Origin of the sequence: Psychrobacter proteolyticus, from assembly GCF_039762275.1 — a bacterium.
Lineage (GTDB): Bacteria > Pseudomonadota > Gammaproteobacteria > Pseudomonadales > Moraxellaceae > Psychrobacter > Psychrobacter proteolyticus_C.
Map to the genome: position 1 here is coordinate 230,687 of NZ_JBDLOB010000003.1, position 57,671 is coordinate 288,357.

Annotated in this window: 51 protein-coding genes (1 of these 51 cut by a window edge); 32 read left to right on the forward strand and 19 right to left on the reverse strand. The window is 42.6% G+C overall.

Features of this window, described 5'->3' with window-relative positions; genetic code table 11:
* Positions 1–200: 200 nt before the first annotated feature.
* Complete coding sequence (gene rpoZ, locus ABFV72_RS06810; protein ID WP_057761396.1) at positions 201–461, reverse strand: DNA-directed RNA polymerase subunit omega; 261 nt, start codon at positions 459–461, stop codon at positions 201–203.
* Positions 462–625: 164 nt separating this feature from the next.
* On the reverse strand, positions 626–1,252 hold the full coding sequence (gmk, locus tag ABFV72_RS06815) for a guanylate kinase (RefSeq protein ID WP_102091897.1): 627 nt from the start codon (positions 1,250–1,252) through the stop codon (positions 626–628).
* A gap of 373 nt (positions 1,253–1,625) precedes the next feature.
* On the opposite strand from gmk, the gene ispH reads away from it, so the two are divergent.
* From ispH to ABFV72_RS06870, 11 genes are all read left to right on the forward strand, one after another.
* The gene (gene ispH / locus ABFV72_RS06820) at positions 1,626–2,582 is read left to right on the forward strand and encodes a 4-hydroxy-3-methylbut-2-enyl diphosphate reductase (protein ID WP_347162923.1); all 957 of its coding nucleotides are present in this window, start codon (positions 1,626–1,628) and stop codon (positions 2,580–2,582) included.
* A 59-nt stretch (positions 2,583–2,641) separates the two neighbouring features.
* A complete protein-coding gene (locus ABFV72_RS06825) occupies positions 2,642–2,890 on the forward strand; it encodes a hypothetical protein (protein ID WP_347162924.1) in 249 nt (82 codons plus the stop codon).
* A gap of 54 nt (positions 2,891–2,944) precedes the next feature.
* Entirely contained in the window at positions 2,945–3,760 is an 816-nt protein-coding gene (locus ABFV72_RS06830) for a thioesterase family protein (RefSeq protein WP_347162925.1), read from the forward strand.
* 503 nt (positions 3,761–4,263) lie between these two features.
* The gene (htpG, locus tag ABFV72_RS06835) at positions 4,264–6,225 is read left to right on the forward strand and encodes a molecular chaperone HtpG (protein ID WP_347162926.1); all 1,962 of its coding nucleotides are present in this window, start codon (positions 4,264–4,266) and stop codon (positions 6,223–6,225) included.
* Positions 6,226–6,545: 320 nt separating this feature from the next.
* Positions 6,546–8,027, forward strand: coding sequence for a C13 family peptidase (locus tag ABFV72_RS06840; protein ID WP_347162927.1), 1,482 nt, complete (start codon positions 6,546–6,548; stop codon positions 8,025–8,027).
* Positions 8,028–8,099: 72 nt separating this feature from the next.
* On the forward strand, positions 8,100–8,990 hold the full coding sequence (gene fghA, locus ABFV72_RS06845; protein ID WP_347162928.1) for an S-formylglutathione hydrolase: 891 nt from the start codon (positions 8,100–8,102) through the stop codon (positions 8,988–8,990).
* A gap of 229 nt (positions 8,991–9,219) precedes the next feature.
* Entirely contained in the window at positions 9,220–9,501 is a 282-nt protein-coding gene (locus tag ABFV72_RS06850) for a TIGR03643 family protein (protein WP_347163060.1), read from the forward strand.
* Positions 9,502–9,615: 114 nt separating this feature from the next.
* Positions 9,616–10,305: a ribulose-phosphate 3-epimerase gene (gene rpe, locus ABFV72_RS06855; RefSeq protein WP_057761380.1), complete on the forward strand. Its 690-nt coding sequence runs from the start codon at positions 9,616–9,618 to the stop codon at positions 10,303–10,305.
* 211 nt (positions 10,306–10,516) lie between these two features.
* Positions 10,517–10,915, forward strand: a complete 399-nt coding sequence (locus ABFV72_RS06860) for a hypothetical protein (RefSeq protein WP_347162929.1) — start codon at positions 10,517–10,519, stop codon at positions 10,913–10,915.
* Positions 10,916–11,039: 124 nt separating this feature from the next.
* The gene (locus ABFV72_RS06865; RefSeq protein WP_057761376.1) at positions 11,040–11,351 is read left to right on the forward strand and encodes a hypothetical protein; all 312 of its coding nucleotides are present in this window, start codon (positions 11,040–11,042) and stop codon (positions 11,349–11,351) included.
* A 224-nt stretch (positions 11,352–11,575) separates the two neighbouring features.
* Positions 11,576–11,887: a hypothetical protein gene (locus ABFV72_RS06870; RefSeq protein WP_347162930.1), complete on the forward strand. Its 312-nt coding sequence runs from the start codon at positions 11,576–11,578 to the stop codon at positions 11,885–11,887.
* Between the two features lie 111 nt (positions 11,888–11,998).
* Here ABFV72_RS06870 and rpmG read toward each other — a convergent pair whose 3' ends face one another.
* Positions 11,999–12,154: a 50S ribosomal protein L33 gene (rpmG, locus tag ABFV72_RS06875; protein ID WP_010201403.1), complete on the reverse strand. Its 156-nt coding sequence runs from the start codon at positions 12,152–12,154 to the stop codon at positions 11,999–12,001.
* Positions 12,155–12,282: 128 nt separating this feature from the next.
* Positions 12,283–12,519 (reverse strand): 50S ribosomal protein L28, encoded by a 237-nt coding sequence (gene rpmB, locus ABFV72_RS06880; protein ID WP_057761372.1) that lies wholly within the window; start codon positions 12,517–12,519, stop codon positions 12,283–12,285.
* Positions 12,520–13,003: 484 nt separating this feature from the next.
* On the opposite strand from rpmB, the gene ABFV72_RS06885 reads away from it, so the two are divergent.
* Together ABFV72_RS06885 and purU are read left to right on the forward strand one after the other, a co-directional pair.
* Positions 13,004–18,688, forward strand: coding sequence for a hypothetical protein (locus ABFV72_RS06885; protein WP_347162931.1), 5,685 nt, complete (start codon positions 13,004–13,006; stop codon positions 18,686–18,688).
* A gap of 210 nt (positions 18,689–18,898) precedes the next feature.
* Positions 18,899–19,819, forward strand: coding sequence for a formyltetrahydrofolate deformylase (purU, locus tag ABFV72_RS06890; RefSeq protein WP_227670811.1), 921 nt, complete (start codon positions 18,899–18,901; stop codon positions 19,817–19,819).
* An 85-nt stretch (positions 19,820–19,904) separates the two neighbouring features.
* Here the strand turns inward: purU and ABFV72_RS06895 are convergent, their stop codons facing one another.
* Positions 19,905–20,669, reverse strand: coding sequence for a cytochrome C assembly family protein (locus tag ABFV72_RS06895; RefSeq protein WP_431192086.1), 765 nt, complete (start codon positions 20,667–20,669; stop codon positions 19,905–19,907).
* A 452-nt stretch (positions 20,670–21,121) separates the two neighbouring features.
* Between ABFV72_RS06895 and ffh the strand changes: the two genes are divergently transcribed.
* From ffh to ABFV72_RS06930, 7 genes are all read left to right on the forward strand, one after another.
* Entirely contained in the window at positions 21,122–22,672 is a 1,551-nt protein-coding gene (gene ffh, locus ABFV72_RS06900) for a signal recognition particle protein (protein ID WP_347162933.1), read from the forward strand.
* A 270-nt stretch (positions 22,673–22,942) separates the two neighbouring features.
* The gene (tsaB, locus tag ABFV72_RS06905) at positions 22,943–23,644 is read left to right on the forward strand and encodes a tRNA (adenosine(37)-N6)-threonylcarbamoyltransferase complex dimerization subunit type 1 TsaB (RefSeq protein ID WP_347163061.1); all 702 of its coding nucleotides are present in this window, start codon (positions 22,943–22,945) and stop codon (positions 23,642–23,644) included.
* A gap of 142 nt (positions 23,645–23,786) precedes the next feature.
* Complete coding sequence (locus ABFV72_RS06910) at positions 23,787–24,629, forward strand: undecaprenyl-diphosphate phosphatase (RefSeq protein WP_201570570.1); 843 nt, start codon at positions 23,787–23,789, stop codon at positions 24,627–24,629.
* A 65-nt stretch (positions 24,630–24,694) separates the two neighbouring features.
* On the forward strand, positions 24,695–25,594 hold the full coding sequence (locus ABFV72_RS06915; protein WP_347162934.1) for a class I SAM-dependent methyltransferase: 900 nt from the start codon (positions 24,695–24,697) through the stop codon (positions 25,592–25,594).
* Positions 25,595–25,685: 91 nt separating this feature from the next.
* Positions 25,686–25,928 (forward strand): hypothetical protein, encoded by a 243-nt coding sequence (locus tag ABFV72_RS06920; RefSeq protein ID WP_347162935.1) that lies wholly within the window; start codon positions 25,686–25,688, stop codon positions 25,926–25,928.
* Positions 25,929–26,058: 130 nt separating this feature from the next.
* Positions 26,059–26,976: a 4-hydroxybenzoate octaprenyltransferase gene (gene ubiA, locus ABFV72_RS06925; protein WP_347162936.1), complete on the forward strand. Its 918-nt coding sequence runs from the start codon at positions 26,059–26,061 to the stop codon at positions 26,974–26,976.
* Positions 26,969–27,646: a DUF4112 domain-containing protein gene (locus ABFV72_RS06930; RefSeq protein ID WP_347162937.1), complete on the forward strand. Its 678-nt coding sequence runs from the start codon at positions 26,969–26,971 to the stop codon at positions 27,644–27,646. The genes ubiA and ABFV72_RS06930 overlap by 8 nt, the downstream gene beginning before the upstream one ends.
* A gap of 150 nt (positions 27,647–27,796) precedes the next feature.
* On the opposite strand, the gene ABFV72_RS06935 is transcribed toward ABFV72_RS06930, so the two are convergent.
* The 6 genes from ABFV72_RS06935 to ispZ form a co-directional block, all read right to left on the reverse strand.
* Complete coding sequence (locus tag ABFV72_RS06935) at positions 27,797–28,435, reverse strand: hypothetical protein (protein ID WP_347162938.1); 639 nt, start codon at positions 28,433–28,435, stop codon at positions 27,797–27,799.
* An 82-nt stretch (positions 28,436–28,517) separates the two neighbouring features.
* Positions 28,518–28,952 carry a secondary thiamine-phosphate synthase enzyme YjbQ gene (locus tag ABFV72_RS06940; RefSeq protein WP_347162939.1) on the reverse strand — a complete coding sequence of 145 codons (435 nt, stop codon included), beginning with the start codon at positions 28,950–28,952 and terminating at the stop codon, positions 28,518–28,520.
* 101 nt (positions 28,953–29,053) lie between these two features.
* Positions 29,054–31,120, reverse strand: a complete 2,067-nt coding sequence (gene mnmD, locus ABFV72_RS06945; protein WP_347162940.1) for a tRNA (5-methylaminomethyl-2-thiouridine)(34)-methyltransferase MnmD — start codon at positions 31,118–31,120, stop codon at positions 29,054–29,056.
* A gap of 124 nt (positions 31,121–31,244) precedes the next feature.
* Positions 31,245–31,694 (reverse strand): hypothetical protein, encoded by a 450-nt coding sequence (locus ABFV72_RS06950; RefSeq protein ID WP_347162941.1) that lies wholly within the window; start codon positions 31,692–31,694, stop codon positions 31,245–31,247.
* On the reverse strand, positions 31,691–32,017 hold the full coding sequence (locus ABFV72_RS06955; RefSeq protein ID WP_057761353.1) for a YciI family protein: 327 nt from the start codon (positions 32,015–32,017) through the stop codon (positions 31,691–31,693). The genes ABFV72_RS06950 and ABFV72_RS06955 overlap by 4 nt, the downstream gene beginning before the upstream one ends.
* Before the next feature lie 97 nt (positions 32,018–32,114).
* Positions 32,115–32,666, reverse strand: coding sequence for a septation protein IspZ (gene ispZ, locus ABFV72_RS06960; protein WP_101205812.1), 552 nt, complete (start codon positions 32,664–32,666; stop codon positions 32,115–32,117).
* A gap of 291 nt (positions 32,667–32,957) precedes the next feature.
* Between ispZ and ABFV72_RS06965 the strand changes: the two genes are divergently transcribed.
* Both ABFV72_RS06965 and ABFV72_RS06970 read left to right on the forward strand, forming a co-directional pair.
* Positions 32,958–33,839, forward strand: coding sequence for a PHP domain-containing protein (locus ABFV72_RS06965; protein ID WP_201579228.1), 882 nt, complete (start codon positions 32,958–32,960; stop codon positions 33,837–33,839).
* A gap of 256 nt (positions 33,840–34,095) precedes the next feature.
* Positions 34,096–35,523 carry a GGDEF domain-containing protein gene (locus tag ABFV72_RS06970; protein ID WP_347162942.1) on the forward strand — a complete coding sequence of 476 codons (1,428 nt, stop codon included), beginning with the start codon at positions 34,096–34,098 and terminating at the stop codon, positions 35,521–35,523.
* Between the two features lie 109 nt (positions 35,524–35,632).
* On the opposite strand, the gene truD is transcribed toward ABFV72_RS06970, so the two are convergent.
* Positions 35,633–36,811 (reverse strand): tRNA pseudouridine(13) synthase TruD, encoded by a 1,179-nt coding sequence (gene truD, locus ABFV72_RS06975; protein ID WP_431192087.1) that lies wholly within the window; start codon positions 36,809–36,811, stop codon positions 35,633–35,635.
* A 390-nt stretch (positions 36,812–37,201) separates the two neighbouring features.
* Between truD and ABFV72_RS06980 the strand changes: the two genes are divergently transcribed.
* Positions 37,202–38,851: an FAD-dependent oxidoreductase gene (locus ABFV72_RS06980; protein ID WP_347162944.1), complete on the forward strand. Its 1,650-nt coding sequence runs from the start codon at positions 37,202–37,204 to the stop codon at positions 38,849–38,851.
* Positions 38,852–38,939: 88 nt separating this feature from the next.
* The gene (locus tag ABFV72_RS06985; RefSeq protein WP_347162945.1) at positions 38,940–39,563 is read left to right on the forward strand and encodes a GNAT family N-acetyltransferase; all 624 of its coding nucleotides are present in this window, start codon (positions 38,940–38,942) and stop codon (positions 39,561–39,563) included.
* 44 nt (positions 39,564–39,607) lie between these two features.
* Here ABFV72_RS06985 and ABFV72_RS06990 read toward each other — a convergent pair whose 3' ends face one another.
* From ABFV72_RS06990 to ABFV72_RS07005, 4 genes are all read right to left on the reverse strand, one after another.
* Positions 39,608–39,805 carry a hypothetical protein gene (locus tag ABFV72_RS06990; RefSeq protein ID WP_224737769.1) on the reverse strand — a complete coding sequence of 66 codons (198 nt, stop codon included), beginning with the start codon at positions 39,803–39,805 and terminating at the stop codon, positions 39,608–39,610.
* A gap of 265 nt (positions 39,806–40,070) precedes the next feature.
* Positions 40,071–41,435 (reverse strand): glutathione-disulfide reductase, encoded by a 1,365-nt coding sequence (gorA, locus tag ABFV72_RS06995; RefSeq protein ID WP_347162946.1) that lies wholly within the window; start codon positions 41,433–41,435, stop codon positions 40,071–40,073.
* 173 nt (positions 41,436–41,608) lie between these two features.
* On the reverse strand, positions 41,609–42,061 hold the full coding sequence (locus tag ABFV72_RS07000) for a threonine/serine exporter family protein (RefSeq protein WP_347162947.1): 453 nt from the start codon (positions 42,059–42,061) through the stop codon (positions 41,609–41,611).
* Entirely contained in the window at positions 42,062–42,850 is a 789-nt protein-coding gene (locus tag ABFV72_RS07005) for a threonine/serine ThrE exporter family protein (protein ID WP_347163062.1), read from the reverse strand. It abuts the gene before it with no gap.
* 133 nt (positions 42,851–42,983) lie between these two features.
* Here ABFV72_RS07005 and ABFV72_RS07010 point away from each other — a divergent pair, with 133 nt between their 5' ends.
* Entirely contained in the window at positions 42,984–43,265 is a 282-nt protein-coding gene (locus tag ABFV72_RS07010; protein WP_347162948.1) for a DUF503 domain-containing protein, read from the forward strand.
* 115 nt (positions 43,266–43,380) lie between these two features.
* Here ABFV72_RS07010 and ABFV72_RS07015 read toward each other — a convergent pair whose 3' ends face one another.
* The 3 genes from ABFV72_RS07015 to uvrA all read right to left on the reverse strand — a co-directional run bounded on the left by ABFV72_RS07015 (position 43,381) and on the right by uvrA (position 48,906).
* Positions 43,381–45,288 carry a P-loop NTPase fold protein gene (locus ABFV72_RS07015; protein ID WP_347162949.1) on the reverse strand — a complete coding sequence of 636 codons (1,908 nt, stop codon included), beginning with the start codon at positions 45,286–45,288 and terminating at the stop codon, positions 43,381–43,383.
* A 130-nt stretch (positions 45,289–45,418) separates the two neighbouring features.
* Positions 45,419–45,685, reverse strand: a complete 267-nt coding sequence (locus tag ABFV72_RS07020; protein ID WP_347162950.1) for a hypothetical protein — start codon at positions 45,683–45,685, stop codon at positions 45,419–45,421.
* 314 nt (positions 45,686–45,999) lie between these two features.
* Complete coding sequence (uvrA, locus tag ABFV72_RS07025) at positions 46,000–48,906, reverse strand: excinuclease ABC subunit UvrA (RefSeq protein WP_347162951.1); 2,907 nt, start codon at positions 48,904–48,906, stop codon at positions 46,000–46,002.
* A gap of 715 nt (positions 48,907–49,621) precedes the next feature.
* Here uvrA and ABFV72_RS07030 point away from each other — a divergent pair.
* The 7 genes from ABFV72_RS07030 to gspD all read left to right on the forward strand — a co-directional run.
* Positions 49,622–50,986 (forward strand): MFS transporter, encoded by a 1,365-nt coding sequence (locus tag ABFV72_RS07030; RefSeq protein WP_347162952.1) that lies wholly within the window; start codon positions 49,622–49,624, stop codon positions 50,984–50,986.
* A 129-nt stretch (positions 50,987–51,115) separates the two neighbouring features.
* Positions 51,116–51,727: a DUF3833 domain-containing protein gene (locus ABFV72_RS07035; protein WP_347162953.1), complete on the forward strand. Its 612-nt coding sequence runs from the start codon at positions 51,116–51,118 to the stop codon at positions 51,725–51,727.
* A 317-nt stretch (positions 51,728–52,044) separates the two neighbouring features.
* Positions 52,045–52,668, forward strand: coding sequence for a single-stranded DNA-binding protein (gene ssb, locus ABFV72_RS07040; RefSeq protein ID WP_347162954.1), 624 nt, complete (start codon positions 52,045–52,047; stop codon positions 52,666–52,668).
* A gap of 1,106 nt (positions 52,669–53,774) precedes the next feature.
* Complete coding sequence (locus ABFV72_RS07045) at positions 53,775–54,098, forward strand: H-NS family nucleoid-associated regulatory protein (RefSeq protein WP_101204384.1); 324 nt, start codon at positions 53,775–53,777, stop codon at positions 54,096–54,098.
* Positions 54,099–54,328: 230 nt separating this feature from the next.
* On the forward strand, positions 54,329–55,156 hold the full coding sequence (gene gspN, locus ABFV72_RS07050; protein ID WP_347162955.1) for a type II secretion system protein N: 828 nt from the start codon (positions 54,329–54,331) through the stop codon (positions 55,154–55,156).
* Positions 55,157–56,062, forward strand: a complete 906-nt coding sequence (locus ABFV72_RS07055; RefSeq protein WP_347162956.1) for a type II secretion system protein N — start codon at positions 55,157–55,159, stop codon at positions 56,060–56,062.
* A 77-nt stretch (positions 56,063–56,139) separates the two neighbouring features.
* Positions 56,140–57,671, forward strand: partial view of a type II secretion system secretin GspD gene (gene gspD / locus ABFV72_RS07060; RefSeq protein WP_347162957.1) — the 5' portion only. It continues 712 nt past the right edge of the window; only the first 1,532 of its 2,244 coding nucleotides appear in the window; it begins with the start codon at positions 56,140–56,142; its stop codon lies off the right edge, out of view.

A 57,671-nucleotide genomic window follows, 5' to 3' on the forward strand; every position in this document is an offset into this window, starting at 1 on the left:
ACTGATAAGCGTGGGGGCGATGAAAAAACTTCACTCAGTGGTCTATTTTAGGGATAAATGGTGACCAAAATAGCCAATACATTATTATTACAACCAAAAAACCACAGCCTATGCTGTGGTCTCTATAGTTGATCAAGATGTGTATTTAATTTATAAAAACACGATTGGCTTTATAAAATACATCTTATCAAAACAGCTTATTAGAAGCTGTGGTCGCCTGACAATGCTAAATCTAATGAGCTAGTAGCAAAATTATGCTCTGGCTGATTTAGGATATCGCGTGTGATTTTGCCAGCGGCAATTTCACGTAGTGCCAATACTGTAGGCTTGTCGTTATCAACGTCAACCAACGGCTCGGCAATACCTTTGGCCAATTGACGGGCGCGTTTGCTTGCGACCAAAATTAGCTCAAAGCGATTATCAACATTATCCAAACAATCTTCAATCGTCACTCGTGCCATAAATAGCTACCTCGGTTGTTTTTATTAGTAACGGACCTTGCCCGCCACTCAATAAAAATAATATCAAAAATATAAAGGGGGATAGCTAAATATTATAGCATTTTTTGCCAAGTCGCGTAGTTGCTTTTTATATCTACTTACGAGATTAGCTGCTTGTGCGTAGTTTACTCTTCTACCTGAGTGTTTAGCAAGTTGCTAATCGTACGATGATAGCGCTGCTGCTGACGACCAAGTGTCTGCCTGTCGGCCACGATAATGGCTTTTAGCTCAGCTAAGGCTACATCAAAATTATCATTGATCACTACATAGTCAGCATTCACGTATTGTGCCATTTCGGTGACCGCGCCAGCTAGACGGCGCTCTATAACTTCTACAGAATCCTGCGCGCGGGTTGAGAGACGTTGACGTAATGTCGCAATGCTAGGTGGTAGAATAAAAACCATAATGGCATCGGGAAAGATATTTCTGATTTGCGTCGCGCCTTGCCAGTCAATCTCCAAAATAACGTCGATACCCGCCGCTAGCTGGGTACGGACACTTTCCTCTGACGTGCCATAATAATTACCAAATACTTCAGCATGCTCTAGAAATAGACCCGCATTGATACCATTGGTAAAACTATCAGTATCCGTGAAATGATAGTGCTGACCATCAATCTCGCCTGGACGCGGTGCGCGAGTGGTGTGAGAGACGCTGACAGTCAAGTCATTGGTGGTAGCAAGCAATTGCTTAACCAGTGAGGTCTTGCCAGTACCTGAAGCGGCGGTAACAATGAATAATGAACCTGTCATACAATTTATCCTAATAGAAAGTGTCTTAGTAACTTGTAAAATGTATCGTAATAAATGCGTGTTGATAAAAAGTTAAGCAGTGCCTCAGTCAAAAACAAAGACTGGAAAAAATAAAAAACGCCATCATGTATGGCGATAGAAATTATAATAGATGCATTATTATAAACTGCTTTTATACAAGTTAAAGCTGGTTTTGCAATATGTTATAAGCATGCTGAGATTTGCCTATAAAATATTGCTATGAGTAGACAGCTATTTTAGAGAGCGACAAAAGCAAATTATGCTAAAGTAGAGCATTGATTTCGCCGCAACTTTTGAATAAAGAATTCAAAAATACGTTTTAACTATAAATTATCCAATGATAGGCCTTTTTATGCAAATTTATCTTGCCAATCCCCGTGGATTTTGTGCTGGCGTGGACCGTGCAATTGCGATTGTTAATGAAGCATTGACACGTTTCGAGCCGCCCATTTATGTCCGTCATGAAGTTGTGCATAATAAGTTTGTGGTGTCAGACTTGGCCAATCGTGGTGCGGTGTTCGTTGAAGAGCTTCATGAAGTACCAGACGGCTCTATCGTTATTTTCTCCGCTCATGGGGTCTCCAAAGCAGTTGAAGATGAGGCTGAGCGCCGAGATTTGACAGTGTTTGATGCAACATGCCCGTTGGTGACTAAAGTACATATCGAAGTGGCAAAGTTTGCGCAAGATGGGATGGATGCGGTGTTGATAGGACATGCAGGACACCCAGAAGTCGAAGGCACTATGGGGCGTTTCAATCGTCGCCATGGTGGGCAGATTCATCTGGTCGAAGATGAAGGTGATGTGGCCGCATTGACTGTACAAGACGCCGAACGCTTGGCATTTGTGACTCAGACAACTTTGTCGATGGATGATACTGCGCGCGTCATCGATGCACTGCGTGAAAAATTTCCTAGTATCCAAGGTCCTCGCAAAGACGACATTTGCTATGCCACTCAAAACCGCCAAGATGCGGTCAAAGATTTGGCCAGTCGCTGTGAAGTGGTCTTGGTAGTTGGTTCGCCAAACTCGTCAAACTCCAATCGTTTGCGTGAGCTGGCTGAGCGTATGAATTGCCGAGCTTATCTCATCGATAATGCCAATGAGATGGATAAGCGTTGGTTAGATGGCGTGCAGAGTATAGGCGTGACCGCTGGTGCATCCGCTCCCGAAGTGTTGATCCAAGAAGTATTGCAACAGCTGCAAGACTGGGGTGGCGATCTACCTAGTGAACTATCTGGTATTGAAGAAAATGTAACGTTTAGTCTGCCGAAAGCGTTGCGGATACCTGTTACTCAGGTTGGTAAGTAACTAATATTCGTGTTTGTATTTATATTTGTATGAACCATCATTGATATGGATAAGGTCGCATGAAAGAACCAAAAGCCAGATTTGTATTGGCAGAGGCCACGCTCGCTGAAGTCAACAAGCAACTAAAACTCAATATGCTAGTGATGGCAGCAGTAGTTTTTGTATTGTTTATGAATATCATGAAGTTTATGGCAGAAAAAAGCTTTTTCTACGCGATGCTCGCAGTAGTCATGATTTTTTTATTGTTTTTCTTACAAAAAGCTCGCCGTATTCTCACGCTAAGAAAACAAGAGCTTATCCATAAATAGAAAGTACAAGCATAAATAAAAAATACAGATGAAAGTGCTAAATATAGGATAGCTATGACTGCTTATTACAAATTTATTAAACGAGAGCTACAAGAAGACGGTGTCAGTGTGGCGCATTATCAGCCAACCAAGCATGCTCAAGGTGCTTGGAATGAGCATGAGCAGCACATGGCGCCAGCAACAGGCCTACTGACAGCTGAGATCAATAGCTTTGCGCCGCAGCCTAATACCCGTATCGCACGTGTGAGCCTTGATATCTTGGGGTTAATACCGCTTGACGATTTTACTATTACTACGCGCTGTATCCGACCGGGCAAGACTATTGAGCTGGTCGAAGCGGTCATGAGTAGCCGTGGCCGCGATGCTATCATTGCAAGAGCATGGCGACTTATTACTCAAGATACCAGTGAGATTGCTGGACTTGAAGATCAACCAGCAAAATACAAACCTGAAGAACTACCAGTTTGGGAAGGTATGAAAGGCTGGCCGGGCGGCTTTATCGAAAGCGTACGTCTAGTAGCGACAGAAGACCGTCGTGCTGGTCGCGGTATGGTATGGATTACCAATGATCTCGACATGATTGAAGGCGAGCCGACTGATGACTTGGTGCATCTGTTAGGTATGGTCGATACTGCCAATGGTGTTGTACCAAGATTGGGTCTTGGTTTATCTAAGTTAGAATGGATGTTTCCCAATACTGATTTGCAAATCCATATGCATCGTTCGCCAAAAGGTCGCTGGCTCGGTATTGAGGCTGTACAACAATATGGCGACGACGGTATCGGACTAACAAGTGCGGTATTGCACGATATACATGGGCCTTTTGGTCGTAGTGAGCAAATTCTTACTATTCGTCCGATGCCACGTTAAAAGGCTAAGAGTCAGTCATTTTATAGTTTTGAAAAATGAAATGATACGTTGTAATCAATTAATTATACAAATGATATAGAAATGGTTTTAATAGTAGCTAACAAGACAATATTACTAAAAAGATAATATTACTAACAAGCCGATGTTAATCGACATAGAGGTTACTATGAAAACCCATACTCAATTTTCAAAAAAGCTGACGACTCTCTGGGATATATTGATAGAAGCATATTCAGAATAGTTGCTGTTGTTTGCGCTTTGATTGCTATATCAGAAAATGACTGAGCAAATAAATAACTGATACCAGAACACCGCCTTGGTAAACAAGCGCGGTGTTTTTTAGTGAATAGGGCTTTTGAGCTTGAATTTTTTCTCAATGCCCCTATTAGTATAGACAGTTTAACGGTATTGCATACGGCAGGTTCTCTAACATTATGAGAGCGGCTTTAGTGAGTATATCGTTATCTGATAATAGGTCTTTCATAGAATTTAAAGGAGTTTTTATGAGTGAAGCAACTCAAGCTGAAGGTCTGAATCCAGAATTAAAAAAACATACGTTTGAAGCGGAAGTGGCGCAGTTGCTGCATTTGGTCACGCATTCACTATATTCTAACGCTGATATTTTTGTCCGCGAGTTGGTATCTAATGCGTCGGATGCTTGTGATAAGTTGCGTTTTGAAGGCACAAATGATGATAGCCTTTATGAAGATGATGGCGAATTAAAAATCCGCATCGCTGTCGATGAAGCCGCCAAAACTATTACCTTTACCGACAATGGTATTGGTATGAACGAAGCCGATGCAATCGAAAACTTAGGTACGATTGCTAAATCAGGCACCAAAGCATTTTTGGATAAATTGTCTGAATCACAAAAACAAGATGGTCAATTGATTGGTCAATTCGGTGTTGGTTTTTACTCAGGTTTTATTGTGGCCGATACCATCAGTGTTGAATCACGTAAAGCGGGCGAGACTGCGGATAAAGGCGTGCGCTGGGTATCAGATGGTACTGGTAGCTTTACTGTTGAGCCTATTACCAAAGACACGCGCGGTACAGCGATTACTTTGCATCTAAAAGAAGAATATAGCGAGGGCGAAGATAACTACTTAGATCGCAGCAAAATCAAGCGCTTGGTTAATAAATACTCTGACCATATCAGTTTGCCGATTCAGATGCGTAAAGAGATCTGGCAAGAAGATGTAAAAGAAGACGAGAACGACGACACGCCTGCTGGTGGCCAGATGGTACTCACTGATGAGTGGGAAACAATCAACAAAGCCAGTGCACTGTGGACTCGCTCAAGCTCTGAAATTGAAGATGATGAGTATGTTGATTTTTATAAGAATATCTCTTATGACATGGATGCGCCGCTTACTTGGACGCATAACCGTGTAGAGGGTCGCGTACAGTATACGCAGCTATTATATATCCCTAAAAAAGCGCCAGTTGATCTATACACTCGTGAGCAGCAGCATGGTCTAAAGCTTTATGTGAAGCGCGTCTTTATCATGGACGAAGCTGAGCAATTGCTACCGATGTATTTGCGTTTTGTGAAAGGTGTGATTGATTCAGCAGACTTGCCATTAAACGTGAGCCGTGAGCTACTACAAGAGTCACGTGATGTAAAATCTATCCGTGATGGTAACGCTCGCCGTATCTTAACCTTACTCGCAAGCCTTGCGAATAGCGAAGACAGTGACAAGCAAGAGAAATTTGCCCAATTCTATGCAGAGTTCGGTGATGTCATCAAAGAAGGTTTAGGCGAAGACGCAGGCAATCAAGAACGTATTGCCAAGTTATTGCGTTATGCCACCAGCACCCAAGACGGTTTGGTAACAAGCTTCGAAGATTATAAAGGCCGTATGAAAGATGGCCAAAAAGCCATCTACTACCTCACCGCTGATAACCTAGCCGCTGCGAAAAACAGCCCGCAACTTGAGCTATTCAAGAAAAAAGGCATCGAAGTTATCTTGATGACCAGTCGTGTTGATGAATGGGCAATGAACTTCTTGACCTCATTCGATGAGACACCGCTGCAAAACATCGCGAAAGGCGCAGTAGATTTAGGCGACTTGCAAGATGAAGCAGAAAAAGCAGAAGCAGAGAAAGCACAAGAAACGCTAAAGCCAGTAGTTGATAAGCTAAAAGCTGCGTTGGGCGAACGTGCTAAAGACGTCAAAGTATCGACGCGTTTAGTCGATAGTCCAGCTTGCTTGGTTGTAGGTGAAGGTGAGTTATCGCCACAAATGATTCAGATGCTACAGCAAATGGGTCAGGACGTACCAGCAAGTAAGCCAACGCTAGAAGTAAACCCTGATCATCCACTCATCAAGAAGCTTGAGAGTAGTGAGCAATTCGATGATTTGGCACAAGTGATCTTTGATCAAGCATTATTGGCAGATGGCGGTCAGCTAGACGATCCAGCCGCTTACCTAAAGCGCGTCAATGAGCTATTGATGAGATAATGTTTAGTAATGAGTAAAAAAGGGAGGCTTTATATAAGAGGCCTCCTTTTTTATTTGAATTTTTGGCAAAATTTGAGTGAATTTTACAAATCAGCCTTATCCTCTTAACCGACAATCCGTTACAATCGCGATAGATTAGCGAGCTAAAATATTAAGCAGTGCTGGTCATCTTCTATAATCACTCCATCGTGAATTCAATATAAATCGATGTCTGCACGCTGTACAAAAAATCGTCAATTGATTGCACCGCGCGGCTGTTACATTAAGATAATTATCATTGAGTCATTTTATTTTTCTCGACTGGCTAGAGGTCTAAGTCTTTGTCACTTACGTCGTTAAAAACCGTCTCGCTTCAGCGTTTTTCGCTCAATTTCGCTGCCAATATTATTGCAACCTTGTGGATGCTAGTGGGCTCAACACGGGCTTTTTCTTGGGTTAAACCCACTTTTGTACAGTTTGCTGTATTTGCACTATTGGCGCTTGGTAGTAATGTCTTATTTTCATGGTTAGCTGCTGAAAGCGGCAGCATATTTAATGAGCAAGGATTGGTCAGTTATTTGATCTGGCCGATGATTATTTTGCTTGGTGGCATCATTTTGGCTCGGCGAGCGAGCAACCAAGCATTGGTATTTGTACCAGTAGTATTGTGGTTGGTCGCTGATACATTATCAGCCCTATTGCAGAGCTTAGTGCAGTTTTTTGGTAGCTATGGTTGGTTGCCAGATTGGAGTTATTCGTTCTTACCAGTACTGTTTTTAGTATTGTTCTTATGGCAGACGCTAGCGTTACTTTGGATTTTTTCCCGACGTCTGCGTATACCATGGTGGGAGCGAATCATTGTATTGGTCGGCGCGGTAGCGTTGCTGACTATCTGGCAGCGTAATGTCGCTGATCAGCCAATTTTTAAGCAAATACCTGTAGAGCCTGTACTAGAAGAGGCGGCACTGTATCAGCAGCCACGTTTATTACAGCAAGCATTGGATAGTATAGACCCGAGTATCGATGGCAAAACCGACTGGTACTTTATGGGAGTCGCAGGATTCTCTGATCAAAACGTCTTTCGCTCTGAGATTAATAAAGTGCGCGAGCTGTTTGATGTGCGCTTTGGTACCAGCGGGCATTCACTATCGCTGATTAATAATACTTATAGCTGGCTAGATGAGCCAATCGCTACTAAGACCAGCATTTTGCGCGGCCTAAAGAAAATCGGTCAGCAGATGAATGCTGATGAAGATGTGTTGTTCCTGACGTTGTCTTCACATGGTAATCAGGATATCGTCCAGTTGGCAAATCCGCCGCTTGCGATGGATAATTTAGATGCCACCTGGTTGCGTGAGGCGCTAGACGCATCTGGTATCCGCTGGCGTGTGATCGTGGTGTCTGCCTGCTACTCAGGTTCGTTTATTGACGAATTGGCATCGCCAACCACGGTAGTGATTACTGCATCAGCTGCTGACAAAGCATCGTTTGGCTGCACCAACACAGCTGAGATGACCTATTTTGGCCAAGCGTTTTTTGCTGAAAGCCTACGAGGGAATACCAGTTTTGAGTCGGCTTTTAAGGATGCCAGTATACGGGTCAATGAGCGTGAGAGCGCAATGGGCTTTGAGCCATCAGAGCCGCAAATGGTCATTGGTAGCTTAATGGAGACGGCATTGCCTGCGTTTGAGCAAGTATTGTTTGATAAGGCGCGCCCATCAGTTGCTAGTATTACAAATAATGCAGCTTCTACAACGGTTAATATTTTACCTGACAGCGCTACTAATCTGTCGGTAGACGAAGTAGAGATAGCCACTGAATAAATACAAAATATGATTTAGCATTTATTAAAAAATATCGTCATTGGTTCTATTTTGAATAAAAGGATATCACTCATGCAAAATTCCTATAGTCATAGTTTATCTACCAATAAGCAGCTTACCCAAAAAAGCGTGAATCGCTGTTTTAATGGTGAGCAGCATTATTATAGTCACGAGTCGACATCTACCAAAACCTCTATGACGTTTAGTATTTATCTACCTGATGAAGCCTTGGCTGGACGACGTTGTCCTGCGATATTGTACCTATCAGGTTTGACGTGTAATGCCGATAATGTCACCCATAAGGCGCATTTTCAGCAAAAATGTAGCGAGCTTGGTATGATACTTATCGCACCTGATACTTCGCCTAGAAGTAGTGAAGACAGCGATGTACCAAATGACGATCGCTATTTTGTCGGTCAAGGTGCAAGCTATTATGTTGACGCGACCCAAGCGCCGTGGTCAGACAATTTTAATATGCAAAGCTATATTGTCGATGAGTTATATGACTTACTACGTTCAGAGTTTCCTATTCACAGCATCGGTGTCACAGGACACTCAATGGGTGGTCATGGTGCGCTGTTGCTAGGATTCAAGTTCCCAAGTAAGTTTGTCAGCGTATCGGCTTTATCGCCAGTATGTGCGGCAAGTGAGTCTGCATGGGGGCAAGCCGCTTACACAGAGTACTTCGGTGATGATAAGTCTCTATGGGCACAAGCCGATGCTTCACAGATGATTGAAAAGGTCGGTCAGCAGTATTCGAGCATTTTGGTTGATCAAGGCGCAGCTGATAATTTTTTAGCAGAAGGCCAGCTACAGACCTCTAAACTACAAGACGCTTGTGTAAAAGCCGAACAGCCCTTAACATTACGCTATCAAGCGGGGCATGACCACAGCTATTATTTTATCCAAACAGTGATTAATGATCATATCGAACATCATTGGCATATGGCTCAAATGAGCTAAAATATCTTTCAGATGACCGTAATACATTTTTCGCTATCCCATTCATGCTCAACAGGTGATTTTTATGGCAAGTTATCAAGATTTGACAGCTTCTAATTCAAAGAATAAGTCAGCAGATACGAGCTCTACAAAAGCGACTATGCAAGCTGATATGGATGCTGCTCTACAAAAGAAACAACGTAACATTGATTATAGTGATGAAGTGTCTCAAGTTAAGTCAGACGAACTGATTGTAAAAACCGTCAACGACGCTGGCGATAGAGTACTTGATGATGTGCAAATATCTCGTGTGATAGAGATGGCATGGGAAGATAGAACGCCATTTGGTGCTATAGAGCATAGCTATGGTCTCGATGAGACTGGGGTCATCAAACTCATGCGCCAAGAGCTAAAGCCGTCGTCTTTTCGCTTATGGCGTCAGAGAGTGAGCAATCGTGCTACCAAACATGAGGCAAAGCGCTCCTTTGAAGTTGGCCGTGCTTATTGCAAAACCCAATACAAGCAGCGTTAAATAATTAAGTATTTAACATCAGTACATAAAGGGCTTGCAGTATAGGTGAGCCGATTAGAATTTCCTTTTTAATTTATCAATATCTTATATAAACGTGAATTAGGTAGCTCAATTATGAACAGTCCTGCTAAACCTTATCTTATTGCACCGTCGATACTCTCAGCTGATTTCGCGCGGTTGGGCGAAGAAGTGGAGAAGGTACTAGAGTCGGGTGCCGATGTGATTCATTTTGATGTAATGGATAACCATTACGTACCCAATTTGACGTTTGGTAGCATGATTTGTAAGGCATTGCGTGACTATGGTGTTGAAGCGCCAATTGATGTACATCTGATGGTTTCACCTGTCGATAGTATGATTGAGCAGTTTTTGGAAGCGGGTGCTAGTATCATTACCTTCCATCCAGAAGCCAGCGCTCATATCGATCGCTCACTTCAACTGATCAAAGATGGCGGTGCAGAGTGTGGCTTGGTATTGAACCCAGCGACCCCGCTGCATTATCTTGATTATGTTATGGATAAAGTAGATCAGATTTTATTAATGAGTGTGAACCCGGGCTATGGTGGACAGTCGTTTATCGATAGTACTTTGGATAAAGTCCGTCAGGTGCGTCAGCGTATCATTACTAGTGGTCGAGATATTCGATTGGAAGTTGATGGCGGTATCAAAGCCAGTAATATACGTGCGATTGCTGAAGCGGGCGCTGATATGTTTGTCGCGGGTTCTGCGATTTTTAATCAAGAAGATTATAAAGCGGCTATCGATGAGATGCGCGCAGAGTTGCTATTAGCCAACAACAGCTAGCAAGTGTTATATGGTTAATAAACGTTATTAGCCATGCCATAATAATATTAGAATGTGCTGTATAACTTATGACTATATAGTTAATCCTCTATAAAAGAGCTACAGCGTTAACCGCGCCTGAAGTATCACGTATACATCTGCACTCAGTTGCCTTGTATCTCTTTTAAATTGAACCAACTCTATATAACGGTCAATCACGTAAAGGTGAAATATGGACACAAACAATTCTAGCAGTTCAACAGAGCCTTCTGAGCAAGCAAGTTCTCATGAAGCGTTGAATCAGCAAGCTAGGCAAGCACTTGAAAGTGAAACATCGCAGCGCAGTTTGGTGCCTAGAGGTATTACCATTGGCCTAGCAATGTTTGCACTGGTACTTAGTTTGGCAGGTTATGGCTTTCGCCTGATGGTAGGTGATGATGTTGAAACAGTGCTGCGTCATGCTGCGGTCATTGTGCCTGCATTTATGCTAGGCATTCCGCTGTTCTTTTGGGTAGGCTCTCGCATACTTAATAAAGTCAAGGGTCTACATATTGAAACTTGGAATGCCATTAGTTTGGGTTATTTGACCTCTTGTGTATCGATGCTATGGCTAATGGGTACTTATAGCTAAGTTATATCGCTGTAAGTATAAGGCTTCTTCGCGTCTATATTGTTTATTCACGCCTATACAGTGTCGTAATATTTTATATTTTTAATTATTAAGCCATGTTCTACAAGCATGACTGGAATTTTATATGAGAATCGTACCAGCCAGTATTGCTAAAATTATCTATCCTAAAGACTTACCAAATGGCTTATTTACCAGCTTAATTATCGCTTGTTTGTTAATGGGGTTGGCGTCATTACGTCACGGAACCGATTTACAAGGTTGGCTAAATGTCATTGAGAATTGGCTGCTTATGCTGCTGATATTGCCCACTGCGACGGCCACCGTTGCCCTACCATTTAAGTATCGTGATCCTAGCCTTGAGTTAAAGCTGGTTTATTATCTTGGAATGTTTGTGGCCTTCTTATTTACATTAGGGAAGTTACGTTATTGGCACTAATATATACAAACGACATGGCATTCAAGTTTGCTTTTATAGCGAAGACTTATGTGACAGCCCTTGAATTTCAATGTTAAAGCGTCCATTGTATGAGTAAGACAGATTTACCCGCGTTACTGTTGTAAGACGATAGATTTGCCGAATGAGTTTATTTTTAAGAAATGACTGCTTTGCAATGATTAGTTTCTCTACCAGTACTAAACGGGATAATAAGGAACACATTAATGCCATACGATATCGATAATGATATAGAAGTAGATAACGAGAATAGCGATCAGTTTGCAGGATTTGCCAAAGAAACCACGTTAGAGTTGGTGGAAACAGATGATGGTAGGTTGTTATTACGTGATGCTGAACAAGACGAAGCACCGCTGATGACTATCGATTTTTCTGACAAGCTAAAAGAACTACTTGGTAGCGATACTCAAGCGATTGGTCAACACATGATTCATGCCGCGATTCAGGTCATTATGCAAAAGCAAATGAGCAAGTGGCATGCGCATGTATATGATAAAGAACCAACGCACTACAGTTGATTTTTAGTGTATTAGCGAGCTGAAGCTAGCTAAATATACAAGCATAAAAAAAGGGTTTATCAATTGATAAACCCTTTTTTTGTTCAAATAATACCATTTATAAAATGGAGATTATTTGATTTTAGCTTCTTTAAAGATTACATGCTGGCGTACTTTTGGATCAAACTTTTTGATTTCCATTTTGCCAGGCATAGTGCGCTTGTTTTTAGTAGTGGTGTAGTAATACCCAGTACCAGCTGTTGATACTAATTTAATTTTATCTCTCATGATAGCTTTCCTGTAAATGAGGGGTCTTCAAACGATAGGTACGTGTCTCAAAGAATGAGTTGCCACAACTAATGTAGCAAAACAGCAGCTTAAATGATGAGAGTCATCACTCAGCTACTATTTTTAACTTAAACTTTTTGACCTTGTGCGCGTAGATCCGCTAACACTTTATCGATACCAAGTTTGTCAATGATGCGCATACCTTTGGTAGACACACGTAGACGTACAAAGCGGTTTTCAGACTCTACCCAAAAACGATGGTTGTGAAGGTTTGGTAGAAAGCGACGACGGGTTTTGTTGTTTGCATGCGAAACATTATTACCCACCATAGGGCGCTTTCCAGTCACTTGGCAAACTCGAGACATGGCGAACTCCTAATCTATGAGGTATGAGTTTTTCTCATACCAGTCTGGGCAAGTTGCACGTTTTTGCGGCATGGACACAGCAAGCGGCAGCTTTGCACCAAACAAAACTATATGAAGGTTGAGCTGGTTTTGCTGCTATCTAAAGGCAAATAACAGGCTGACCAATTCAGAAAATTTTAAAGCCGACATTTATACCATAAAACAGATGAATACTCAAATATTTTTACAATAACTGTCGAATTAAAGGAGGGCTATTATACCCTGAAATGAGCGCTCTATGTTGTTGATTGTTTAATAGTAAAGATTAATTTTTAGTTGTAAGTTATAACAAAAGTCAGTAAAGTTGCTGTTATATATTTAATACAATCTGTTAATACACCAGTATTACTGTAAATCTATGTATCATTACCAATCTCTTCTGATTCTGGGTAATGATTTTTTGCTTATTTGCTCAGATAAATTACTGCTCATGCGGAGTCAAAACATGTCATACAGTTCTCTACCCCTTACTTCTAAGTTGTTTCAGCTCACTTCTTTGACTTGCGCATTAGCATTAGCAGGTTGTGGTGGAGGCGGTGATGGTGACACCGTAGACTCTGTTGCACCAGCACCTGATTTAGGAGTTACGCAGCCTGGAACAGATGGTAGTGACGGCGGTGAACAAGTACCAGATGTTGAGGCTGATTTCTTTTTACAAAAACTTAGCACAGCGCCTACCATTATCGAGCTATCTGACGAGCAGGCAATTTTTACGGTTACTGTAAAGGCAGCTGAAGTAAGCTCAGGTGGTGCGATGGTTGGCAAAGCAGTGACATTAAAGGTAGTGAGCTCCGAAACCAACGGTATCACTATCGAAGGTCAAAGCACTCAAGTGACTGATAGCGATGGTAATGCAGTATATACGTTAAAGCTTAACCCACAAGCAGTCGCAGACAAAGAGGCATTAATCGCAAACGGCTTTACCTTAATGGCCACTGCTAATAAAGCAGATGGTACAGCTGTTGCACCGCAAGAGTTGAAAGTCTCAGTTAGTAGAGAAGGTAGTGGTGATGGCACTCAAGTTGTTGAAAGTAAACTGAGCGTTACTCAAAGTCTTGATACGAGCTCTGTCTCTAATAATAAACTGAACCCTTATGGCGATACGGCAGTTATAAGTGTACAGCTGAAAAATGAAAAAGGTGCACTGGTTCCTGATGTCGAGGTCGGTCTCGGTCTGGATCAGACAGACGGTGTCTCTGTCGACGCTGCTAGTCAAACAACTGATTCGAAAGGCATCGCTACTTTTAATCTCAAGATCGATAGTAACTTGCCTGAAGCGACACGTAATAAACTGCTACAAGGTATCGTTTATGCTATCAATATCAAAGAAAGCAGTGGAGCTACTAAGCTTGTATCTGGCAAGTTAGTTGTTGCATTACCTGTTCAAGACTACGATCTAAAAGTTTCAGGAAACTCAACGCAGCTTAGTGCTTATGGGGATACACAACAGCTGACTATCACTGCTTCACCTAAAAATACGAATGTGTCTACCCAGATTGCTGGTGCAAAGGCAACAATCAAGCTAAATAATGCTCCTAAAGGGGTCAGTCTAGCGAGTGAACAGTTGACATTAGATACTAATGGTCAAGCGACTGTGGCATTAACTATATCGCCAACATTGAGCGCCACTGAACGTCAAGAGCTTGCAGAAAAAGGTATTAGCTATACTATTTTACTCACAGAACCAAACCGTTTTACGTCAACAGCAAGTCCTTCTAGCGTAGTCATTGTTCCAACTGCGGAATACAAAATAAACTTTAATGAAAGCAATAAGAAAGAGCTATCAAGCTCAGGTGGCAGTGCAGTCATTAGTTTCCGCGTCAATGATAGCCGCGGAGGTGTAGTGGAAGGACAAAAAGTAATAGCAAGTTTACCAGCAAGTCTGGCTGCTGCAGGTCTACTAACCTTAGAAAATAACTCAGAACAAACTACTAATGCTAAAGGTGAAGTTAGCTATACAGTACGAGTGCCTAATAATTTAACTGAGTCACAAAAAGCACAAATCGAAAAGGCAGGTAGTTTTGTATTGTCTGCAAATATAACAGAAGCATCAGGAGTGCCAAGCACTACCAGTAGTGAAAGTATTGGTATCGGCTCCGACATTGGACAAAGCGATATTACATTGACTGCGCAAAGTGTACCTGCAGTCGCGAGTGTCTTAGATGAAGAGTTCAAATTACAAATTTTAGGTAAGCGTAAAGATGGCAGTGCTGCAGTCGGTCGTACAGTTAAGCTTGTCATCAATGAAGGATTTGCTACAGGTATTACTATTCAAGGTAACGAACAAACCACAAACAGCAGTGGTGTGGCAGAGTTTACAGTTCGTATCAGTCAAAACCTAACACAAGCACAGCGTGACCAACTAATAAAAGCAGGTATTGCCTACACAGCAGTACTGACTGATGAAGATGGTACTCAATCCAAAATTATTCAGACAGTAAAAGTTGAGCAGCCAGTAACCAGCATTCAGTTTGCCTCTATCACAACTCCAGAGATTAGTGAGTTGGGCGGTAGCGGCAACATCGGTGTGAAATTAACCACTAAAGCGAGTAGTGCTCAGCCAGTCAGAGACAAAGCGGTTACTATCCAGCTAGGTGCAAAAGCATTAGAGTACGGTGTCATAGCCACTCAAACTACAGCGACTACAGATTTTAATGGTGAGGCAATTTTTGCTATTAATGTACCTGAAGGTTTGACAGCGATACAACGAGCAGACTTAAAGAACATTGGTATCAATTATCAGCTAACTTATGCTGAAAACAATGTTTCTTATAAGTCAGAAATACAGAAAGTAAAAATCACTACGCCTAGCGTTAGTTTAAGTATCTTGAATGCCACTAATAATATTGATAATCAAGCAGGATATATCTTAAATAATGTAGGTAGTACTGCTACTATCCAAGCACAGTTAAATAATCAGTCATCTGGTGAGCAAGTCGTCAATCAAACAGTGAAATTGGTATTCAATAACCCTGAACTAGCAAGTCTGTTAATAGTAAATGGTCAGCTTGGGTCATCAAATATTACTGCTAGCACAGATATTAATGGTTTGGTTAGCTTTAACGTTGTAGTTCCAAACAACTTAAGTGATGAACAAAAAGAAGCGCTCAGCAAACAAGTATTGACAGCTACTCTGACTGAGACCCTGACTGGTAAACAACAACAGGTTAAAGTCAAGATCCAGTCTATGACAGCAGCTATTTCTTTACTCGCTAATCCAATAAATGCTTTAAACCTAAATGGCGGCGAAACACAGGTTGAAGTAATAGCCAAAGATAGTAAAGGTAATGTGGTTACTGGTCAGAAAGTGTTTCTTGCACTGCCAGCATCTGTTGCTAGTAAAGGAGTTACTTTGGTTTCAGGCGGCAGTCAAACGACTGATGATTCAGGCAAGGCTGTGTTTACTCTGGCAGTACCAAACAATTTGACCGATGATCAAAAGACTGCAATAGGTAAAAACTTTGTTATAGCACTATCCGCAGCTGATAGTAGCGGCAATATTGTGACACAGACAAGTACTATTGAGACAATGATTCCAGACCCTAATGGTACATCTGAAAGCCTTGCCATCGGTGCAAATAAAGTCGTCAATACCAAAGGAGATACATTCAAGGTCTTTGTACGAGTTGCTAATAATATTAAAGGCAATGCTAACAACGACGACAAGGCTATAGGTATTGCCAATCGTAAAGTTGAACTATATGTTGACGATTTTCTACAAACTGGCGTAACTATTAGCAATAACATTGTTACAACTAATGGCGATGGCGTGGCAACTTTTGACCTTACATTGGAAAATGGTGCTAGTGTTAATCAAGCAGTTCTGGAAGAGAATGGTATTCAATTAACAGCGAAAACAACAACAGCAGAAAATGTCGAGCTAGAGCAAAAATACACCGTCGCAGTAGATACGTCTACAATTGAGAGTTACCAGCTAATCGCGTCATCTGATAAGCCAACATTGACTACAGGTGGCGACCAGACCCAAGCTTCATTCATCGTAACAGATAATAACGGCGGTATTCTCACAGGTGTGCCAGTACAGTTAAGCATCGAAAACCTAGAGTCAAGCGGAGCAGCGTTGACCACATCGAGCACAGTTGTAAGCGATAGTAGTGGTCGGGTTGATGTGGGTGTATTGTTAGCAGCTAATAGTATCAATGCTCGCCTTAATCATAGTGTCGTGATTAATGCCAAAATCGTCACGCCGCAATATGATGCTAACGGTACTGTCAATATGCAGGTGCGTGAACAAAAGTCTCTGAGCTTATCTGCAATTGGCACAACACTCACCCTTACAGCGTCTGAGAAAAATCTCAAAGATAATAGTACAACCACCCTGTCTTCTACTTTAACTGATGGGACGGGACTTGCGATTGCAAATGCTAAAGTAGAGCTCATTGATACTGACGGCAACCTTATTGCTAATGATGCAACCGCTACCACCGATTCAGAAGGTAAAGCTAGCTTTACTGTCAACGAAAGTGATTTGAGCTTTGATAGCAATGGTAATTTACGTGTCTTTGTGAGAGCAGTGGGTGAGCGAGATTTGACCACTCAGCGTAGTACCAGTAGCATTGATTTGGTCAAGGTATCGCAAGCAGGTATTAGCTTCATCGATATTGAAGATTCTTACGATGTCAATGTTGCTCAGAATATTAATATACAGATTCGCACTAACTCCGCAGCTGAAGCGAATGCCCTTATTGGTAAGCTTTTAGAAGTACAAACAACGATTGGAACGTTTGCGAACAATGATGTTATCTCGACTCAAGCGATAACGGCTGCCAATATTCAAGGTAATATTATTACAGTTCCAGTCGTACTAAACTCTCCGCTTGCTGGTACAGCAGTATTACAAGCGACAGTACTTGGTGAGATTAGTAACGGTCAGCTCAAATATCAAACAACCGTGGACACGCGTTTTAGAGCAACTACGCCAGCTAAGATACTGTTCCAAGCGGTAAGATCAGTTATCACACCAGGTAGTAGTACGGAGCTTGTCGCAACCGTCAAAGATAAAAATGATGTACCAGTCGAAGGGCAGACAGTCGTCTTTAGCCGTGCTTCTGACTCTTCAGCAGGAAGACTGTCTGCTGCAACTGCTATCACTGATAGCAAAGGTCAAGCACGTGTAGTGTATTTGGCAAACGCCAGCTCACCGATTAATGGTGTTACACTCAATGCTCGACTATTGAATGACCCTAATAATATTGGTAGCAAGTCCACCAATATTACCGTATCAAAAGATGCTGTTTATACAACATTGACGTTTGCTAATAAAATATCTTCTGATGACATCTACTACACAGTTAATGGCTCAATATCGGTTATGGATGGCTCAGGACAGGCCGTGGCCAACAAAGAGGTATCTATCAAATCTTACGCAGTAGAGTATGCACAAGGTCGCGTGTGTCTACTAGATAGTAGTACTTCATATCAAGGAGCTAACACAGTAGACGGAGAAGGCAATATCAATACGCCAGAACCTAAAACGTTCTCTGAAAAATCTATCGTATTATTACAATCTAATTGGATTACGAGTGAAGATAGCCCAGAATATAACTACATCTTGGATAATGATGATGATGTAAATAACAATGGTGTACTGGATACCATTAACCCAGTTGCTATTATTGGTGGCACATTTGCTGAAGATGGTTATTCGTTTGTCACTGATGCAGATGGACGTGCTGATTTCCAAGTTCGCTATCCTATCCGTTATTCAAACTGGGTAAAAGTAAGGTTCGATGCATCAACTTTCCTAAATGGTAGTGAAAATACTCAAAGCTTGAACTATTCGCTACCATACTTGGATGGTGACTTGGTTATCGCTGGTGATACCTTATTTAGCCCTTGGATCGCAGATGCTAGCCCGTTTGGTCCAGGTAACGCAACTTGTGTGAATAGCTTGAGTGTTAATATCGATGCCGAAAAAGATACTACGAAAGTGATACTGTCACCGTATCAGCAAAGCTATGCAGTATCGATCAATGGTGTCAGTCCAAATGCACAATCGCAAGGTTACAACAGCTTTATTGTAGACTTTAATCAAGCGTTTGAATTAGGTGCTACGTTAGGCGTCGTGAGTAATGGAGCAGGTTTTACCAGAACTATAAAAGTCGAATAACATTGCCAAATACTGAAAAATAATATTTTAAAACCCCTGACCACATGTCGGGGGTTTTTGCTTTATTATTCTAAACAACTGAATCACCTTAAATAACCAAAAACAACCAACTCGCTCAGCAAAGTATTGCAAAAAAGATTAAAATAACCGGTTTACTACGCTGTCAGCAATTTTTCAGCGATAAGTCATCATTTTTATATTGGGCGAATTATGTCAGACAACACTAAAACGGTTTCATTATCGACCATAGCTTCTCAGAGCAAACAGACACCTAGCGCTATCGATACAGCCACGCTGCTCATCAAATGCAAAGATCAGGCTGGTATCGTACAAGCAGTCTCTGAATTTATTCATCGTTATGGCGCTAATATTATTACGCTCGATCAGTATTCAACGGCGCATGAAGGCGGTCAATACTTCATGCGTTTAGAGTTTGCTTTGGCAGGTTTGAGCGATATTATCGAGAATTTTGAGGCCAGCTTTGCGCATACGGTTGCCAAGCGTCACGATATGGATTGGCGTCTACATAATAATGCAACGAAGACCAAAGTCGGTATTTTGGTATCTAAGTTTGATCATGCGTTATTAGATTTATTATGGCGACATCAGCGTGGACTGCTCGATTGCGAGATTACTTGCGTGGTCAGCAACCATCCTGATTTAAAGCAAGCAGTACAAAATTTTGGCATTACTTTTCATCATGTACCAGTGACTAAAGACAATAAGGCAGAGGCAGAAGAGCAAATCCATAAGTTGATGGCAGGTAACGACTTGCTAGTATTGGCGCGCTATATGCAAATATTGTCATCAGATTTCGTCAAACGTTGGCCAATGCAGATTATTAATATCCATCATTCTTTCCTGCCAGCGTTTGTGGGTGCAGATCCTTATCGTCAAGCTTACGATAAAGGCGTTAAGCTTATCGGCGCAACTGCGCATTATGTCACAGCTGAGCTTGATCAAGGGCCTATCATCGAGCAAGATGTACACCGTGTGACGCATCGCCAAGGGGTAACAGAGCTGCGTGCTATCGGCCGTGATATCGAACGCAACGTATTAGCACGCGCCGTAAACTGGCATGTGCAAAACCGTGTGATTGTGGCAGGTAATAAGACAGTCGTATTTAACTAAGAAAAATGAGTAGTGAGTCGGCTAATAATATAAAAAAGGCGGTCAGTAACTATTGTTGCCGACCGCCTTTTTTTGAAAATATATTTTATAAGAGCATTTCTAAGACAAATTTACTACCCACAAAGCCAATCGCTAACAGAATAAAGGCATAAATAGTGATATTGGCAGCACGTTTGCCTCGCCAGCCTGCACGCCAATTACTGAATAGTAGTACACCAAATAATAACCACGACAGCAGACTAAAAACAGTCTTATGCACGATATGTTGCGCCATCAAATCTTGCACATAGATAAATCCAATCCCCAGTGCGATACTGAGCAATACAAAGCCTACCAACAGCATATCGAATAATAAACTCTCCATACTTTGCAAGGAGGGCAGTTTATTGACCCAAAATCGATGAATGGTATGATGCTTGAGCTCACGTATTTGTAGACGTAGAAATAGCGCTTGTACCGCCGCCATCAACAGCACACAATAGGCAGCTAATGATAATATGATATGGATTTCAAGTCCGATACTGACATCAGTCAATGGTTGATAAGGGGCGCGGCCGACATAACCGACAGTCATACCTATTAGCGCAGTGGGTGCAGCCAAAATACCAAGACTAAGAATAGGGCGGTATAAACAGAACAATAGATAAAAGAATAAGAAAAATAAACTGGTCAGACTGATTATATTGAACAAGTTGAAATTTAAACCATACAGCGTCACAACGTATGGATATAGCAGTAACGCATGTGCAGCCATACCGATGAGCAACAAGCCCAAACTGAGGCTTTTGTGGATAGGTTTGTCCTGAACCAGCGCCCAACCAATATGGATGCTGACTAAGATATAAGCCATGCTAGCAAGTAAGAATGCAAAGTGCACAGATAAAAAGCCTCATCTTATACTGAGCATAAACTGCCGCTCAATGTGTCGCTAAAGTGGTATTATCAGAATGATTAGAATAATCGTCCAATTTATCATAAAATGGGTGCCAATTGAGCACCATCTTGCTTATAACTTATAAATGATCGGCAGTGCTGCATAGCGCAAAACGTAAAATATATCATCTATAAAAAGTTAACTACAATTATAAGCGCTGTGTCTTTTGCGAAACGACTATAAGTTTTGAGCCATGTTAATGCTATAGTATTGATAATATAATTCTTTTATCATGTCCCTTGTCATGCAATATCCTAATATCTTATAGCGTATCCTAATATTATTTACGAACCATTTTAATGGTTTGATTTAGAGTTATTTTAATTGTGTATTATTTAATTGAAAACCATTTTAATTGAGAGTTATTTATGTTTGATACCTTAACAGAACGCTTATCGTCGAGCCTACGTAACATTGTCGGTACCGGACAGTTGACCGAAGATAATATCAAAGACACGCTACGTGAAGTGCGTATGGCGTTGTTAGAAGCTGATGTGGCGTTGCCTGTCACTCGTGATTTTGTAAAACGCGTAAAAGAACAAGCGCTTGGTGCCGAGGTGCTAAAAGAGTTGGCGCCAGGTCAAGCCTTTGTCAAAATCGTACACGACGAGCTGACCGAAATGATGGGCAGTGCCAATCAGCAGCTAGAGATGACAGGTAAGCCGCCTGTTGTTTATTTACTAGCAGGTCTACAAGGTGCAGGTAAAACGACTACAGCTGGTAAGTTGGCTAAATATCTACAAGAGCGCCAAAAGAAAAAAGTCATGCTAGTCTCTGCTGACGTTTATCGTCCAGCGGCTATCAAGCAGCTTGAGCAAGTAGCCGGTCAGGTGAATGCTAAGTTTGTGAACTCAAGCACAGATGAGAATCCAATTGATATCGCAAAGCGTGCGATTGAAGAAGCCAAAATCCAATATCAAGATATTCTGATCATTGATACCGCTGGTCGTCTACATATCGACGATACCATGATGGATGAGATTAAGGCGCTAACTGCTGCGGTTAACCCATCTGAGACGCTATTCGTCGTCGATGCAATGACGGGTCAAGATGCCGCCAATACCGCAAAAGCCTTTAATGATGCGTTGCCATTGACGGGTGTTATCTTAACCAAGACTGATGGTGATGCTCGCGGCGGTGCGGCGCTTTCTGTACGCGCTATTACTGGTAAGCCAATTAAATTCTTGGGCCGCGGTGAAAAACTAGACGAGCTAGAGCTGTTCCACCCTGAACGTATTGCGCAGCGTATCCTTGGTATGGGTGACGTACTGAGTCTGGTCGAAGAAGTTGAGCAAAAGATTGACCGTGATAAAGCCGAAAAAATGGCGAAAAAGATGCAAAAGGGCGGTGACTTCGACCTTGAGGATCTATTGACTCAGTTCCAGCAGATGAAGAGCATGGGCGGTATGGCAGGTTTCTTGGATAAGATGCCTGGTATGGGCGGCTCAGACATGCAAAAAGCCGTCGAAGATGCTAAACCAGAAGAAAAAGTACGCGAGATGGAAGCGTTGATCAATTCAATGACACCATTTGAGCGTAAAAATCCTGACAAGATTAACCCAAGTCGTAAGCGCCGTATCGCTGCAGGTTCAGGACGTGAGATTCAAGACGTTAACCGTTTGCTCAAGCAGCACAAGCAAATGGCAAAAATGATGAAAATGATCTCAAAGCCTGAAGGCATCAGTAAAATGATGAAGTCTATGCAAGGCCTCATGGGTGGCGGTAGTGCTGGCGGTGGCGGCGGCGGTCCATTGTTTGGCGGTGGCGGTCAGCAAGGTGGCGCTAAAGACGTGAATCCAGAACAAATGGCCAAGCAGATGGGACTGGATCCAAACAACATGCCAAGCACCGAAGAGATGCAAAAGCAAATGCAAGAAATGCAAAACCAAGCACCAAAGAAGTTCAAAACCCGCTTTTAGATAACGATTAGTTATTTTTAAGAAGTTTAATTAAAGCCCCGAAGCCAATGAAGCTTTGGGGCTTTTTATCGTCATCAGTTGTAGATAAACACTGATGGATAAAGTGTGAAAAATATAGAAATTAATAAAATTCGTGTACCCTAAATGCTATGATAGGCGCTGCTCCATTCTGTCAGTATTCTTATAGTGCATGAACGATAGATCGTGATGAAAAATTAGTAAAATCTGACAAATCAATTTAGAACGCCAAAAGTAAAAGCCGAGGTTGTGATGTTTTTAGCAATGGATACCGTGTTCGACCAGTGTTCGATCGCGATTTTAGATTCGAGCGGACAGGTACTGTCGAGCCATACCGAAACAGGTAAGCGTCAGCAGACTCAACAGATTTTACCGATGATTGATGCTGCATTGTCTGAGGCGCAGTTACGTCTTGCTGATATACAGGCTTTAATATTCAATCGCGGGCCGGGTGCGTTTAGTGGTATTCGCATCAATACGGCAGTGGTACAGGCTCTGTCTGTAGCGCATGACTTGCCTTGTGTTGGCGTCTCAAGCCTGCAAGCAATCGCACAATGCGCGTATCAGAAGTATGGGCTGACACACCTATACAGCGCCCTTGATGCTCGTATGCAGCAAGTCTACTTTGGGCAGTATAAGTTGGTAATTGAAGACCAGTTAGGTTATAGCATTATGCAGCCAGTCTTGGCTGATGGTAGCGATAGCACTGAGCAGCTACTAGATTATGATAGCCAAACAGTACTCAATCTACCTATTGCGGGTAATGGCGCGCCGCTATTGGCACGACATGATCAGCAAGACTGCCATGAAGGTGTGTGGCCAGATGCTGTTGTCATTGGGCAGCTTGGTATTGCTCAGTTTGCAAACGATGGTGGTACGGAAGCATCGCAGGCATTGCCAAAATATCTACGCAACCAAGCTTGGAAAACACTTAAAGAGCAAGGTAAAGCATAGCTTTATAAATATACTTTTTGCAGCCAGCTTTTTAGTGTTTAGCAAGCGCATACCAATATAAAATCAACGTTAATATAGGACAGCCAATCGGTCTGTTTTTAGGCCAGTTTTTTTAGGCCAGTCTGTTTCTAGGAAAGTCACTGTGGATATAGTTTTATTCGTTCAAGCTGTCATCATGGGTATCGTTGAAGGTATCACTGAGTTTTTACCCATATCTAGTACGGGATATTTGATCCTATCAGCAGATGTGATGGGTTTCTGGACTAAAGAAAAAGTTGATTTATTTGTTGTTGTTGTGCAGCTTGGCGCTATTTTGGCAGTGATTTATGACTATTGGGGTAGATTGTGGCAAGCGTTGATGGGTTTGCTGACTGGCAAAGCAGAGGGCATGACTAATCCTAGACAGCTGGGACTGAGTCTGATTGTCTCTACTATTCCTGTGATGATTGTTGGTTTTACCTTTGCCGATGAAATCAAAGCTTATTTGTTCAATCCTATCGTCGTTGCCATTATGCTCATCATCGGCGGTCTACTGATATTTTACGTGGAAAAGCGTCCTAAAACGGTCATTGCAGAAGAAGCGGAAGATGTCAGCATAAAAACTGCGCTGATGATTGGACTATTCCAATGTTTAGCTCTTATACCAGGGACGTCACGCTCAGGTGCCACTATTATTGGTGCGCTGTGGTTAGGTGTCTCACGTAAGGCTTCTGCTGAGTTTTCTTTCTTTTTGGGTATTCCTGTCATTGTAGGCGCGGCACTGTTGGATTTACTCAAACATGGTGACGTCCTGACCAACAGTGAAGATTGGCTAGTGCTAGGTATTGGAACCATCGTATCATTTGTAGTGGCGCTACTTTGTATTCGCTTGCTTGTGGCATGGGTAAGTCGCCGTGACTTTACTATTTTTGCTTGGTTACGCATTATCACGGGTGTTATTGTTCTGGTCGCCGCTTGGGGCTTTGGTTATCAAATGGCTGGCTAGATTTGCGTTATGATTTAACGCACTCGTAATTCATAGTGAAAAAAGCAGCAAATAGGATGATGGTTATGACCGATGTGCCCCAAACGTATGACGAGACAGGTGCTGTTGTACATTGTCAGTTATTCTACGTCAATGACAGCCAGCAAGCACAGGTTGAGAGCCTACAGTCATTGATAGCTGAGCATACATTACCAATTATCTTAGATATAGAGGTCGCTACAGAGAAATTAACTCAAAAGCGCCGTCAGCAGTTGAGCCAAGAATCTACTCAGCCTATTCTATTATTAGATGATAAAGACAAGCTATCATGGTTAAGTGATGGGCTCAGTGTGGCACCTGAGTGGGACAAGTTGCAGCGCCGTGTAGTGAGTGCTGGTCGTAAGTCTGAGCTGCTATTACAAGCGGCCAAAATCACATCAGATAGTCACGTTATTGATGCAACCGCTGGCTTTGGGCATGATAGTTTAATATTGGCCAGTACTGGTGCCCAAGTCACTATGCTTGAGCAGCAGCCGTTGATGGCATTGCTGTTACTTGCAGAGGAGCAGCGTATGAGTGCGCTACTCAATTGGCAAAAGCTCATGAGCCGTCTACAGATTATCAATACTGATGCGCTCAGTTATTTTGCGAATTTAGAAGCAGGCACCGCAATAGACGATGCTACGGCAATCGATGTCGTCTATTTGGATCCAATGTTTCCAGAGGATAGCTATCAAGATAGCAAGACAGGTAAAGGGGCAAAAGTCGGTAAGCATATGCAAGCATTGCATCAATTGGCTCGTCCACCAACTTCAGATGAAGAGCGACAACTGCTAAGTAGGGCGCAGGCCGTTGTCAAACAAAATAGCCAAAGCCAAGGTCGCGTGGTCGTAAAGCGTCCACAGTTTGCACCGCTGCTTGCCGATGAGCCAGCTAGTGAAAGCTGGCATAATGAAGCCGTACGCTTTGATGGGTATTTTGTCTGACAGCTGCTGTTTGCGATAATGAATGTACGAGTATAAATGTACGCAATTAATCAGCTTATATGTGCAGAATTAATGGATTTAGGAGCAAGGAATGTCAGCGTTAATCATTTGGGTTATGGGTGCAATTCTATTGTTGATTAATATCATGCTGCGTACTCGCATTCTTCGGCTTGAGGCACGGTTAAAAGAGCTGAGCAATCCACAAGAGCAGCTGGTATTTTTACGTCAACAAGCAGCAAAAAAAGACAAAGTCACAGCGTTAAAAGCATTACGCAAGCAGTATCCTGAGCTATCACTGATCGAAGCGAATAAATTATGGCAACAAATTCAGTAGCCAGACCATTAAGCTTAGTAATTAGTCTATTAAAACTCAGTAACTAGCCCCTTCAAAAATTAATTTAGTGGTTCTGAGCGAAATAGATAAGCGCGCATAAAAATTATTCAAACAATGATAATAAAAAGCCATGACATTTAAAGACAAGCTACAAGCCTACATCCAGCTAACCCGTTTTGATAAGCCAGTCGGCATTGAGCTGCTCTTATGGCCAACGCTTTGGGGCGTACTACTTGCTGCAATGGGTCAAGCGCAGCAGCAAGGAATGACGGCAGCGTTGCCAAGTATCAAGGTGTTCGCGATATTTGCCCTTGGTGCAATATTTATGCGAGCGGCTGGTTGTGCGATTAACGATTTTGCGGATCGTAAAGTAGATGGTCATGTGACTCGCACTAAAGGACGACCGTTAGCAGATGGACGCTTATCTGGCAAAGAAGCTGTTGCTGCATTTTTAGTACTGGTGCTGTTAAGCGCCAGTCTGCTATTCTTCTTGCCTATAGCCGTATTCTATTGGTCGCTTGGTGCTGTTGTATTGGCGTTTATTTATCCATTTATGAAACGCTATACGCACCTGCCGCAAGTATTTTTAGCAGCTGCTTTTGGGTGGGCGATACCGATGTCCTATGTTGCAGTGCAAGGCGCTCCCGATATTTGGTGTTGGCTGCTATTTTTAGCCTATATGTGTTGGACAGTGGCCTATGATACCCAGTACGCTATGGCTGACCGTGAGGATGACTTAAAGATTGGCGTAAAATCAACAGCGATACTATTCGGTCGTTATGATGTGATTATCATCTCAATATTACAGATGCTATTTTTGCTAACGATGGGTGTGGTTATGTGGCATTACTTTGCTCTGACCACATTAGGCGTAACACCGGTATTTGGACTGGCGCTTGTTGCGATGATGTTTGCCAAACAAAACAGCGCTTGTGCCAGCCGCAATCCTTTGGCTTGCTTTCAGGCGTTCTTGGCTAATATCTGGGTAGGGCGCTATGTCTTTGCTCTCATCGCAGTTACTTGCATATGGACGACGCTAAATGGATAAGTTCGATAAATTACCGAGATTCAAATCAAAGAAACTGTCTGATACGAATGCCTCAGTTGTAGACTATCAAGCTAAACTTGCCGAACATGGTCTGACTCGTGAGCAAGTTATCGCAACTGAGCGTAAGCTAGCAAAATTTGCTAATACCATGGATTCGCTGGTGCGAGTGCCTTTCACCAAGCAAGGAATGGGTGCGGATGCGGCGCTTTCGACCATTCCACTAGCAGGAGATTTGGCAGGATTGGCATTGACCAGTTATGCATTTATATTAGGACGTCAGTTAGGTGTGCCCGCTCATAAAATGACGCCAGCGGTTAGATTGGCACTTATTGATATGGTCGTTGGTATCGTACCTGGCATTGGTACGTTATTAGATATTTTTATTCGTCCTAGCCGTAAGACACTGGGTATCGTGCACGAGCATCTACATCATGAGTATGGTATTACCGAAACCATGCATATGGATCGACCGTTTTTACACCAATCATTAGAAGACAAACAACAGCAAAGCCGCTTTGGGTTTTTTTGGCGTAATCCAATCGTTGCTTGGTTATATCTGCACATCCCTGATTTTCTTGGACTGATAGTCATTGTGTTTGTCGGTTGGGGGCTGTGGACAGTGATAAGCTGGTTGGTTGGGATGTTTGGTCAATCGACTGGGTTTGGTTAAATATAATCACTCATAACCCATTAGACAGCTTAGTAGAGACAAGTCAGTGGAGAGTAATACACAGAAACGAAAAAGGCGGCAACGATAATAACGTTTGCCGCCTTTTTTATGATTTTAAATAGGGCATTGAAACAAAGGCCGCCTCAGACTTTATTCAGTGATGACTTCTGCTTCAGCACTGACGGCATCAAAGCTAGTGACTTTATTGTTTCGGATAAGGTCGATAGTACCGCCACCAGCATGACTGACGAGTTGTATACTACCGTCAGTTGATTGATACGTAGGATTATTGCCTTGGCCTTCGGGCGCGCTTAAGGTCATTTTTGGCTGGTTAGGACGAGTAATGATAGCGTTAAGCATACCAGCTGCCGACGTCTCAAAGACTACGGACAAACTCTCACCTGCTGCACTTTTATAACGGACATCAGTGATTTGTGCGCCTTTGATAGCTTGTTCTGGATTAGGTTTTTCAGCGCTATCATTTGCCGTAGACGTAGTATCACTAAGATCTTTATCTAACTCTGTTAAGCTCATATCACGTTCTGAATCAGTCTGCGCTACATTTTGAGCATCATCTGAGTTGCTATCTTCCGCTTCATCAACGTTGATATTGGTCGTTACGGGCGTGGTTTGTGTTGAGGTTTCAGCTGTAGTTGTATCAGTTGCTTCAGGTTCTGGATCTTTTTGACAAGCAGTCAGTAGCAACAGGCTTAAGAAAATCGCAGGCGCCGTACGATAAAGCAGTTTAGATTTTTGTAAGTTTATTATTTTTGGGAGAGAAGTATTCATAATCAGCTTTATCCGTTAATGGCGCTCTACGTAAATGTGGTAATTGGCAAGGGTCAATCTGCTATTTATTGACAGTATCTTATTACGTATTTACCGTAATCACCAGCTTACGCTGTCCACCATATACTTGCAGGTTTCTATGCTCACATAAGTAAATACCTTGCCACATGCCCAGTCCTAACTCACCATCGACAAGCGGTATAGTCAAGCTTACTCCAAGCATCATGCTTTTGAGATGCGCTGGCAAGTCGTCTGAGCCTTCTAAGGTATGGCGATACTCTGGCTGGTCTTCTGGTGCGATTTTATTGAGCCAATCCTCTGTATCTAGTCGGACATCTGGATCAGCATTTTCATTGATCGCAAGACTGGCTGACGTATGCAGCAAAAACAGATGAATCAACCCTACCTTGGCAGAGTGAGGTAACAGCTGAGAAATAGCTTCTTCAATCCTTGGAGTGATGATATGAATGCCACGCGCATAGGCGGGTAGAGTAAGGGTGGTTTGGTAATAGCTCATGGGGCATATCTCATTATTAGGGTCGACATTAAATTAAGATATCATAAGACAGTATAAACCGCAGAAAGCGTTGCTATTATTTACACAAGAGCCATTTATTCTTAAACAAGCGGCGTCTGTAGCCGTGTACGATTGGGTGATAAACGTGCGAGCATCGTCTCTGACAGTGGTGCAAATGACCCCAGCATCATATCTGCTAATGCTTCAGCGCAAATAGGTGCCAATGCATAACCTTTTGCGCCCATTGCACTCATTGTCCATATCCGCTGACTGTTTGCCAATTGTCCAACGATAGGGTGGTAATCAGGTGTTTGGGTGCGAATGCCAGCTCGTCCCTGCCACAGACTCGTATCCGCCGGAATGATAGATGCCATCTCAGGAATGGCGGTAATTAGCTTGTCTCGGCTAATCTGATGCTCTTCAGGACGTATGTCAGTACTTGTGTCATTGCGGATAAAACTCGCGCCGAGCAATAAATATGGATTGTCAGCGACAACAGTATTTAACTTATCATCTCCAGCCTGTGCGTTGAACCGCGCGCAGTAACCACTATATTTAAGCGGTATTTTAGGTAGCTTTGTTAGTTGCTCCGCTGAGGGGGTAAACCAAGATAGCTGCCCACGAATTTTACGACAATCAAAAATACGCTTATCCAATTGATGACTTTCAAAAGCTGCGCAAATGACGACATTATCAGTAGTCATAGTGACAGTATTACGGTTTCCATCAATACCTTCAATACGAACTTGCTGCTCAGTCTCGTTGATTTTATTCACTTCTAACTGCTGGAAGTGAATGAGCGGATGAGTCAGTATGATGTCTTTTAGTGCTTGTGGATTGACCAGGCCAGACTGAGGTAAGTACAAGTTCTCTGATAAGTTCTGCTCTTTTAGGCCACTAGTAATCTGTGCTTGCTCATGCGATAGAGTGGTCGCCATCTCATCAGGATAGTCGGCAATTTGTTCCGTACCAATATTCGCTTTTATGAGTAAATCAAGGGCGCCAGTCAGTTCAAGTACTGATGCTGTATTAAGCTGTACAGCTGTTTGATTGAGGTCTCGATATAGCCTGCTGCTATGAAGATAGCCGATGGTATGCAGATGCTCATTGACATGGTGAATCGGCGTCATTTTGGGCGCAAGTAATGCTCTAGGATTGCCTGATGCACCTGCCAAGGGCGCTGATTTATCTAATAAAGTAACGGTAATACCGCGATTGGCAAGCGACCAAGCTGTGAGCAATCCTGATACACCTGCACCAATAACGACAGTGTGATCGAATGTGCTATAAGTCGTTTGCTGCTTCGCCTCGTGACTTTTATTATCACAACTTTTATTATCGTCAGTAAGGTCACTACTTTCTGCATTAGCCATAGTGGCCGTTAGCATTTCTCGCTTTCGACCAAAACCTTTTACCTTTTTGATGTCAAAGCCATGCTCTCTTAGTCCACGCTTGACGATACCTGCACAGCTATAAGTGGCGGCAGTCGTATGAGGGCGTGATAGGCGCTGCATTTGTGCAAAGATACTGTCAGCCCACAAGGTGCTGTTGCAAGAAGGCGCAAAACCATCTAAAAACCATGCATCAATATAAGGCGTATGCTGGTTAAAGTGGTCTAATGCCAGTTTGCTTAGACTTTCTGCTGCATCACCAAGCCACATATCGACGGTTAAGTTATCATGAGAAAAACTTAAACGATGACAGCCTGCAATTAGGGGCGGATATGCAGCCAAAAGTGGCTTAATAAATGCCATTAGCTCAGGCGCGCGCTCACCCCATAGCGCAAGTATCTGGGTCAGATCTGCTAGTGGTATAGGAAACTTTTCAGTAGTGATAAAGTGCAGACGAGCCGTTGCTAATTGCGGATTGGTTTCACGCAGTTGTCGCCACAATTGCCACGTTGCTAGTAGATTAAGCCCAGTTCCGAAGCCTAGCTCAGCAATCGTAAAGCATTGCTTTGATGCCAGATATGCTAAACGCTCTGGTAACTGATTGTGCTCTAGAAACACGTGACGTGTCTCTGCCAAACCATCCGCATGAGAAAAATACACATCCCCAAACTCACCTGATACTGGCACCATATTGCCAGTATCATCCGTCTGCCAGTCAATCTTGGCAGGTATGATAACGTTTAAATGTTCAGGGTTTTGATGATTAGCGGTAGACATGAGACACTTCTTAGGAATATCGGGAACGGTAGCTCAACGATCAGCAGTGACGGATCAATGATATCGACATTTGGTCAGACGCAGCGAAGCAGAATAATGCAAGTCAGTGCTAGCAAAGCTGACGCTACCAGCGTTCACGGCGGACAAATACTAACCACGAGACAAAAATGCCGACTAACAAGCTGATCAAAACGGTAAACGCACCATATAGAAACAACTGTCCTTTACTTTCGTAAACCAAGACATTTACTTGAGTCTGTAAATCGTTCACTTGGCGCTGTAGTTGTGCATTACGGCTAAGCAGTTCTTGATTGGCAGCTGACAATGCTTTAGTAGATGGTTGCAACTGTGCCGCCAAGGTATCATTGATATCTAGCGCTGAGTTTTTCGTTGGCAAAGCACGCGCCGATATTGGACCAGTCAGCGGCAGCACTGCTGTTGGATCGGTTGCATCAACAGCAGGTGTTACAGGCGCAGTGGGTGCAGCCTGCACCGAAACGGCTGTCACTAACATGAGACCAATCAAGGCACTTTTATAGAAACGGATAGGTGAAAAAGAGACTCTCTGAATCACGATGCAGCTACTTGATTGTTGCTATCAGTTGGTGCTGGCAATGCTTGAACAAATGGTTTGATATCGACATGACTATACACGCCATCACGTAAATAAGGCTCATCGTTTGCCCATGCTTGAGCCGCTTCGATAGAGTCAAAATCCGCAATGATTAAGCTGCCTGACATATCACTTTTGCCATGCTCGATAGGCGTTGGACCTGCGATAACGAGGCGTCCCTCTTGGTGCAGTGCTTTTAAGCGTTCAATATGTTCAGTACGAGTGATCAGACGTTGTGCACTGCTATTAGCCACGTCATGACCAATGATGGCAAATAAAGACATGAGACTTCCTTAGTGAATAATAAAAAAGTAATGATGAGCTTAGTATAAACGTCATAGCAATAAAATTGTTATTGCTACTATGACAAGGCAACAGAAACTATTTAGTGGCTTTGTCTGTTAGGGCAGGGTTGAGATGCTTTTTTAGTACAGCAAACTGAGCCACGACAAACACCAGCATAATCGGAATCCAACCATAGGTCTTAAAGTTGATCCATGCCTCATCTGACATTGTGAACGCTGTGATATAATGTAGTACAGCCATTAGGGCAAAAAACAACGCCCAAGCAACGGTCAGCTTTTTCCAGCCGCTAAGCGTCAGGGTAAATACCTCTTTCATAGCAAGCTGCATCAATGGCTTATTAATAGCGGCACTGACGAATAGCGTCAACGCAAAAATACCATTGATAATGGGCGATTTCCAACGCAGATAAATATCATCACGCAGCAGTAATGTGCCGCCGCAGAATAAAATCGTTAATAATAAGACAACCCATTGCTGCTTATCAAACTTACCTTTTTGACGAATAAAATGAATGGCGTAAACGATAATAGTGGCGACGAGCAAAGCCCCTGCCGCTGCTAAAATACCGTTATAACGCGCCGCGATAAAAAAGGCAATTAAGGGAATAAAGTCTAATAATGCTTTCATAGCAAAGGGTATGTCCAACAAAAACGTATGGGGTAGTTTACACGTCTACCGCACCAAAAAAAAGCAATCAACACGATAATCATGCGATATACGCAACCTACAGAGTAATACTTCCTTATTGCGCCTGATGACCATGCCACTGGCCAAATATAAACATAAATACAGCACCGATAACTGCTAAATCTACAGAATCAGCAAGACAAACTACAACGCACATAATCGTAACAATGACTGTCTGCTCACTAGCTTTTATTCTACTTCTATTTTATTTAACACTTTAAGGCTCAGCTTATGAAAATCGACTTACATTGCCATAGTACTTGTTCAGATGGTACCTACGCACCGACCGAGGTCATACAGCGTGCCCATGCAGCGGGCATCAACGTATTGGCATTGACTGACCATGACACGCTGGCAGGGATTGATGAGGCAAGAGACGCTGCCAGTGCCTGCGATATGCAAATTATTAATGGCGTTGAAATCAGCTGTGAACATACATTAAGCGGTGGTTACGGAAAGAATAAATCCACCAATAAAATTATTCATGTACTTGGACTGGACTTTACTGATCGCGAAAAAATGCACGCAACGTTGCAACAACTGCAAGACAGTCGAGCCACTCGTGGTCAACGTATCGCTGAAAAATTGAGTGAGCTATTAGATATCAATTATGATGAGCTATGGCAGGCAGTGCTTGATAAAGCAGGCGGTAACCCACAAGCAGTCGGGCGCGCCCATATTGGACAGGTATTGTTTGAGCGCGGTGAAGTCAAAACCGTTCAAAAAGCCTTTGACAAGTACCTAGCAGATAACAAACCTGCTTATGTAGCAATTGAGGCGCTGACGATGCAGCATGGTATCGAGCTGATTCATGCTTGCGGCGGCAAAGCGGTGCTCGCACATCCTACGCGATATCAACTATCAGCGACACGCGTGCGTAAACTCATCGAAGAGTTTGCGCAGCTTGGCGGCGATGCTTGTGAGCTACCAGCCACTAGTGAGCCGATTAGTACCCGCAGAATGGTCGACCGTAGCCTTGCTGAGCATGGTCTTGCGGCATCTATCGGTAGTGATTTTCACGGTAGTAACATGCCTTGGCGACGTTTGGGCGATGTCCCTATTTTAAATGATGATCAACAAGGAGTTTGGGAGTCTTTTGCAACGCTTGCTTAGTAAGTGAGATTTACCTTGTTACAGTTACTTCTAATAAGGTTGTTTCCAATAGCGATAGGGCTTGATTTATCATGATCAATAAGGCCAAAAATAGGTACGTAAACATAATTACATTCATAGAGACATTATTGGGAAATAAATGCGTAAAACAGATTGATAATTCAGGTATAAATTGCCACACTGAATAGACCTTAATCGTGGCTCACGGCTCACTATTTTTTAACTCTATAAATTTGACTATCTGCGGTAGTGCATTATGGCTGTATATAAGTTCTATCTAGGCCACAGAGAGCTTTCTAAGGCTGTTTTTGAGTGGGATGCTGCTGATAGGACAGCTCTACTAACAGCATTTATGCTGATGGAGGTTTTTTCACATTGGTTATGGTGCTTATTTGTATGGTATCGCCGCGATACTTATGGCGCTTATGTTGATATCAACCTGCTCTATCCAGTATGGATTAGCGTGTCTATAGTTGGTGTTTTCTTGCTATGGATGTCCAGTCGTTTTTCGCCAGTTAGAAGTGTCAGTAGCAATCTGCACATATGGCAAGCTTTAATCATCACTATTTATAGTGTCTATATTACTTTTATTGTCGCCATACTAGGGCATAGTAGTTTGGTAACGGGTGTATCACTAGTAGGTGGTGCTATGCTAGGAATGATGCTCATTAACCGGAATTACGTTTGGCGGGCATTTATAGGGCAAATTATTGCGATTTTAGCAGTATCGTTACTTCCTTATTTTGGTATTACGATACCTAATCTACGCCAACTTACGGCAACCACTCTTCCTCCTAGTATTCATAGTTATATGACTCACAGTGATATGACTATCATCAAAAATGAGGCGTTGACCTGGGAGGGTCTTAATCACCTGCGTCAATCTTCCAACCTTTTGTGGCGCTCTACCCATATTTATATGTCGCTACCAAAAGCTATTTTTATCATTTATATGTTTCGTATTTTGTTAGTGTCGTTAGATGACAGTAGGAGAGAAACCTTACGACATGCCAATCAGGACGAGCTTACTCAGCTTAAAAATCGTCGCTACGGTTTGAAAAAAATGAAGTATGCTTTGGCTACTGTGCGAGAATATCAAGATTTAAGCGTCATGCTGTTAGATTTGGATTGGTTTAAACAGATCAACGATAATTATGGTCACGATGTAGGTGATCAGGTTCTGATTGAAGTCTCACAGACACTATCACAATCATTAACAGATAAGACTATCATCAGTCGCTACGGCGGCGAAGAGTTTTTAATTGTATTACCAGATACGAAGCATGATAGCGCTATGATGATAGCCGAGCAACTACGACTGAATATTGCTGAACATGTCATGAAGATTGAAGGTCTGGCTGATTTTAATGTGACAGCAAGCTTTGGGTTATATACCTTAACTTATGAAGAACGAGCTTGTATTGCCCAAGGGTATGAAAAGATTACGCAGCAAAAGACCGTTGCTCGAACGTCACCTCTTATCAAGCCAATTGCTACTCAGCGCGCGGAAAGCCAAATAGCCTCAATGCAAAAGCTGCCTAGTGATATCTGCCAACGTCTGATTAGCACAGCGGATAAGGCCTTATATGAAGCCAAGCACCGTGGTCGTAATCAAGTTGTCAGTGCGAATGAAATGTGGGCCGAAAAAAAAGGCGGTAAGCAATCGCTTTACAAAAGCCGTTAGCCGCTAATCAACAACCATACCGATAACACTGTGTAAGTGTTATCGGTATGGTTGATATTCTATTGATTATTCCAATTTAGAGACCAGTTTCATTTATTCATCCATCCAATCAAGATATCAACTGCTGTACCAAGCTTGCGAGCACACTTGTGGCAAAGCTACCCGTAGTCAAAGTAAAGCTTAACACTAGTGTTTGATCATCCGACCATTCCCAGCTTAACGCCTCAATCGGTAGGCGCAGCGCTCGTCTTTGCGCCTTAATGTCACGCTGCTCTAATCCAGTTGCCAGTTGCATAAGTAGTGGGCTGTGTTGTACTACCTTGGTCTCTAAATCTGCAGCGCTACCGGTGACTTTATCGTTACCCGTGCCCCATAGCACAGCAGTTGGGTGAATATCGCCACTGTCAATACGAGCATGCAACGTATCATCTAGTATCTCACTAGTGAATATCGATCCTGAACCATCCAAATTAAACACTTCGCCTGATAGGCCAGTGTTCCAGCTGCCATTACGTACCCGTGCTGCCAATATCTCATTAAATATCAAGCTACGTGCAGCAGACAATTCCATCGTATTTTGCTCGCGCGGGGCACGCTTACGTTTGCTCTTTTTTGGTTGCGGGCGAGGCTCTCGCGGTGGACGAGCAAACAGTGATAAAGCCTCTCTGACGTTATTACCCTGACGACCAAAACGCTGTGGACCAAAATAATTGGGTACACCGTTTTTGCCAATGCGCGTTAAATGCTGCTCGACGGCCTCTTTTGCAGATAGTAGTTGCTCGGGTGATGCGTTACTTCCGTCATCAACATTTTCGTCACTAGCGCTCGAAAACTTGATATCACGTAAAGTAATAACAAACTGATTGGCACGGTGCGTACCGCGATTGAGTTTTTTATTGTGCCAATTCTGCGCAAGGATAGTGACAGTCTCGCTTTCGCCAATGTCCACTGGTGCAAACTCAGTAGGTGGCAATTGCTTCTTTGGTATGCGCAAACTAAACCACTGAGTCGTCAACGCGTGACGGTCTTTCAACCCTGAGTAGCCAACATCACGTAATGGAATGTCTGCCCACTCTGACAGTAGTTTCGCCAGATAAGCAGTATTCATGCCTGATTTTTCGATATGCAACCATAAATGCTCACCTTCACCAGTGAAATCTAATGGCAATAACTCATTGACGATGAAATCTGTTGCATGAGCTTTATAAGTCGCTTGCTGTATTGGCTGCAAATTTGGCTGTGGCAAATTTGCAGTATCTGTAATAGCAGCAATATCCATATGAGCCATATCAATTTGCTCACTAGCTGTTTTCTCACTGGCTGTTCGTTCATTAACGTTTTGATCATTAGCTGTTGGATTTATAGTAGCAGCTTGGCTATCTAAACTATCTTGAGAAATAGTAGTGATTTCGTTTTGGTTATCTTGAGAAGTCATAAGATCGTCTTTTATTTTGTTTATTAATAATGATTAGAAGTAAAAGAAGTGCGGAAAATAAAGTCGCATAATTACGTTTTGCAACGCAGCAAACATACAAAAAAACATCGTGCGCGCGGCGCTCTTGCTACTATCAATGCATAGCATATTAAAAATAATAGGATAAGTTGAATTTGTCTGGTTGGTTACGGTCATTTTCAACCTGCTGTCATTAGACATCATTATAACTGTTAAGGAAGCATTATGACCGACGCAACGATCAACACAGTCACCATCAGTAAAGCGGATATCCCAAGCGGTGGCATGAAATCATATAAGCAAGAAGACGATAGTATCATTTTAATCACTCGCGATGACGATGAGTTCCGCGCATTCGATGGTAAGTGCCCACATGCGGGCGCAGATTTGGGTGATGGATTACGCTGTGGTAATCGGGTAGTTTGTCCTTGGCATCATGCAACTTTTGATAGTCGCGATGGCTCACTATTAGAGCCGATAGCGACTAAAGGCTTGACCCAGTACGAACTGACTCATGATGGTGATAATCTGACAATTGATACCTCAACTCAGGTAACGGGGCAGGTCGAAAGTGATAAATTGACTGATACCCATACTATTATCGTTGGTGGAGGCGGTGCAGGATTTATGACAGCCGACCAGTTGCGTCAGGGTGGTTATGGCGGCAAGATTACGTTGATTAGTAAGGATGATAAAGCTCCTTACAACCGACCTTTATTATCCAAAGCGTTTTTGGCAGGCAAGATGGACGAGGACAAGCTGCTATTAGGCGGTGCTGATTGGGCAAGTAACAATAATATTGAGTTACGCCTCAACCAAACGGTTAGCGAAGTGCTACCCGATGAAGCGACCGTCGTCATAGAGGATAATGATGGCAACAGCGAACGACAAACTGCAGACTTCTTGGTCATCGCCACTGGTGCTAAACCAAACTTACTACCTATTAAAGGTGCTGAGATGGATGGCGTATATACACTACGTAGCATGAGTGATGCCAAATTAATTAAAGCGGCCAGTCATGATCAGCGTGTGGTGATCATCGGTACAGGTTTTATCGGTATGGAGACCGCGTCGGCATTAGCACAAGCAGGTACGACAGCTTCTATTACAGTGATTGGGCAAGGTAGCCGTGTGATGGGTAATATTGTCTCTGAAACGGTGAGTAATGCCTTAATTAAATTACATAAAGAGAAGGGCATCAATTTTGTGTTTGATGCAACCGTCGATGAAATTACTAAGGTTGATCGTCAGGTGGGCAAGGATGGAGATAATAATAATCAGGCTTTCTCAAATGTAGGCGGTGTCACTCTAGCAAGTGGTGAGCATATTGATGCTGATATCGTGATATTGGGTACTGGCGTGTCTCCACGTACAGAGGTATTGCGTGAAGTTAACGATCCAGATGGTGTACAAGTCGATGCGCATCTACAGCTGCGCGATGGTGTCTACGCGCTAGGTGATATTGCAAAAGCTAGCAACCAAATGGGTCGCATGCGTATCGAGCATTGGCGCGTGGCGCTGCAGCATGGCATGGTCACAGCTGCTGCGATATTGAATGATGACAGTGTTGACTCATTAGAGGCGCGTATTCCTTTCTTTTGGACCATGCAATATGGCAAGAGCCTACGCTATAGCGGTCATGCCGAGACACCAGATCACAATATCCTATTTGGTACGCCAGATACGCATGATTATATCGAATACTATTTTGATGATGAAGGCAAGGATACACGGGCTAGTGCGGCAAGTACGCTTGGACGTGATAAAGAGTTGGTTGCCTTCTCTGAGTTATTACGCCGTGGTCATGCGCCGACACGTGCGCAGCTTAATGCAGGGTTTGACATTATTGAACAAGCGCATGCATTATCGCGCTAGTACTGTAGACGGATAAGTATTAGTATTTAAGCTGGCTTAGTGATCTAAGTCAGTTTTTTTATATGAGTGAAAAAGGAAAAATTATAATATGAGCGCAAATAATATAAATAACAGCAATGTAAATACAGACCATTTTGATAAAGAGTCGTTATTTCTACGTGAAGCGACATTAGATGATATTGGTGCACTTGAGCAGTTATTAAATTGCTGCTATCGCGAGACGGCAGGTTGGACCAATGAGGCCGATTTGATCGGTGGTATTCGAACTACATCAGCGGAGCTCGCCGCCGTAATCAATGATCCTAATCACTATTATTTTGTCTATCCGAAAACCACGACAGGCGACCGTAATGGAGAAGAAACGGGTGAGATACTTGGCTGTATCGCTGTCGATATTAAAACTGCTGCTGACTCAAATAAGAAAGCCTATATCGGCATGTTTGCGGTACATCCTGTGTTACAAGGGAAGGGTGTTGGCAATATAATACTACAAGCGGCCGAGACCTTTGCAGATCGTCATTTACAGTCACTGAATCAGCCTAGCCGTCTGACTATGTCTATACTAAGTCATCGTCCTGAACTTTTAGCTTATTATCAGCGCCGCGGTTATCAGTTCAATGGTAATAAAATGCCGTTTCCAAACGATGGCAATAATGGCGAGCCAAAGCGTGATGATTTAGAGCTATTAGAACTAGAAAAAGTCATTAGCTAATCAAATTGGCTTAGTAAAAAACACTAAAAAACATTCTATCTCGCTCAACCCCAAAAATGTCCAAAAGTCATAAATAGTCCAATACTCAGCAGCACAAATGCCACGATAATTAAGCGCTTGAACCAGTTAAATGCTGGCAAGCGCGTGGCATTGTCATCTGACATTAGATAAGCGAATAAGAACAACAAACTCGCTGCCAAGGTCATGATACCAAGCCCAATCGGTAATATAAATAAGTACACCTGCCACACAGTCATCTCTCAACGGTCAGTATTAAGGGCATCATAGCAGCATCAGGATTGCGCTGTCAGTATGCCTTACTTTAAATTTTTCAATGCAAATAATGATTAGGAAAATACAGTAGTCATCAGTGCGATATAAAAGTAATGAGCCAGTTTTAGACCTACTAAGCTATATGCTTACGTCATGACTGACAATAAAAAAGGACGCTCAAACGGCATCCTTTTTTATAATAGTTAAGAATAAGAGAAACGTTAAACAGTGAGCTTAACGCATCGTCACAAACTCTTCTGAACCAGTTGGATGGATGGCAACCGTATTGTCAAAATCAGCCTTAGTCGCACCCATTTTGATCGCGACGGCAAATCCTTGAATCATCTCATCGACGCCAAAGCCAATGCCATGCAGGCCAATGACTTTTTCATCATCGCCCAAGCATACCAGCTTCATGGTGCATTTTTGACGATGTTGAGTGACCGCGCTATACATATCGGTAAAGCTTGAGGTATAACATTTGATGTTTTCTTTGCCATAGCGTTCTACCGCGTCGATTTCAGACAGGCCAATCGTACCAATAGCCGGATGGGTAAAAATCACGGTCGGTATCAACGAGTAGTCTAAATGCTCATTGGGTTTGTTGTTAAACAAACGCTCTGATAAACGGCGACCAGCGGCAATCGCTACGGGTGTTAGATCTACGCTGTTTTCGATAATATCGCCAACCGCATAAATACCATCGACGTTGGTGTTTTGGAATTTATCAACTTTGATTTTACCCGTCTCAGTCGTGGCAACTCCTGTCACTTGCAGATTGATACCGTCTGTCGATGGCGCGCGACCAATCGCCCAGATCAAGCAATCGACAGTATCGATACAGTCTTCACCGCCATCGTTGGTAGTCAAATCGAGGCTATCATCGTCATTTTTATTGACTTCATTGATCACCGTGTTGGTGTGTAATGTGATGCCAGCTTGTTCCATTTCTATCAGCAAAGTCTCTACGATAGTATGGTCAAATGTACGGAGTGGCGAGTGTTTACGTACATACAAATGTACTTCGGCACCCAGACTGTTTAACACGCCTGCGATTTCGACTGCGATATAGCCTGCGCCCACAATCGCCACGCGTTTTGGCAAATGATTCAACGCAAAAAATCCGTCAGAGTCGATGCCGTATTCTGCGCCTTTGATGTCTGGCTGAATAGGATGACCGCCCGTAGCAATCAAAATATGGTCAGCGGTAATCAGCTCGCCATTTACTTCTACGGTATTGGTATCGACAAATTTGGCAAAGCCTTTGATCACTTCGACGCCGTTTTTAGCCAAGTTATTGTCATAAGCGCGGTGAATGTTTTCGATGTATTGTTGACGGCTCTGTACCAGCTTTTGGAAGTCAAAACCTTTTAACTCAACATCAAAACCATAGTCTGGCGCATATTTATGGATGGCTTCAGCTACTTGCGCGCCATACCACATTACTTTTTTGGGAACACAGCCCAAATTCACACAAGTGCCGCCCAGTTGATTGGCTTCGATAATGGCGCATTTTTTGCCATAGCTGGCTGCACGGTTGAGTGACGCGATGCCGCCGCTACCGCCGCCAATAGAGATATAGTCATAATGTTTGGTCATATTAAGTCTCTTTATTGAGTTGTTATTGGTGCTGTTTCTGACTCTACTGTAATGGGTCTTATCATCCATCTTACAAGTTTTTTATGGTTAGCGTATGTTGAATCGCTTGACTATAAACGGTGGTTGGTTAAGAAATGCCTAGCATTTAGATATTTAAATCCACTCAAACCCATTTATACAATAGGTCGACGTCTATAAAATAATAGCCCCGGGATGGATAAACCCAATACCAATCCTGAAGTCACAAAAAGCGCCTCAAACAAATACACCATCATTTGGCTAAATAATTCGTCTGAATAACCAAAATAGCCAATCTGTACCATGCTCACCATTGCTTTATAGGCGGCGATACCCGGCATCATACAGATGACGCTGGGCGAGATGAGCGCTTTGGGCGGTAGGGTATATTTCCTAGAAAAATATACACCCAAAAAGCTGGCAAGCATCGCTCCAAAAAAGCTCGCGATCACCAGATGGACATGCTGATAAACAAGCGCCGTTTTTAACCCAAAGCCAAACGCCGTCATCAGTAGACACGGCAAGATATAGCGTTTGGGGACACTAAACATCAGCGTCCAGCCAAGGGTAATGATACAAGACAGCACAACGGTCTCAATAAACCACATCTAAAACCCCCAGTGCTGTATGCGTAGTAAAACCAGTGCCATTACGATACCGACGCACGCGGATAATGTAAGCATATAGGTAAAGACCGCACGCCCAACGCCAATATTGACATAGCCTTTTAGGATGTCGGATAACGAGTTAATCAGTGGAAAGCTAGGAATCAGTAGCAACACACTAGAGGCCACGGCAATATCGGCATTATTGCCAATATCAAAATAATAGGTAGTCGCGCCAATGAGCGAGGCAATAAATGCCGTCACAATAACAGTGATAAAAGGGTTAAAGTGGTGTTTGGACAAATAAATACGAGTAAACATCGCCACCATACCTGCGATAAAGGTCACTGCTGTAATCGACCAGCTGCCGCCATTTAGATAAGCAAACGCCGCACATGAGGCACCAACAAAGATGCTTACTAGCCATGTCGGATACACGGTCTTATCCAACTCATCAAAGGCAATCGTCGTGCGGTCAATCAAGTCGGTACTATCTATAGTGGCTTCAGTTTTATTAATGATTTGCTGAATTTGCACCAATAAATTGACATTGATACTTTGATTGATCGTATCTCGGGTGGTGGTAATACAGCGCTCGTCGCAGATGGTCGTTAGGGTGATAGCGTTAAAGTTCAGCGAACATTCGACGCTGTTCATCCTCAAGGCAAGCCCCAAGCGTTTGGATAAGTCCACCACCACGGCAGACTCAGCGCCATACTGCATAAGGAGTAAGCCGCAGCGTACGCATAGTCGAGTAATGCGCTGCTGCTTTACGTAGCTGATAGAGGTCATGGGTGAGATACGCATGTTGGTTGGTATTGATACGCTATTATAAAGGGTCTGGATGCTGACGCGCAGACAATATCAGCCATTATCGAATATTATATTGGCTGCTATTCTAAACTTTTTTGGCAAGGAGCCTAAAATGCATATCGCTATTTTGACACTGACGTTTTCGTTGCCCGGCTGCGGCTCACTAAAAGAAAAGCGCCAACGCATGGGCGGCTTGCACGCGCGCTTTGGTAATACGCCAAGCGTCGCGGTCTGTGAGAGTGGCGGCCGCGATCGGCATGACGCGAGCGAATGGACGTTTGTGATCGTTGGACTGTCCAAACGAGAGGTCGAGTCGCAATGTAGTCAGATTGAGGAAAAGCTAGAACGGATAGTGGATGCACGGGTCATGAATGTTGAGAGGGAGTTTGTTTAGTTGAGGGAAGTTTATTACAGGGGGCCAATCCCACTTTCCGCTCTAATAGCCAACCAAGGACAACAGCTGTAATCAGGGCTAAATTGCATCATAAATCAGCTATTCAGTGTTACTATCAAATATTCTCTAAATTATTCGTAAGTTCTAAAAGATGTTCGACAGCTGCGCTACTGTTTGGTTTTTCTGAAACTCTCTCTTGAAGTAACTCTAGAGTCCATCGCTTAACTTCATTCAATTTTTTTTCAACAATAAATGGTTGATAAGGAGAAGGGCGTTTTGGAGTATCTATAAGTTTTTTATAATGCCAAAATGCTGCATCAATTCTGTCTCCATTGTTAAACTTAGCAATATCTATATTGAAAGCAGGGTGTTCTAGCAATTCCCGAATATATCTAATTCTATCTATTCCATCAAGCGGTTGCCAAAAAATAGAGCTAAACTTTTCTTTATTAATATTTTGTATAGCTACAAAAAAATCCTTACCAACGTTTCCATGTTTACAAAATCGCATAAAAACTGCGGACATAGCGCTAGCGTCAGCATTTAAAGCTAATGTCTTCTTTTGATTACTAATGGTCTGTAAAAGGAAGTCATAAAAAATATCAGGACTTACTGGAGTTCTAAGATAATAGTCTCCTATAAGCCACTCTTCTGGTCCTTTCCTAATTCTCTCTTCTATATACTGTTTCACTAGCTCTTCAAATTTTTTGGCTAAATCAGGAGAGTCATTCTTTTCGAGTATATTATAATAGAAGCTTAAATTAGGGAATGCTTCTCTGTCTATCCTATCCTTAACATTGTCAAACAGTCTCTGATTGAAGCTTTGATCTGAATTTAAATTACGATATTCAGCCATCAAGCCTCTCTTTTCTCTATCACTTTCCAAAGCTTCTTCATTGATTAAATCTTGGTTTAGCAGTCTTTCAAATTTTTCACTATCTATATCAATATTCGTAATCAGTTCGATAACAACTTCAGTCCACCCTTCCATACGAAAGTTAGGGTAGAATTTTGAAAGCTTTTCCTCTACATCGTCTTTCTTAGTTCTAAAAGGTGCTTTTAATGCTTCATCATCACTTTTTGAAAAGATATCTAATCGGTCATCGAGACCATCTTCGGAAAAATACGTTTCTAACTCTTTCATATCGACGTTAAGAACTTTAGGAATGTCATTAACAAGTTTGATAATAAGGATTTGTCTTAGGATTTCTTCCTTGCTCAATTTTGATAAAGATGATGAGTGTTTTATTATCTCCTGATAGATTTTCTGAACGCGCTGATAAAATCTAAGATTTCTAACCCCCATAGTTTGATAAAATTTCTCGTATATAGGAAAAATTTTATCATCGTTAATGGTTTCTTTAACCATTGATAATGAATCATTTAAAACTAGTATTTCATCAAACACTTTTTCTTTTTGCGTGTCAAAATCAACTTTATCTTCAGACTCTTCGTCATGCAAAATCATAATAATTTGGCAATTTCGTTCGTTCTTAAGGTAGTTAACTAATCCTAGAACTTCTGACATTGGCAAATTTTTTGATTTTCTTTCTATGTCATCCAAACAAACCAGCGTATCTTTTAAATGTGACATAATGATATTTGTAATCAATTTATTGCCAATATTGATGCCAAAACGTAGGTCGCCAGCAGTGCTACTAGTGCTTCCTCCACCTATAAAACCGAATAATTTTTTAAAATGTGTAGAGATATCGGTATTCAAGATGGAGTCGTCAGTCGAAATAGTCTGTACTTCAGTAGCGATCGCAAGCTTAAGACTATCTAAAGAGTCTAAACCGAATAAAGAGATATAAGCATATTTCTTAGCAATGAGGTTTTCCTTGCTACCATTCTTAGGATTTGTTTTCCTGTGCGTAATAAAGTAATTCTTATTATCTTCATAGAACTTTTTCCAAAGATATGTTTTGCCAACGCCCCATTCACCAGTCAAGGCAATAGCTAGTGGATTACTATGTTGAATAAGCTCCAAAAGCTTATCTTCGAGCTTTTCTACATTTGCCATCACTGATTACCTTACACATGTTCTTAAATTAATAATGATATTAACACCAAATTTAAAACCTCACCCAACAAAAAAGGCCACTCCCTAAAGAGTGGCCTTTCATCAATGATTATCTAAAAATCATTAGTTATTAGTGACGACCTTGGCCTGCAGGTTTCTCAAACCCTTTTGCACTCATGCATGAATCTATTTTCTTCATATCATTTTTACTTGGACGACCGTCCTTGTTCATTTTTACGCCCGCTTTTTTAGCACAGTCATCCATAGCTTGTTTCATGTCTGCTGATATATTAGGTCTTTGGTGGTTGCGTTCGCTTGCGCCATTTGATGTGCCGCTTGACGCACAGGCGCTAACGCCAACAGTAGATGCCAAGACAATAAATAGTAATTTTTTCATAAGAAGTCCTTAAGAGTTTCAGAGGTCGTACAAGAATGAGTAACGTCAATTTGTGTGGGTTATATCGTTATTAACCAGTTGTTTCTATACCGTATTCGTTTACGTGTCATATCTAACCATTTAAATATTAATACATTTAACTTTTAAGTATCTTTAATAAATATTAAGAAAGGTAACGTAGCGAAGTAATTTAAGTCTTAGTTTATATATCAATTTCCGTTCATAGCTTATAGTTTGCGCTTTGCCTTATACCAGCCAATAAAAAAGGCCACTCTATAAAGAGTAGCCTTTTATCAATCATTCACTAGTTTGTATTAGCTGACTTCTTTCATGCCTTGCTCAAGCATTGGCTTTAAGAATATACCCGTGTAGGATTCTTTGACTTCCGCCACTTCCTCAGGCGTACCTTCAGCGATGATCATACCACCACCTTTACCGCCTTCAGGACCTAGGTCGATCACCCAATCTGCCGTTTTAATGACATCCAAGTTATGCTCGATGACCACGATGGTATTACCTTTATCGCGTAGAGCATGCAAGATGTTGAGCAGCTTATCGATATCGTGGAAATGCAAACCAGTGGTTGGCTCATCCAAGATATAGAGCGTCTGTCCTGTATCACGTTTGGCCAGCTCACGCGCCAGTTTGACACGTTGCGCTTCACCACCTGATAGTGTTGGCGCAGACTGACCCAAGCGAATATAGCTCAGACCGACATCCATCAGTGCTTGCAGACGACGATAGATGGCTGGTATCGCTGAGAAGAACTCAACGGCATCTTCAACGGTCATATCAAGCACGTCAGCGATGGTTTTGCCTTTATAGTGAATCTCTAGCGTCTCGCGGTTGTAGCGTTTGCCTTCACAGGTATCACATGGCACATACATATCAGGCAAGAAATGCATCTCAACCTTGATGAGACCATCACCTTGGCACATCTCACAGCGTCCGCCTTTTACGTTGAAGCTAAAGCGGCCCGGTTTATAACCACGAGCACGCGCTTCTTGCGTCTGGGCAAACATCTCACGCACAGGGGTAAACACACCCGTATAAGTCGCTGGGTTTGAACGCGGTGTACGACCAATCGGGCTTTGATCGATGTCGACCATTTTGTCTAAATGCTCAAGACCGCTAATGCTTTCAAACTTATCGGCAATCAGCGTTGAGGCATTGTTTAACTGAGTCGCTGCCAATGGCATAAGGGTACGGTTAATCAAGGTTGATTTACCCGAACCTGAGACACCCGTCACACAAGTCATGATACCAACAGGAATGGTCAAATTTACATCATGTAGGTTGTTACCTGACGCGCCTTTCAGCTCGATGGTCATCGGTACTTTCTTGGCTTTAGCCTTACCTTTGACTTCGACATCGATAGTCTTGGCTTTATGACGGACAGTTGGAATCTCAATTTTTTTCTTACCAGACATATATTGTCCAGTCAGCGATTCTTTGTTTGCCATGATGTCATCGACCGTACCTTGAGCGATAATATGACCGCCATGTACGCCTGCACCGATACCGATATCGATGACGTGATCTGCTTGGCGAATCGCATCTTCATCATGTTCAACGACCAGCACCGTATTACCCAAGTCACGTAAGCGCGTAAGGGTTTTTAGCAGGCGATCATTGTCACGCTGATGCAGACCGATTGACGGCTCATCAAGTACGTACATGACACCCATCAGACCTGCACCGATTTGGCTAGCCAAACGAATACGCTGTGCTTCACCGCCCGATAATGTCTCAGCAGAGCGAGCAAGGGTCAAATAATCAAGCCCGACGCTAACGAGGAAGTTTAAGCGCTCATTAATCTCTTTAAAGATTTTTTCGGCTACTTCGCCTTTATGACCGCCAATCTTTAGCGTTTTATAATAGTCAGCCGCATCACCGATAGACAGCTTAACGATTTCTGCAATGGTCTGATCATCAACACGGACGTTGCGTGAGATTTCATTAAGACGCGCGCCATCACAGACGTTACAGGTAGTATCGGCCAAGTATTTAGCCAGCTCATCACGGACCAGATTGCTTTGCGTTTTAGCATAACGGCGCTCTAGGTAGGGCAGTACACCTTCAAATGGTACCGTCTTGTTGGTCTTGCGGCCGCGCTCATCAGTGAAGTTAAAGGTCAGCTTTTCTTTACCAGAGCCGTGCATAATTAGGTCTTGCTGCTCTTTAGACAAATCCTGCCATGGCGCATCCATATCGATTTTGAAATGCTTACAGACCGTGCTAAGTAGGCCAAAGTAGTAAGCATGACGCTTGTCCCAGCCATTGATTGCGCCTTGGTTAAGTGACTTCTCATGATGAGTAATCAGTTTTTCAGCGGCAAAGTATTGGCGTTTACCGAGACCGTCACAGCTTGGGCATGCGCCGTATGGATTGTTAAAACTGAACATGCGTGGTTCAAGCTCAGGCACCGCACGATCACAGACAGGGCATGAATGCTTGGCTGACATCACTTGGTTCTCGTCACCGCCTTCTTTTGGATTACCATCCATAAAGTGTAGCGTGACCAGTCCTTGTCCCAAACGTAACGCTGTCTCTAAGCTCTCAGCGACACGGTTGCCCAAGTCATCACGGACTTTAAAGCGATCGACTACCACTTCGATGGTATGTTTTTTCTTCTTGTCCAACGTCGGTAACTCGTCGGTGTCATAGACATCACCGTCGACGCGCACACGGACAAAACCTTGACCAATCAGCTGCTCAAGCAAGACGGTATGCTCACCTTTACGCTCGCGAATCACCGGTGCCAAGATCATAATCTTGGTGTCATCTGGCAATGCCATGACCTGATCAACCATCTCAGTGACCGACTGCGCGACCATTGGCTCACCGTGCTCAGGGCAATATGGTGTACCAATGCGTGCATAGAGCAGACGCAGATAATCATAAATCTCGGTAATCGTACCAACGGTCGAGCGTGGGTTATGGTTGGTTGATTTTTGCTCGATAGCAATCGCAGGGGATAGACCCTCGATACTATCGACGTCAGGTTTCTCCATTTGCGAGAGGAACTGACGCGCGTATGCCGATAAGCTTTCGACATAACGACGTTGCCCTTCGGCATATAGCGTGTCAAATGCTAACGAAGATTTACCAGAGCCAGATAGGCCAGTGATTACCACGAATTTATCTCGTGGAATGTCTAAATCAATGTTTTTTAAATTATGAGTACGTGCGCCGCGTATTGCGATATGGTCATGTGCCATCGGTTACAGGTTTCCTATTTGCTAAAAGGGGATTGGGAAATATCTCAAGTTAAAAGTAAATACAGGTCAGTAAAATGATTGGTTAAAAGGTGAATAATTCTAAATTTATGGTGTTGTTATAAGTAGTGTTGTTATAAAAGATATCGTTACAAACAAAGCAGTCATTATGAACAGTGTCATTATAAAGGGTACATATATTGATAAGGTAGAAGTTAAGCCAGCCTAGTTATTCGTTTTCTATTATTGTTTGGCTTTATGTTGCTTGTCATTCCTACGACTATTTCTTATAGGACTAAGCAAATCTAAATCAAATCAGTGTTAAGTAACAGGCATCGTTTGTTATGGTTTTGACCAAAAATGTCATTTTATAGAAGCGTTCGTCGTTATATAGATATGGTTAGTTAGCTATTAATTGTGCTGACAACGTTTTACTTTATTGTCATGGTGACAGCATTATTCAAGGTGTCACTATGCATCTGATGCACTTGGTAACAAAATAATCTCGTAATATGAATGGCTTGGGTTGAGGGCGCATACGTTACTGCACTAGTAAGACAAAAGTCTCGGCAACCAAACGGCGAATGTCTTATACTAGGGGGCTTGATTTATAGGCCAATGCCTTGATAAACCAGTAGTGATAAATCATGGTATAGCGCATTGTTAGTCATGAAAGATAGCAATGAGCAACCAGCAATGATCAACCAGTGAGGCAAGTATGAATAGCGTAGAGAAACGGGCAATCCTCGGAGTCGGTGGCATCTTTGCCTTACGTATGATTGGCTTGTTTATGATTGTGCCGGTATTTTCTGTTTATGGTGACAATTATGCACACGCGACGCCGTTTTTGATTGGTTTGGCCGTTGGTATTTATGGCTTAGGGCAGGCCATCTTTCAGATACCGATGAGTTTGGCTGCTGATAAATTTCCGCGTAAGCCTATTATCTTTTTGGGGTTGATACTGTTCGCTGTCGGCGGCATGATTGCGGCAAATGCGACGGATATTTACGAAGTAATCATTGGTCGGGCGCTGGCAGGTAGTGGAGCGGTCTCTGCTGTGCTTATGGCACTATTGGCTGATGTGACTCGTGAGGAAATGCGTACCAAAGCGATGGCCACGATGGGTCTGACGATTGCGACCTCTATTATGCTGGCCTTTGCTTTTGGTCCATTATTAGTCGGCTCGCTCGGTATCTCTGGGCTGTTTTGGCTAACCTCAGGGTTTGCTATATTGGCGATGCTGCTATTGGTAATGGTACCGACGCCTATGCGCGTGCTCAAGCACAACCTAGATAATAAAACCATCGGTCAACAGTTAGCGACTGTCCTCAAGATTGGTGATCTTAACCGCTTACATATCGGTATCTTTGCGCTACATCTGACGATGACTGCGATATTTGTGATATTGCCGCACCAGCTCAGTGACGTACTTGGCTTGTCAGTACGTCAGCAAGGCATGGTGTATTTGCCGCTATTGTTTATTGGCTTCGCCATCGCGATACCATTTATTATCATCGCTGAAAAGAAACGCAAAATGCGTCAGGTCTTTTTGGGTGCAATTGCATTGATGACCGCTGCGTTAGCAATACTTGCGCTTGGTAGTCAGGTTGGTGCTGGTATTATATTGGGCTTGCTACTGTACTTTATGGGCTTTAACTTACTTGAGGCGACGATTCCCTCATGGATATCTAAGCGCGCACCAGTCGCCAATAAAGCGACCGCGATGGGGCTTAACTCTTCTAGTCAGTTCTTTGGAGCATTTGTAGGTGGTGCAATGGGTGGTCTGTTATTAAGCCAGCCTAATTTGTTGGCATGGGGCATACTGGCTATTATTATGGGTGCCGCACTGCTTATCATCATTCCCATTTCTCAACCACCTTACCTATCGAGCACGACGGTTACTATTCCTAAAGATATCAATATCCAAGACTGGTCACGACAAATGCTGGCAGTAGATGGTGTTGATGAGTTGGTCGTAATGGCAAAAGAGCAAGTCGCCTATTTGAAGTTAGATAAAACACAGTTGACGGATGATTCTCGTCAACAGCTATCGAGTTTGGCGCAAAGTCCGCTAGATATATAGCAGCTTTATACTTGTAGTTGTATACGGAAGTGAAGCCAAATAGCAAAAATTGCACAGACAGCAATTTCATAAACCATCAGTATCAATAAGTAGAAACTAACTATTTATCTCTATTTAAAAGGAATTAATATGAGTAAATTTAAGATGTTGTCTGGTAGTGTCATCGAAGGTAAAAAGAAGGCGCATCGCTCAATAGCCAAGTTAACCGTAGGTTTTGGTTTATCAGCCATGCTGCTGACCTCTGGTTGCGCTACACAAAATATTCAGGCGTATCAGAACACCACACCAACGCTCGACATGCATGAGTTTTTTTCGGGTCAAATCGATGGTTGGGGTATGTTCCAAGGTCGAAATGGCGAAGTCAAAAAGCGCTTTTATGTCGACATTGATGCTACCCATGAGGGAGACAATGTTATTGTCTTGAACGAGAAGTTCTCGTGGGCAGATGGCACAAAATCGCAGCGTATATGGAGACTGACTGAGCAAGCAGATGGTAGCTGGAAAGGTATGGCAGGTGATGTCATTGGCGAGGCAACAGGGCAAGTGGTTGGCAATACGTTGCACTGGAATTACTTATTAGAGTTACCTGTCGAGGACAAAACCTACAAAGTGAATTTTGATGACTGGATGTATCTTATCAATGAAGATGTCATGCTCAATCGCTCAGTGATGAAAAAATTTGGCGTAGAGCTGGGTAGCGTGACATTGAGCATGCACCGTAAGCCTTCCGATGCTAACTAGAAATCTCTAAATCATTTGATAATAAGTTAGGTGCTATGCAATATCGATAAAGGTAGACGGTGTTCTTCAGCGTCTTAAAATGGCAAAATAGCAGCATATTTATCTATTACCTGTTATTTATTGGACTCTACAATATTGACTAGTATATCAAGATAGAGGTTCTAAGCGACATAGACTGACGTGCACCATAGGTAGCCTATAGATATTTCGATAAAAATTGGTTAAAGTAAAATTATACAATTGATAGTATCAAATGATGCTATCAGATAACGATTAAAACAGTTTATTAAATTATTCATAAGTAAAAGGACGGTATCATGCGCGGAGTCAATAAAGTTATCATCATCGGTAACCTCGGAGCAGATCCTGAGGCACGCCAATTCAGCAATGGCGGTAGCGTAACCAATATTTCGGTTGCGACATCAGAGCAGTGGACAGACAAACAAAGCGGCGAAAAAAGAGAAGCGACAGAGTGGCATCGTATCGCACTTTTTAACCGTCTAGGTGAAATCGCAGCGCAATACCTGCGTAAAGGCAGCAAGGTTTATATCGAAGGTAGTTTACGTACACGTAAATACCAAGACCAAAGTGGTCAAGACCGTTATATTACTGAGATTCGTGCCGAACAAATGCAGATGCTTGATGGTCAAACTGGCGGTGGTCAAGGTGGAGATAGCTTTGGTGGTCAAAACCAAGGTCAGAGTGGCAGCTATAATAATCAAGGTGGCCAAAACAACCAGAACAACTTTGGTCAGCAAGCAAATAATCAAATGGCACATCAAGGCGGTTACAACCAACCAGCAGCTCAAGGTGGTCAGAACAGTTTTAACAATCAAGCGCCTGCTCAGCAAAACCAGTTCAATCAACCAGCACAGAAACCTGCACAATCTAAGCCTACAGCAATGCCAGACGGCCCTGTAGATGATGACATTCCGTTCTAAATCATATAAGAAAGAAAGTGTAAAGGTATATTGATATTGATTATCTTATAACCCTTTGACAGCATACTTTAGCCCTGAACCTTAGACTTAATGTTAAAAAAGCCCTGCAACTGCAGGGCTTTTTTAATGCTTGCTGTAGTTGATTCAACTTAAAAGAGATACAAGGTAACTGAGTGTAGATATAACTGTGATACTTCAAGCGAGGTTAACGCTGTAGCTCTTTCATAGAGGATTGACTATATCCAAAAATATAATTCAGTTGATTTTTTTAACGTAGCTAAACTAAATTTTTATTAAAGAATTTTTAATTTATTTAATATGCTCTTAATACCTAAACGATTAAACTTAAGTTTATTTGGTATTGGTTTAGTACTATTAATTTTCATATTAGCTAGTATGCTTACTACCTTCTATACTCTATATTGACCGTTTATACCAAAAAATAATTATGATTAATGACGTTTGGTTTTAAAAATTGCTATACTGACTTTATATAGCGTATGGTTAATATATATTGACTATCTATAAATAAAATAAATTTCGATGATAACCACCAAGTTTTTACTTGTTTCCGATTAATAAATCGAAAGCTATTTGGATAATAGATCTTTATATGAAATGGTTAGCTTATTCAGAAAGCAGCATAGCAACGACATAGTAAGTTACAGAGCTGATGCAGAACTATCTTCAAAATTAGCAGTATTTGAGAGTATAGTGTATTGACTTACTACTCTATCATTTTAACAGTAGATTTTTGTCGAAATAGTATTGTGAAATCCTAGTAGTAGTTACAATGCTAGAATTTTGTTTTATTATTAGAAAATGCTTTCAAAGCTATAATAGCAATATATAAAGAATGATGACTTGTGTGTTTAGATTTATCTAAAACTAATTTTATTCAAAATGGCTACAATGAGTATTTATCGCTATATGTTTTCTATTTATAATGGATTGTTCGGGTTGTTATTAGAAATTAAATACTCTTTAGAATTAATTATATTTTATGAATATATTTAGTTGCTAATGAACGATTTGTTCTCCGCATATTTTCACCAAAAACAATACCTCAATAGAGGCCACACTCTTATTTTATAATTGGATTTATTATGAGCAAAAATAACGCAATTGATTTAGAAAATTTGAACGTAGATGAGTTACGTGCTATCACTGAAAACGCTCAACAACTTATCGCTAAAAAACAACATCAACGTTTGTATGATGCGTATATGCAGTTCGAGCAGATTGCAGAAGATAGCAATGCAACGATCGAAGAGATACTGAAAGCTGGTGAAAAGTTAGAGAAAAAACGCAGTATTAAATATCGCAATACTGATGATCATAGTGAAACTTGGACTGGACGTGGCCGTAAGCCAACGTGGTTGGTTGAAGCGCTAGCAGCAGGTCGTGATATCGAAGATTTTGCTATTTAATTAGCTGTTTTCTTATAAAATGCCTTTCTGTGAGCCAGCTTGAAATTGCTATTGATAATGGTTTATTTACAATCATTTAGCGATAGATAGAGCTGCTTTCGAGAAAATAAAAGCCAGTATCTTTACTGCCAGTATTTTGGCAGTAAAGATACTGGCTTTTTTTCTGTCATCTATATGCCATTGTTTGTTATGATAATGACGTTTTTGTCTTATATAAGAGTTGTACGACTGTGGCCCAAGTATCTGAGTTTTCTCATAAACGTCCCCGTAAGCTCTGGTGGCTAGTGGGGTTTGTGTTGTTTGCGCTATTTGCTGTGTTGCAAATGCCAGCAGCATGGTTACTTGAGAAATACGCGCCAGATACGCCTTATGTGCAGCATGTATCTGGCAATGTATGGCAAGGTGCTGCCATTTGGCAATTGCCTATGTCATCGTCGTCGCTCACAGGTATGGCAGAATGGTCATTGCAGCCTTGGCAGTTACTCATAGGTAAGCTAGGTGCGGATGTTAATATCCACTCAGCACAGACACGTCTGAATGGGCAAGTTAAACTTGGGTTAAACTCATGGCAAGTTGACAACATGAGTGGGAAAATTGCACCTGAGACGCTAGCGAGCGTAGTCAACTGGCAGCTGCCAAATACCCCTATTCAAGTAAACAATGTATCGCTAACGCGCCAGTCTGATAAAAATGACGCATCTAGTAGCGATCCTGCTAAAGACGCGGGCGGATTTAGTGCAGCGGATGGTCAATTTACTTGGGTTGGCGGCGAGGTAGGCTATCCTAGTGGTGGCAAAGTTTTTTATATTACAATGCCTGCTCTAAGAGCTGAGCTTAGTACAGAGCAAAAAAGCAATAGAGATTTGCTCCATATCAATTTATTAAACAATCAAGATAAGCGTTTGGGAGATCTGTATCTCGATAGCGATAATATGCTCGATGTTAGTTTAACGCAGCGTTTGCTAGAGAATATGCCTGAGTATAAAGGACAAGCCCCTCAAGATACGCCAGTTGTCAGTGTGCGCCAGCCATTGCTAGCTGGTTTGGGGGCGAACTAAATGCTTAATATCGCCGCAAGCCTAAAACCTGTTATCAATACTCTCAATCGTTTTTCAGGTTGGCTATTATTGTTAGCCATTGCTTGGCTATGTTGGACAGCCGCCCGTCTCTTATGGTTATTACTAGCAGCACCTTTAGCGCCTACATTGCCTTTAGCGCCTCTACAAAATAGTGCCAAATCCACCAATGATTATAGTGGCTTGTTTGCAATCTTTGCTGATCCCGATCCTATTACTGCAGCCGTGCAACCACCTCCCAACATTGAGCTCAAAGGCGTACTACTAGCCATACCTGAGAGCATGTCTTCCGCCTTATTGAATGTCAATGGGGAGGTCAAAAATTACCGCATCGGTGATGAGCTAAAAGACAGCGATTATACGCTCGTGGCTGTTGACTGGAATTCAGTTATCATCGCTGATGCTAACGATAAAGAAACCGTTATTAAAATGCCAGAGGCGATGCCATTAGACCAAAGTGATATGCTAGCAAGAGGAATAAGTAACCAGCGTTTGCCAAACAATAGCATGTTACCTACAGCGCCCCAGCCAGTACAAAACGCTGTTCCTGAGGCAGAGGGGACAACTGGCGCAGACACTTCAAGTAATCCACAGTCAGCTATCGAAGAAGCGGTTACGGCTTTGCAAGAAAACCCCGCCAGTTATCTAAGTAGGATGGGGGTGATGGCATCAGGTGAAAGCTACCAAGTCACAGCGGCGATGCCTGCTGGCCTACGTAATCGTTTAGGGTTAGAGCCAGGCGATAAGGTACTGACCGTCAACGGACAGAGTGTAGGTAATAACCCTGTGCAAGATGCTAGTGTACTTCAGCAAGTACAACAAGCAGGTGAAGCGCAGATAGAGGTTCAACGTGGTGAGCAAGTTATTACGATTCGCCAGCAGTTCTAGCAAGGTAGGTTTTTAGCAAAATTACTCCTTAAAAACTCAGCACATAGTAAGCAATATCACTGTAGGTAATCATCAATATGGTAAGTTTTCAGAATTTTTCAGCCACGCCTTTGTACTGTAGCCTGCAGGGTTTGATGCGCCTGTGTCGTCCACTTTGTCTAGCAGTGCCATTGTGGGCTGCTGGTGTTGGTCTTGCCAATGCTGAGAGCTGGAAAGTCAATTTACAAGATGCTGATATCAAAGCCTTTATCAATGAGGTCGCGACCATCACGGATCAAAACTTTGTGCTCGATCCACGTATCAATGGTAATGTCACGGTCATCTCCAACAAAGCCCTGTCCCGTGATGAGATCTATCAGCTATTTCTGAGCGTGATGCAAGTGAATGGTATCGCTGCGATTGAATCGGGAACGACGACAAAACTGGTGCCAGATAATATTGCTAAGCAATCTGGTGTGGCGGTTGATTTACGCGGTGATAGTGTTGGCGAGTCGCTCGCCACTCGAGTTATTTATTTGACCAACACCCAAGCTGCAGAAGTATTAGGTGTTATTCGCCCATTGATGCCGCAGTCGGCTCACGCAGCCGCTGTACCTGGTGTCAATGCGCTGGTTTTGTCCGATCGAGCAGACAGCCTTAATCAACTGACGGCCCTTATCCGTGATTTAGACAGTAATGTAAATGACAGTTTGCAAGTGATACCACTGCGTCACGTCGATGCCGAACGTATGATGGAATTGATTAGCGCTTTAGTCTCAAGTGCGGGTAGTGGGCAAGCACAAGGTGGCAACAATCAGCTAAAGGTAATTGCTGATACGTCGAGCGATAGACTACTGGTCAAAGGCAGTCCTGAAATGATTGCTAAAGTCCAAGAAATGGTCAATCAACTGGATACTACGCCGACCAGACGTTTAAGTGGTTTACGTGTCTTTCGATTAAAGTATGCTAGTGCTGGTCATATCGCCGATATGTTACGCGGTTTGCTCGCTAATCAATCTATCAATAGTGCTGGCGCGACCTCGACATTAGAATCAGCTTCGCTAAATGATGCAAGTAGCACAGGCGCCGCAATTAATAATGCAGCCAGCGATAACCTAGGTAGCAGTGCAGCTGCTGTGTCGACTAGCAGCACAAGTGGCACAAGCACAGGAGTGGGCGGTCGTCCGTTTAGTATTATCGCTGATGAAACTCAAAATGCCGTTATCGTCAATGCCGCACCTGAGCTAATGTTCGAGATTGAAGATGCGGTCAACCAATTAGACAGTCGCCGTGCACAAGTATTGATTCAAGCAGCTATTGTTGAAGTGTCAGGCGACGATGCCACCCAGCTAGGCGTTCAATGGGCATTAGGTAATGCCAATAGTGGCTATGGAGTGGTCAACTTTAATAATGTGGGAGCCAGCGCGACGACGCTTGCGGCGGCCGCTTTAGCAGGGACGAGTACGGCAGGTATTAGCGCTGCTGCCAGCTCTATCGCAGGTGCATTGATAGGCATTGGAGACAGTCGCAAAGACAGTCAGGGCAATACAGAGTTTTATGGTGCTATTTTACAGGCGCTTGACTCATCTACCAGCGCCAACTTGCTGTCCATGCCATCGATTTTGACATT

What these genes read in the sequence shown, in the direction of transcription:
- ABFV72_RS06830 (WP_347162925.1), top strand. Translation starts at nt 2,945, where the DNA reads ATGACTGCTTATTACAAATTTATTAAACGAGAGCTACAAGAAGACGGT.
- ABFV72_RS07055 (WP_347162956.1), top strand. Translation starts at nt 55,157, where the DNA reads ATGCTTAATATCGCCGCAAGCCTAAAACCTGTTATCAATACTCTCAAT.
- rpmB (WP_057761372.1), bottom strand. Translation starts at nt 12,519, where the DNA reads ATGTCTCGAGTTTGCCAAGTGACTGGAAAGCGCCCTATGGTGGGTAAT.
- ABFV72_RS07015 (WP_347162949.1), bottom strand. Translation starts at nt 45,288, where the DNA reads ATGGCAAATGTAGAAAAGCTCGAAGATAAGCTTTTGGAGCTTATTCAA.
- gorA (WP_347162946.1), bottom strand. Translation starts at nt 41,435, where the DNA reads ATGACCAAACATTATGACTATATCTCTATTGGCGGCGGTAGCGGCGGC.
- ABFV72_RS06965 (WP_201579228.1), top strand. Translation starts at nt 32,958, where the DNA reads ATGAAAATCGACTTACATTGCCATAGTACTTGTTCAGATGGTACCTAC.
- ispZ (WP_101205812.1), bottom strand. Translation starts at nt 32,666, where the DNA reads ATGAAAGCATTATTAGACTTTATTCCCTTAATTGCCTTTTTTATCGCG.
- ABFV72_RS07045 (WP_101204384.1), top strand. Translation starts at nt 53,775, where the DNA reads ATGAGCAAAAATAACGCAATTGATTTAGAAAATTTGAACGTAGATGAG.
- ABFV72_RS06955 (WP_057761353.1), bottom strand. Translation starts at nt 32,017, where the DNA reads ATGTCTTTATTTGCCATCATTGGTCATGACGTGGCTAATAGCAGTGCA.
- uvrA (WP_347162951.1), bottom strand. Translation starts at nt 48,906, where the DNA reads ATGGCACATGACCATATCGCAATACGCGGCGCACGTACTCATAATTTA.
- ABFV72_RS06935 (WP_347162938.1), bottom strand. Translation starts at nt 28,435, where the DNA reads ATGAATACTTCTCTCCCAAAAATAATAAACTTACAAAAATCTAAACTG.
- ABFV72_RS07020 (WP_347162950.1), bottom strand. Translation starts at nt 45,685, where the DNA reads ATGAAAAAATTACTATTTATTGTCTTGGCATCTACTGTTGGCGTTAGC.
- mnmD (WP_347162940.1), bottom strand. Translation starts at nt 31,120, where the DNA reads ATGTCTACCGCTAATCATCAAAACCCTGAACATTTAAACGTTATCATA.
- ABFV72_RS07010 (WP_347162948.1), top strand. Translation starts at nt 42,984, where the DNA reads ATGCATATCGCTATTTTGACACTGACGTTTTCGTTGCCCGGCTGCGGC.
- ABFV72_RS07000 (WP_347162947.1), bottom strand. Translation starts at nt 42,061, where the DNA reads ATGTGGTTTATTGAGACCGTTGTGCTGTCTTGTATCATTACCCTTGGC.
- ABFV72_RS07030 (WP_347162952.1), top strand. Translation starts at nt 49,622, where the DNA reads ATGAATAGCGTAGAGAAACGGGCAATCCTCGGAGTCGGTGGCATCTTT.
- ABFV72_RS06885 (WP_347162931.1), top strand. Translation starts at nt 13,004, where the DNA reads ATGTCATACAGTTCTCTACCCCTTACTTCTAAGTTGTTTCAGCTCACT.
- tsaB (WP_347163061.1), top strand. Translation starts at nt 22,943, where the DNA reads ATGTTTTTAGCAATGGATACCGTGTTCGACCAGTGTTCGATCGCGATT.
- ubiA (WP_347162936.1), top strand. Translation starts at nt 26,059, where the DNA reads ATGACATTTAAAGACAAGCTACAAGCCTACATCCAGCTAACCCGTTTT.
- ffh (WP_347162933.1), top strand. Translation starts at nt 21,122, where the DNA reads ATGTTTGATACCTTAACAGAACGCTTATCGTCGAGCCTACGTAACATT.
- gmk (WP_102091897.1), bottom strand. Translation starts at nt 1,252, where the DNA reads ATGACAGGTTCATTATTCATTGTTACCGCCGCTTCAGGTACTGGCAAG.
- rpoZ (WP_057761396.1), bottom strand. Translation starts at nt 461, where the DNA reads ATGGCACGAGTGACGATTGAAGATTGTTTGGATAATGTTGATAATCGC.
- fghA (WP_347162928.1), top strand. Translation starts at nt 8,100, where the DNA reads ATGCAAAATTCCTATAGTCATAGTTTATCTACCAATAAGCAGCTTACC.
- ABFV72_RS07005 (WP_347163062.1), bottom strand. Translation starts at nt 42,850, where the DNA reads ATGACCTCTATCAGCTACGTAAAGCAGCAGCGCATTACTCGACTATGC.
- ABFV72_RS07035 (WP_347162953.1), top strand. Translation starts at nt 51,116, where the DNA reads ATGAGTAAATTTAAGATGTTGTCTGGTAGTGTCATCGAAGGTAAAAAG.
- ABFV72_RS06860 (WP_347162929.1), top strand. Translation starts at nt 10,517, where the DNA reads ATGGACACAAACAATTCTAGCAGTTCAACAGAGCCTTCTGAGCAAGCA.
- ABFV72_RS06930 (WP_347162937.1), top strand. Translation starts at nt 26,969, where the DNA reads ATGGATAAGTTCGATAAATTACCGAGATTCAAATCAAAGAAACTGTCT.
- ssb (WP_347162954.1), top strand. Translation starts at nt 52,045, where the DNA reads ATGCGCGGAGTCAATAAAGTTATCATCATCGGTAACCTCGGAGCAGAT.
- ABFV72_RS06940 (WP_347162939.1), bottom strand. Translation starts at nt 28,952, where the DNA reads ATGAGCTATTACCAAACCACCCTTACTCTACCCGCCTATGCGCGTGGC.
- rpmG (WP_010201403.1), bottom strand. Translation starts at nt 12,154, where the DNA reads ATGAGAGATAAAATTAAATTAGTATCAACAGCTGGTACTGGGTATTAC.
- truD (WP_431192087.1), bottom strand. Translation starts at nt 36,811, where the DNA reads ATGGCTCATATGGATATTGCTGCTATTACAGATACTGCAAATTTGCCA.
- ABFV72_RS06895 (WP_431192086.1), bottom strand. Translation starts at nt 20,669, where the DNA reads ATGGCTTATATCTTAGTCAGCATCCATATTGGTTGGGCGCTGGTTCAG.
- ABFV72_RS06980 (WP_347162944.1), top strand. Translation starts at nt 37,202, where the DNA reads ATGACCGACGCAACGATCAACACAGTCACCATCAGTAAAGCGGATATC.
- ABFV72_RS06915 (WP_347162934.1), top strand. Translation starts at nt 24,695, where the DNA reads ATGACCGATGTGCCCCAAACGTATGACGAGACAGGTGCTGTTGTACAT.
- purU (WP_227670811.1), top strand. Translation starts at nt 18,899, where the DNA reads ATGTCAGACAACACTAAAACGGTTTCATTATCGACCATAGCTTCTCAG.
- ABFV72_RS06870 (WP_347162930.1), top strand. Translation starts at nt 11,576, where the DNA reads ATGCCATACGATATCGATAATGATATAGAAGTAGATAACGAGAATAGC.
- ABFV72_RS06865 (WP_057761376.1), top strand. Translation starts at nt 11,040, where the DNA reads ATGAGAATCGTACCAGCCAGTATTGCTAAAATTATCTATCCTAAAGAC.
- ABFV72_RS06825 (WP_347162924.1), top strand. Translation starts at nt 2,642, where the DNA reads ATGAAAGAACCAAAAGCCAGATTTGTATTGGCAGAGGCCACGCTCGCT.
- ABFV72_RS06920 (WP_347162935.1), top strand. Translation starts at nt 25,686, where the DNA reads ATGTCAGCGTTAATCATTTGGGTTATGGGTGCAATTCTATTGTTGATT.
- htpG (WP_347162926.1), top strand. Translation starts at nt 4,264, where the DNA reads ATGAGTGAAGCAACTCAAGCTGAAGGTCTGAATCCAGAATTAAAAAAA.
- ispH (WP_347162923.1), top strand. Translation starts at nt 1,626, where the DNA reads ATGCAAATTTATCTTGCCAATCCCCGTGGATTTTGTGCTGGCGTGGAC.
- ABFV72_RS06970 (WP_347162942.1), top strand. Translation starts at nt 34,096, where the DNA reads ATGGCTGTATATAAGTTCTATCTAGGCCACAGAGAGCTTTCTAAGGCT.
- ABFV72_RS06985 (WP_347162945.1), top strand. Translation starts at nt 38,940, where the DNA reads ATGAGCGCAAATAATATAAATAACAGCAATGTAAATACAGACCATTTT.
- rpe (WP_057761380.1), top strand. Translation starts at nt 9,616, where the DNA reads ATGAACAGTCCTGCTAAACCTTATCTTATTGCACCGTCGATACTCTCA.